The 57,150-nt window shown below is 65.0% G+C and carries 54 protein-coding genes, 2 tRNA genes and 1 pseudogene; 37 read left to right on the top strand and 20 right to left on the bottom strand.

Annotation, left to right across the window (positions count from 1 at the left end):
• Nucleotides 1-58: 58 nt before the first annotated feature.
• Nucleotides 59-448, bottom strand: a complete 390-nt coding sequence (locus BLIN9172_RS12765) for a hypothetical protein (RefSeq protein ID WP_101555411.1) — start codon at nt 446-448, stop codon at nt 59-61.
• A 64-nt stretch (nt 449-512) separates the two neighbouring features.
• Here BLIN9172_RS12765 and BLIN9172_RS12760 point away from each other — a divergent pair.
• The 6 genes from BLIN9172_RS12760 (at nt 513) to pth (ending at nt 5,781) form a co-directional block, all read left to right on the top strand.
• Nucleotides 513-584, top strand: a tRNA-Gln gene (locus BLIN9172_RS12760).
• Between the two features lie 32 nt (nt 585-616).
• The gene (gene glmU, locus BLIN9172_RS12755) at nt 617-2,074 is read left to right on the top strand and encodes a bifunctional UDP-N-acetylglucosamine diphosphorylase/glucosamine-1-phosphate N-acetyltransferase GlmU (protein WP_101555410.1); all 1,458 of its coding nucleotides are present in this window, start codon (nt 617-619) and stop codon (nt 2,072-2,074) included.
• Entirely contained in the window at nt 2,067-3,038 is a 972-nt protein-coding gene (locus tag BLIN9172_RS12750) for a ribose-phosphate diphosphokinase (RefSeq protein WP_025777652.1), read from the top strand. The genes glmU and BLIN9172_RS12750 overlap by 8 nt, the downstream gene beginning before the upstream one ends.
• A 144-nt stretch (nt 3,039-3,182) precedes the next feature.
• Nucleotides 3,183-4,199 carry an alpha/beta hydrolase gene (locus BLIN9172_RS12745; protein ID WP_101555409.1) on the top strand — a complete coding sequence of 339 codons (1,017 nt, stop codon included), beginning with the start codon at nt 3,183-3,185 and terminating at the stop codon, nt 4,197-4,199.
• Nucleotides 4,200-4,347: 148 nt separating this feature from the next.
• Nucleotides 4,348-4,992, top strand: coding sequence for a 50S ribosomal protein L25/general stress protein Ctc (locus BLIN9172_RS12740; RefSeq protein ID WP_101555408.1), 645 nt, complete (start codon nt 4,348-4,350; stop codon nt 4,990-4,992).
• Between the two features lie 189 nt (nt 4,993-5,181).
• Nucleotides 5,182-5,781, top strand: coding sequence for an aminoacyl-tRNA hydrolase (gene pth / locus BLIN9172_RS12735; protein ID WP_101555407.1), 600 nt, complete (start codon nt 5,182-5,184; stop codon nt 5,779-5,781).
• A 25-nt stretch (nt 5,782-5,806) separates the two neighbouring features.
• Here the strand turns inward: pth and BLIN9172_RS12730 are convergent, their stop codons facing one another.
• Entirely contained in the window at nt 5,807-6,523 is a 717-nt protein-coding gene (locus BLIN9172_RS12730) for a rhomboid family intramembrane serine protease (protein ID WP_101555406.1), read from the bottom strand.
• Nucleotides 6,524-6,645: 122 nt separating this feature from the next.
• Nucleotides 6,646-8,118 (bottom strand): arylsulfotransferase family protein, encoded by a 1,473-nt coding sequence (locus BLIN9172_RS12725; protein ID WP_101555405.1) that lies wholly within the window; start codon nt 8,116-8,118, stop codon nt 6,646-6,648.
• Between the two features lie 103 nt (nt 8,119-8,221).
• On the opposite strand from BLIN9172_RS12725, the gene mfd reads away from it, so the two are divergent.
• From mfd to eno, 5 genes are all read left to right on the top strand, one after another.
• Nucleotides 8,222-11,821, top strand: a complete 3,600-nt coding sequence (gene mfd / locus BLIN9172_RS12720; protein WP_101555404.1) for a transcription-repair coupling factor — start codon at nt 8,222-8,224, stop codon at nt 11,819-11,821.
• Between the two features lie 120 nt (nt 11,822-11,941).
• Entirely contained in the window at nt 11,942-12,136 is a 195-nt protein-coding gene (locus BLIN9172_RS12715; protein ID WP_101555403.1) for a CsbD family protein, read from the top strand.
• 61 nt (nt 12,137-12,197) lie between these two features.
• Nucleotides 12,198-12,683 carry a MazG nucleotide pyrophosphohydrolase domain-containing protein gene (locus BLIN9172_RS12710; RefSeq protein WP_240812113.1) on the top strand — a complete coding sequence of 162 codons (486 nt, stop codon included), beginning with the start codon at nt 12,198-12,200 and terminating at the stop codon, nt 12,681-12,683.
• Entirely contained in the window at nt 12,680-13,576 is an 897-nt protein-coding gene (locus BLIN9172_RS12705; protein WP_240812114.1) for a tyrosine-protein phosphatase, read from the top strand. The genes BLIN9172_RS12710 and BLIN9172_RS12705 overlap by 4 nt, the downstream gene beginning before the upstream one ends.
• Nucleotides 13,577-13,599: 23 nt before the next feature.
• Nucleotides 13,600-14,880 (top strand): phosphopyruvate hydratase, encoded by a 1,281-nt coding sequence (eno, locus tag BLIN9172_RS12700; protein ID WP_101555402.1) that lies wholly within the window; start codon nt 13,600-13,602, stop codon nt 14,878-14,880.
• 173 nt (nt 14,881-15,053) lie between these two features.
• Here eno and BLIN9172_RS12695 read toward each other — a convergent pair whose 3' ends face one another.
• Nucleotides 15,054-15,707: a hypothetical protein gene (locus BLIN9172_RS12695; RefSeq protein WP_101555401.1), complete on the bottom strand. Its 654-nt coding sequence runs from the start codon at nt 15,705-15,707 to the stop codon at nt 15,054-15,056.
• 421 nt (nt 15,708-16,128) lie between these two features.
• On the opposite strand from BLIN9172_RS12695, the gene BLIN9172_RS12690 reads away from it, so the two are divergent.
• From BLIN9172_RS12690 to BLIN9172_RS12670, 5 genes are all read left to right on the top strand, one after another.
• On the top strand, nt 16,129-16,623 hold the full coding sequence (locus BLIN9172_RS12690; protein ID WP_101555400.1) for a septum formation initiator family protein: 495 nt from the start codon (nt 16,129-16,131) through the stop codon (nt 16,621-16,623).
• On the top strand, nt 16,623-17,150 hold the full coding sequence (locus tag BLIN9172_RS12685) for a DUF501 domain-containing protein (protein ID WP_101555399.1): 528 nt from the start codon (nt 16,623-16,625) through the stop codon (nt 17,148-17,150). The genes BLIN9172_RS12690 and BLIN9172_RS12685 overlap by 1 nt, the downstream gene beginning before the upstream one ends.
• Before the next feature lie 8 nt (nt 17,151-17,158).
• Nucleotides 17,159-18,106: a Ppx/GppA phosphatase family protein gene (locus tag BLIN9172_RS12680; protein WP_101555398.1), complete on the top strand. Its 948-nt coding sequence runs from the start codon at nt 17,159-17,161 to the stop codon at nt 18,104-18,106.
• Complete coding sequence (locus BLIN9172_RS12675) at nt 18,103-19,347, top strand: S8 family peptidase (RefSeq protein WP_240812115.1); 1,245 nt, start codon at nt 18,103-18,105, stop codon at nt 19,345-19,347. Before BLIN9172_RS12680 ends, BLIN9172_RS12675 begins: the two co-directional genes overlap by 4 nt.
• A gap of 91 nt (nt 19,348-19,438) precedes the next feature.
• The gene (locus BLIN9172_RS12670; protein WP_101555397.1) at nt 19,439-20,812 is read left to right on the top strand and encodes an NAD(P)/FAD-dependent oxidoreductase; all 1,374 of its coding nucleotides are present in this window, start codon (nt 19,439-19,441) and stop codon (nt 20,810-20,812) included.
• A gap of 116 nt (nt 20,813-20,928) precedes the next feature.
• On the opposite strand, the gene BLIN9172_RS12665 is transcribed toward BLIN9172_RS12670, so the two are convergent.
• Nucleotides 20,929-21,534, bottom strand: coding sequence for an NAD(P)-dependent oxidoreductase (locus BLIN9172_RS12665; protein WP_101555396.1), 606 nt, complete (start codon nt 21,532-21,534; stop codon nt 20,929-20,931).
• A 112-nt stretch (nt 21,535-21,646) separates the two neighbouring features.
• Between BLIN9172_RS12665 and BLIN9172_RS12660 the strand changes: the two genes are divergently transcribed.
• The gene (locus BLIN9172_RS12660; protein WP_101555395.1) at nt 21,647-22,036 is read left to right on the top strand and encodes a winged helix-turn-helix transcriptional regulator; all 390 of its coding nucleotides are present in this window, start codon (nt 21,647-21,649) and stop codon (nt 22,034-22,036) included.
• 27 nt (nt 22,037-22,063) lie between these two features.
• Here BLIN9172_RS12660 and BLIN9172_RS12655 read toward each other — a convergent pair whose 3' ends face one another.
• Both BLIN9172_RS12655 and BLIN9172_RS12650 read right to left on the bottom strand, forming a co-directional pair.
• Nucleotides 22,064-22,504, bottom strand: coding sequence for a C45 family peptidase (locus BLIN9172_RS12655; protein ID WP_101555394.1), 441 nt, complete (start codon nt 22,502-22,504; stop codon nt 22,064-22,066).
• Nucleotides 22,505-22,728: 224 nt separating this feature from the next.
• Complete coding sequence (locus BLIN9172_RS12650; protein ID WP_101555393.1) at nt 22,729-23,169, bottom strand: hypothetical protein; 441 nt, start codon at nt 23,167-23,169, stop codon at nt 22,729-22,731.
• Nucleotides 23,170-23,241: 72 nt separating this feature from the next.
• Here BLIN9172_RS12650 and bioB point away from each other — a divergent pair.
• The 5 genes and pseudogenes from bioB (at nt 23,242) to bioD (ending at nt 27,794) form a co-directional block, all read left to right on the top strand.
• A pseudogene (gene bioB / locus BLIN9172_RS12645) lies at nt 23,242-24,461 on the top strand (biotin synthase BioB).
• 13 nt (nt 24,462-24,474) lie between these two features.
• Nucleotides 24,475-25,797: an adenosylmethionine--8-amino-7-oxononanoate transaminase gene (gene bioA / locus BLIN9172_RS12640; RefSeq protein ID WP_101555392.1), complete on the top strand. Its 1,323-nt coding sequence runs from the start codon at nt 24,475-24,477 to the stop codon at nt 25,795-25,797.
• The gene (locus BLIN9172_RS12635; RefSeq protein WP_257904172.1) at nt 25,794-26,531 is read left to right on the top strand and encodes an aminotransferase class I/II-fold pyridoxal phosphate-dependent enzyme; all 738 of its coding nucleotides are present in this window, start codon (nt 25,794-25,796) and stop codon (nt 26,529-26,531) included. The genes bioA and BLIN9172_RS12635 overlap by 4 nt, the downstream gene beginning before the upstream one ends.
• Nucleotides 26,506-26,928 (top strand): aminotransferase class I/II-fold pyridoxal phosphate-dependent enzyme, encoded by a 423-nt coding sequence (locus BLIN9172_RS18595; protein ID WP_257904171.1) that lies wholly within the window; start codon nt 26,506-26,508, stop codon nt 26,926-26,928. The genes BLIN9172_RS12635 and BLIN9172_RS18595 overlap by 26 nt, the downstream gene beginning before the upstream one ends.
• Complete coding sequence (gene bioD, locus BLIN9172_RS12630; RefSeq protein WP_101555391.1) at nt 26,925-27,794, top strand: ATP-dependent dethiobiotin synthetase BioD; 870 nt, start codon at nt 26,925-26,927, stop codon at nt 27,792-27,794. The genes BLIN9172_RS18595 and bioD overlap by 4 nt, the downstream gene beginning before the upstream one ends.
• A gap of 68 nt (nt 27,795-27,862) precedes the next feature.
• Here the strand turns inward: bioD and BLIN9172_RS12625 are convergent.
• Nucleotides 27,863-27,939, bottom strand: a tRNA-Leu gene (locus BLIN9172_RS12625).
• A gap of 90 nt (nt 27,940-28,029) precedes the next feature.
• Here BLIN9172_RS12625 and BLIN9172_RS12620 point away from each other — a divergent pair.
• Nucleotides 28,030-29,316 carry an MFS transporter gene (locus BLIN9172_RS12620; protein WP_101555390.1) on the top strand — a complete coding sequence of 429 codons (1,287 nt, stop codon included), beginning with the start codon at nt 28,030-28,032 and terminating at the stop codon, nt 29,314-29,316.
• 67 nt (nt 29,317-29,383) lie between these two features.
• Entirely contained in the window at nt 29,384-30,286 is a 903-nt protein-coding gene (ppk2, locus tag BLIN9172_RS12615) for a polyphosphate kinase 2 (protein ID WP_101555389.1), read from the top strand.
• Between the two features lie 170 nt (nt 30,287-30,456).
• Here the strand turns inward: ppk2 and BLIN9172_RS12610 are convergent, their stop codons facing one another.
• From BLIN9172_RS12610 to BLIN9172_RS12590, 5 genes are all read right to left on the bottom strand, one after another.
• Nucleotides 30,457-31,647 (bottom strand): TIGR01906 family membrane protein, encoded by a 1,191-nt coding sequence (locus BLIN9172_RS12610; RefSeq protein WP_101555436.1) that lies wholly within the window; start codon nt 31,645-31,647, stop codon nt 30,457-30,459.
• Nucleotides 31,648-31,718: 71 nt separating this feature from the next.
• Complete coding sequence (locus tag BLIN9172_RS12605; RefSeq protein WP_101555388.1) at nt 31,719-32,645, bottom strand: AEC family transporter; 927 nt, start codon at nt 32,643-32,645, stop codon at nt 31,719-31,721.
• A gap of 101 nt (nt 32,646-32,746) precedes the next feature.
• Complete coding sequence (locus BLIN9172_RS12600) at nt 32,747-33,064, bottom strand: hypothetical protein (RefSeq protein WP_231488480.1); 318 nt, start codon at nt 33,062-33,064, stop codon at nt 32,747-32,749.
• Nucleotides 33,065-33,143: 79 nt separating this feature from the next.
• On the bottom strand, nt 33,144-33,398 hold the full coding sequence (locus BLIN9172_RS12595; protein ID WP_240812116.1) for a DUF202 domain-containing protein: 255 nt from the start codon (nt 33,396-33,398) through the stop codon (nt 33,144-33,146).
• 119 nt (nt 33,399-33,517) lie between these two features.
• The gene (locus tag BLIN9172_RS12590) at nt 33,518-33,946 is read right to left on the bottom strand and encodes a YidH family protein (protein WP_101555385.1); all 429 of its coding nucleotides are present in this window, start codon (nt 33,944-33,946) and stop codon (nt 33,518-33,520) included.
• 18 nt (nt 33,947-33,964) lie between these two features.
• Between BLIN9172_RS12590 and BLIN9172_RS12585 the strand changes: the two genes are divergently transcribed.
• The 3 genes from BLIN9172_RS12585 to hrpA all read left to right on the top strand — a co-directional run bounded on the left by BLIN9172_RS12585 (nt 33,965) and on the right by hrpA (nt 40,396).
• Nucleotides 33,965-34,552, top strand: a complete 588-nt coding sequence (locus BLIN9172_RS12585; RefSeq protein WP_101555384.1) for a DinB family protein — start codon at nt 33,965-33,967, stop codon at nt 34,550-34,552.
• 204 nt (nt 34,553-34,756) lie between these two features.
• Nucleotides 34,757-36,088, top strand: a complete 1,332-nt coding sequence (locus BLIN9172_RS12580; RefSeq protein ID WP_240812117.1) for an Nramp family divalent metal transporter — start codon at nt 34,757-34,759, stop codon at nt 36,086-36,088.
• Nucleotides 36,089-36,148: 60 nt separating this feature from the next.
• Nucleotides 36,149-40,396: an ATP-dependent RNA helicase HrpA gene (gene hrpA, locus BLIN9172_RS12575; RefSeq protein WP_101555383.1), complete on the top strand. Its 4,248-nt coding sequence runs from the start codon at nt 36,149-36,151 to the stop codon at nt 40,394-40,396.
• Between the two features lie 44 nt (nt 40,397-40,440).
• Here hrpA and BLIN9172_RS12570 read toward each other — a convergent pair whose 3' ends face one another.
• A complete protein-coding gene (locus tag BLIN9172_RS12570) occupies nt 40,441-40,809 on the bottom strand; it encodes a hypothetical protein (RefSeq protein ID WP_101555434.1) in 369 nt (122 codons plus the stop codon).
• A 124-nt stretch (nt 40,810-40,933) separates the two neighbouring features.
• Here BLIN9172_RS12570 and BLIN9172_RS12565 point away from each other — a divergent pair, with 124 nt between their 5' ends.
• The 9 genes from BLIN9172_RS12565 (at nt 40,934) to BLIN9172_RS12525 (ending at nt 51,327) form a co-directional block, all read left to right on the top strand.
• Nucleotides 40,934-42,526, top strand: a complete 1,593-nt coding sequence (locus BLIN9172_RS12565; protein WP_035320088.1) for a peptide chain release factor 3 — start codon at nt 40,934-40,936, stop codon at nt 42,524-42,526.
• A 152-nt stretch (nt 42,527-42,678) separates the two neighbouring features.
• Nucleotides 42,679-43,764: an inositol-3-phosphate synthase gene (locus BLIN9172_RS12560; RefSeq protein ID WP_025777688.1), complete on the top strand. Its 1,086-nt coding sequence runs from the start codon at nt 42,679-42,681 to the stop codon at nt 43,762-43,764.
• A 289-nt stretch (nt 43,765-44,053) separates the two neighbouring features.
• A complete protein-coding gene (locus BLIN9172_RS12555; protein WP_101555382.1) occupies nt 44,054-45,637 on the top strand; it encodes an AbgT family transporter in 1,584 nt (527 codons plus the stop codon).
• A 216-nt stretch (nt 45,638-45,853) separates the two neighbouring features.
• Nucleotides 45,854-46,648, top strand: coding sequence for a Bax inhibitor-1/YccA family protein (locus tag BLIN9172_RS12550; protein ID WP_101555381.1), 795 nt, complete (start codon nt 45,854-45,856; stop codon nt 46,646-46,648).
• 261 nt (nt 46,649-46,909) lie between these two features.
• Nucleotides 46,910-47,236: a hypothetical protein gene (locus BLIN9172_RS12545; RefSeq protein WP_101555380.1), complete on the top strand. Its 327-nt coding sequence runs from the start codon at nt 46,910-46,912 to the stop codon at nt 47,234-47,236.
• A 22-nt stretch (nt 47,237-47,258) separates the two neighbouring features.
• Nucleotides 47,259-48,836, top strand: a complete 1,578-nt coding sequence (locus tag BLIN9172_RS12540; RefSeq protein ID WP_101555433.1) for a molybdopterin-dependent oxidoreductase — start codon at nt 47,259-47,261, stop codon at nt 48,834-48,836.
• A 163-nt stretch (nt 48,837-48,999) separates the two neighbouring features.
• Nucleotides 49,000-49,206, top strand: coding sequence for a hypothetical protein (locus BLIN9172_RS12535; protein WP_101555432.1), 207 nt, complete (start codon nt 49,000-49,002; stop codon nt 49,204-49,206).
• A complete protein-coding gene (locus BLIN9172_RS12530) occupies nt 49,203-50,753 on the top strand; it encodes a sodium/proline symporter (protein WP_101555379.1) in 1,551 nt (516 codons plus the stop codon). Before BLIN9172_RS12535 ends, BLIN9172_RS12530 begins: the two co-directional genes overlap by 4 nt.
• Nucleotides 50,743-51,327, top strand: a complete 585-nt coding sequence (locus tag BLIN9172_RS12525) for a hypothetical protein (protein WP_101555378.1) — start codon at nt 50,743-50,745, stop codon at nt 51,325-51,327. The genes BLIN9172_RS12530 and BLIN9172_RS12525 overlap by 11 nt, the downstream gene beginning before the upstream one ends.
• Before the next feature lie 28 nt (nt 51,328-51,355).
• On the opposite strand, the gene BLIN9172_RS12520 is transcribed toward BLIN9172_RS12525, so the two are convergent.
• A complete protein-coding gene (locus BLIN9172_RS12520) occupies nt 51,356-51,778 on the bottom strand; it encodes a VOC family protein (protein ID WP_101555377.1) in 423 nt (140 codons plus the stop codon).
• 63 nt (nt 51,779-51,841) lie between these two features.
• Here BLIN9172_RS12520 and BLIN9172_RS12515 point away from each other — a divergent pair, with 63 nt between their 5' ends.
• The gene (locus tag BLIN9172_RS12515; RefSeq protein ID WP_240812118.1) at nt 51,842-52,720 is read left to right on the top strand and encodes a helix-turn-helix domain-containing protein; all 879 of its coding nucleotides are present in this window, start codon (nt 51,842-51,844) and stop codon (nt 52,718-52,720) included.
• Nucleotides 52,721-52,781: 61 nt separating this feature from the next.
• Here the strand turns inward: BLIN9172_RS12515 and iadA are convergent, their stop codons facing one another.
• From iadA to BLIN9172_RS12490, 5 genes are all read right to left on the bottom strand, one after another.
• The gene (gene iadA, locus BLIN9172_RS12510; RefSeq protein ID WP_101555375.1) at nt 52,782-53,936 is read right to left on the bottom strand and encodes a beta-aspartyl-peptidase; all 1,155 of its coding nucleotides are present in this window, start codon (nt 53,934-53,936) and stop codon (nt 52,782-52,784) included.
• 67 nt (nt 53,937-54,003) lie between these two features.
• Entirely contained in the window at nt 54,004-54,840 is an 837-nt protein-coding gene (locus tag BLIN9172_RS12505) for an ABC transporter ATP-binding protein (RefSeq protein WP_240812119.1), read from the bottom strand.
• Nucleotides 54,837-55,628, bottom strand: a complete 792-nt coding sequence (locus BLIN9172_RS12500; protein ID WP_101555374.1) for an ABC transporter ATP-binding protein — start codon at nt 55,626-55,628, stop codon at nt 54,837-54,839. The genes BLIN9172_RS12505 and BLIN9172_RS12500 overlap by 4 nt, the downstream gene beginning before the upstream one ends.
• Nucleotides 55,625-56,557 carry an ABC transporter permease gene (locus BLIN9172_RS12495; protein WP_101555373.1) on the bottom strand — a complete coding sequence of 311 codons (933 nt, stop codon included), beginning with the start codon at nt 56,555-56,557 and terminating at the stop codon, nt 55,625-55,627. Before BLIN9172_RS12495 ends, BLIN9172_RS12500 begins: the two co-directional genes overlap by 4 nt.
• The gene (locus BLIN9172_RS12490; protein ID WP_240812120.1) at nt 56,554-57,051 is read right to left on the bottom strand and encodes an ABC transporter permease; all 498 of its coding nucleotides are present in this window, start codon (nt 57,049-57,051) and stop codon (nt 56,554-56,556) included. Before BLIN9172_RS12490 ends, BLIN9172_RS12495 begins: the two co-directional genes overlap by 4 nt.
• Nucleotides 57,052-57,150 lie beyond the last annotated feature (99 nt).

Raw genomic sequence — 57,150 nt, 5'->3', positions numbered from 1 at the left:
CGGCTCAGCAACCTCGCGCCAGGTTGCTGAGCCGCCGTCAGGTAGCAATTGGGGAGGGTCAGTGGATGAAGACGGCCACGATGACGTTGATGACGGCGAAGGCCACCACCAGGTGAGCCATGGTCGCCGACGGGTTCTTCACCGCCACGGCACCGCCTTCGGCAGGGGCAGAGGCCGTGAACGCCTTCTGCTTCCGGTTGCCGATGAAGGCGAAGACCGTGACGAGGATCGCCACGACCAGTTTGATGCCGATCTTCATATGGTTGACGTCGTCATCGCCCATCTCGGCCAGGCCCACGAGCAGCAGTCCTGTGATCAGCTGCAGATAGGCGCCGTGCAGCATACCGGGCATCACTCTGGGGGAGCGGACGACGGTGAAATAGCCGCCGACGATGATGGCCATGCCCAGCAGATGCAGGGTCAGCAGAATCTCGCGTAGAATTTCCATACAGTTAATCGTAGTGGCATGATGGTGTCTCGTGAGCGCGGGCCCCTCTACTGGTGCACGCTGTTCCGCCCTGGTGTAATGGCAGCACGCCGGCCTTTGGAGCCGTGCAGTATAGGTTCGAATCCTATGGGCGGAGCTGGCCCAACCCGACATGCGAAGGATTCAACTATGTCGCAGACTCATCCGACCGCCGTCATCGTTCTGGCAGCGGGCCAAGGCACTCGAATGAAGTCGGCTCTTCCCAAGGTGATGCATCCCATCGGCGGCCGCTCCCTGCTCCACCACTCCGTCGCCGCCGCGGCGGGAACCTCTCCCGAACACCTCATCGTCGTCGTCCGCCACGAGCGCGATCAGCTCGTCGCCCACCTCGACTCCCTTCCCGTGTCCTCCCAGCGGAGCCTGCTCATCGCCGACCAGGATGACGTCCCGGGCACCGGGCGGGCCACCGAATGCGCACTGACACAGCTGCCCGAGGACCTCAGCGGAACCGTCGTCGTCACCTACGGCGATGTGCCCCTGCTGACCACGGAGACGATCAACGGGCTCGTCGAGATCCATGAATCCGACGCCAACGCCGTGACCGTCCTGTCCGCCGAGGTGGCCGACCCGACCGGGTACGGCCGCATCGTCCGCGATGCGAACGGTGCCCTGCTGAGCATCGTCGAGCAGAAGGATGCGAGCGAGACCGAACGGGCCATCCGTGAGATCAACTCCGGAATCTACGCCTTCGACGCCTCCGCACTGCGGCAGGGCCTGGCCTCTCTGACCACCGACAACGCGCAGGGTGAGAAATACCTCACCGATGTCATCGGCTTCTCCCGTCAGGCCGGTCTGTCCGTTGCCGCCACCGCGACCGACGACCTGTGGCAGGTCGAGGGAGCGAACGACCGTGTGCAGCTGGCGAACCTCGGCAAAGAGCTCAACCGCCGGCAGTGTGAGAAGTTCATGCGTGCCGGAGTCTCCATCATCGATCCCGACACCACGTGGATCGACGTCGACGTCTCCATCGCCGCCGATGCGACGATCCTGCCGGGCACCCAGCTGCTGGGCGCCACCGACATCGGAGCCGGCGCCGTCGTCGGCCCCGACACCACGCTCAAGGACACCGAAGTGGGGGAGAACGCCAAGGTCGTGCGCGCCCACGGTGAACTCGCCGTCGTCGGCCCGGAAGCCAACGTCGGACCGTTCGCCTACCTGAGGCCGGGCACCAAACTCGGCGAGTCCGGAAAGATCGGCACCTTCGTGGAGACGAAGAACGCCGATATCGGCAAGGGTGCGAAGGTGCCCCATCTCTCCTACGTCGGCGATGCTGAGATCGGGGAGGGGTCGAACATCGGAGCGGCCTCGGTGTTCGTCAACTACGACGGCGTCAACAAGCACCGCACCGTCATCGGCAAGCATGCACGCATGGGCTCGGACAATATGTATGTCGCCCCTGTCACCGTGGGCGACGGCGCCTATTCGGGTGCAAGCACGACGGTGCGCAAGGATGTCCCTGCAGGAGCGCTGGCCATCTCGGTGGCCCCGCAGCGCAACCTGGAGGGCTGGGTCCAGACAAACCGTCCCGGCACGCCCGCAGCGCAGGCGGCCGAAAACGCATCCGAAGGGGAACGGATCAGTGAATGAGATAACGACGGCGGGCGATAAGAAGCTCGTCCTGGTCAGCGGTCGGGCGAATCCCGAACTCGCCGAACAAGTCGCGGAGAATCTGGGGACCGAACTCCTCCCCACCGACATCTACAACTTCGCGAACGGCGAGATCTACGTCCGCTACTCCGAGTCAGTGCGCGGCAGCGACGTCTTCGTCCTGCAGTCCCACTGCGCTCCCATCAACGAATGGCTGATGGAGCAGCTGATCATGGTCGACGCGCTCAAGCGTGCTTCGGCCAAGCGCATCACCGTCATCGCTCCGTTCTTCCCGTACGCCAGGCAGGACAAGAAGCACCGCGGACGCGAACCGATCTCCGCCCGTCTCGTCGCCGATCTGTACAAGACCGCCGGCGCCGACCGCATCATCACCGTCGACCTGCACACCGCGCAGATCCAGGGCTACTTCGACGGCCCCGTCGACCACCTGATCGCGATGCCGATCCTCGCCGGCTACGTCAAGGACAAGTATCCCGGCGACCTCGCCGTGGTCTCGCCCGACGCCGGCCGCATCAAGGTCGCCGAGAACTGGTCGAACTCGCTGGGCGGAGTGCCGCTGGCCTTCATCCATAAGACCCGTGACATCACCCGACCGAACGAGACCAAGGCCAACCGCGTCGTCGGTGAGGTCGAGGGGCGCACCTGCGTGCTCGTCGACGACATGATCGACACCGGCGGCACCATCGTCCAGGCCGCCGATGCCTGCATGGCCGCCGGCGCCAAGGGCGTCATCGTCGTGTCCACCCACGCCGTGTTCTCCGGCCCGGCCGTCGAGCGTCTGTCGAACTCCGTGGCCGAAGAGGTCATCGTCACGAACACTCTGCCGCTGAGTGAGGACAAGATCTTCGACAAGCTCACCGTGCTCTCCATCGCTCCGCTCATCGCCCGTGCCGTGCACGAGGTCTTCGAAGACGGATCGGTCACGAGCCTCTTCGAAGTCTGATCCCGAGGGCTGAGGCCCCGTGATCCGCGCAATCGCGCCGGATCTGATGCGAACCCCGAGTCGATGCGACTCGGGGTTCGCATCGTCTGGACTGCCGTGAGGTCCTACACTGGAGACAACGCCTAAGCGAAGGGATCAGTGACGATGTCCTCACACGATTACAACCGGTACCGCGTGGACGTCCCCGGCGGACAGCTGTCCGTGGGAGTGTGGGAGCCGGTGGCGAGCGGTCCCGGCCGTGTCCCCACCGTGTGCGTCATCCACGGCATCACCTCCAATCATCTCTTCTTCGCGGGCCTCGTCTCCTCCCTGCCCGGCATCCGCATCATCGGCCCCGACCTGCGCGGCCGAGCCGACTCCCGCACCCTGCCCGGCCCGTTCGGGATAGCCGCGCACGCGCAGGATGTCATCGCCGCCGTCGATGCCTTCGCTCCGGAGGGCCCGGTCACCCTGGTCGGGCATTCCATGGGCGGGTTCGTCGCGATGACCCTGGCCGGAACGGCGGGTGCGCAGAACCTCGAGACCGGCGCCGAGGCGGCCCGCCGCTTCCGTGGTCCCGTCCTCATCGACGGGGGCCTTCCCCTGCCGGTGGGGCAGTCCCATGGCGACGGACCGGTCGATGACCTCAACGACGAGGACCTCGACACCGATGACCTCATCGCCGCCGTCCTCGGCCCGGCCGCCGAGCGGCTGTCGATGAGCTTCGGCAGTGTGGAGGAGTACTTGGCGTTCTTCGCCGCTCATCCCGCGTTCGTCGACGGTCTCGACACCGTGGCGACCGAGAGCTTCGTCTACGATCTGGCGGCCAAAGACGATCACTCGTTCCAGCCGTCGACCTCGGTGGAGGCGATGCAGGCCGATTCGGCCGATATGTACACCGGCTCCGCCTACCGGGAAGCCCTGGATGCGGTCATGGGCAGTGATGACTCCCAGGCCGAGGTGGTCTTCCTCTTCGCCGAACGCGACCTCGTCGCCGCCGAACCGGGGCTGTACCCGCCGGAGACGATCGACGACTTCGCTCGTCGGTGGCCGCGGATGGACATCGTCGACGTGCAGGGGACGAACCACTACGACATCCTTCTCACCGAATCCGGAATCGACGCGTGTGCTGCGGCCGTGACCTCTCGGATTGGTGCCGAGACAGACGGTGCCGTAGAATAGCCGGGTTGCCTCGGCGAGGGAGACTGATGTCTCCGTGATCGACGCGGTCCTGTCCCACGAAGCGAGCCCACGGGGTTCGAGATTCGCGTGGGTGCTCAGGCTGTTTCGCCGTGGTGCTCGAAGGTAAGTTCACCACGAAGGGAAGAAAATGGCTGACTTCAAACTTCTGGCCGAAGCTCGCAACGAGTTCGGCAAGGGCGCAGCGCGCCGCATCCGCCGCGCGGGACGCATCCCCGCGGTCATCTACGGTCACGGCGGAGATCCCGTGCACGTGTCGCTCGAGGGCCACGCCACCATGCTGGCTCTCAAGCACGCCAACGCTCTGCTCGAGATCGAAAGCACCGACGGATCGAAGAACGTCCTCGCCATTGCGCGTGACGTGCAGATCGAACCCGTCCGTCGCGATATCGAACACCTCGACCTCATCATCGTCAAGCGCGGCGAGAAGATCGAGGTCGACGTGCCGATCCACGTCGTCGGAGAAGCCGCTCCCGGCACCATGGTCTCGCAGGAAGAGTCGACCATCGCCATCAAGGCCGATGCGACCAAGCTGCCCGAGATCATCGAGGTCTCCATCGAAGGCCGTCCCGCCGGCGAGCACCTCCTGGCCGGTCAGGTCGAGTTGCCTGCAGGCGTCGAGCTCGTCGCCGACGAAGAGCAGCTCATCGTCAACGTCTCCGAAGAGATCGAGATGGACACCGAGTCCGATGCCGAGGAAGAGTCTGCTGAAGAGTCGACCGAGGACGAGGCTGCTGAGGAGTCCGGTGCAGAAGAGGCCTCCGAAGAGGAGTGATCTTCTCTCCTCGCTGCACCCAAAGGTGCCGTGAGGAGCACTGACTGACTACGCGGTTCGGTGGGTCGCCCGGTGGGCGGCCCACCGAATATGTGTGTCAGGAGAGAACCCGGCAGCTGACTCGCCCGGCAGCGAGCAGCAGCATCACTTCCCGGTCATCGGGCACGGACACGACGGACAAGGACGGCAATGTCGAACGACGCATGGTTGGTCTTCGGACTGGGCAATCCCGGACCCAAGTACGAATCGACCCGGCACAACATCGGACAGATGGTCATCGCCGAACTCGCCTCCCGCATCGGAACTTCACTGACACGGACGAAGCTGCGCGCGAACGTCGGCACCGGGCGACTGCCCGGCGGCAGCGTGCCCGGACTGCCCGGTCCGCGGGTGGTGCTGGCCACCTCGACGGGATACATGAACGAATCCGGCGGACCGGTGCGCGCGCTGGCTGACTTCTACGGAATCGGCACCGATCGAATCATCGCCGTCCACGACGATGTGGACATCCCCTTCGACGCCATCAGAGCCAAGCTCGGCGGGGGAGAGGGCGGACACAACGGTCTGCGTTCGATGACCTCGGTATTGGGGACGAAGGACTATCTGCGGGTGCGAGCAGGAGTCGGACGTCCGCGGGGGCGCCAGGACACCGCCGATCATGTGCTGCGCCCGTTCTCGAAGGACGAACGCACGATGCTGCCGATCTTCGTCTCCGACCTCGCCGACGCCGTCGAAGAGCTCATCGTCAACGGACTCACCGATATGCAGCAGAAGTTCCACTCCCGCTGATCAGGGTGCGGGCGCTGCCCGGGATTCAGGCCGGCTTCTGCGTCTCCGGGCGGCGGTGCAGCCACCACGCGGCGAAGATGCCGCCGGCGAATCCGAACAGGTGGCCCTGCCACGAGATGTCGTTGGTCTGCGGCAGCATGCCGAAGATCATCGATGCCCCGTAGGTGACGAAGATGAACAGGCCGATCGCGAAGTAGATGATCTTGCGCAGAAGGTCATCGGTGAACCACGTGCGCAGGGCGAGGTAACCGAAGAATCCGAAGACGATGCCCGACGCTCCGACGATGTGCTGGCCGGGCAGAGTCGTCAGCCACGCGCCGAGCCCGGAGCTGAGCGCCGTCATGCCCGTGACCGTCCAGAAGCGCCGCCTGCCCTCGAACGCGATGACGATGCCGAGGACGAAGAACGGGAAGGTATTGGCCAGAAGATGGCCGAAGCCCGAGTGCAGCAGCGGCGAGGTGATCAAGCCGTAGAGCGAGAGCGGATTCCATGACTGCAGGCTGAAAGCGTCGAGGTCGAGAGGCAGGATCGCGTCGACGATCTCGACGACCCACATCACCGCCAGGACGATCAGCACCGGAGCGAACCGAGAGAGCAGATGCGGCCGGTCGACTGTGGTGTTCAGGTGCGCGACCGGGAGATTCGCGGAACGACCGGTGCGGGGATCGCCGGAGTCGGTGGAGTCAGAGCCGAAGAGGAGGCGGGATTCCTCGGCGGAGAAACGAGGGGAGTGGTCGGTCATGGTCCAATTGTGGGCGATGAAGATTGGAGAACCCCGAACATCCGGGCCGCCCGGTCAATCGTGATCGTACCGTTAGGCACGTTATCGCCTCGAAATATTCACGGCCCGGCAAGCCCCTGGAGCTATCTGTTCCGGGACTCCGCTCTGGTCGACCCGAGGGACTTGCCGTCGGCGTCGAGAGCTTCGACGATGATCGTCGAACCGTTCGGGGTGATGTCCGCCGCCGTCTCGAAGCCGGTGCGTTCGACCTCGGTGTTCTCGACCAGGTGCTCCTCGTCGTCTCCGCTGAGCACTCTCCACGAAGCCACCTCGGTGGCTCCGTTCCAGCTCATGTGCACGCGGGTGATGTCGGCCTGCGGCTGCGACTTCGTCGCGGTCGGGGGAACGGTCGGCTGGGCATGCCAGTCGAACCGGTAGGCCCGGTAGTTCGATCCGCCGGTGAAGGTCAGATCGGCGAGCAGCTTGCCGTCCTTGGAGAATTCGGAGACGTAGGGTTCCGAACCCCAGCCGAGGACGACGTTGCCGTTGGGCAGCTCTTGGAAGTTGCCCTGACTGCCCGACGAACGGTCGTCGGGGGCGGGATACTCCGTGACCACCTCGGCGCGTTTCTTCTTCTCGTCGACGTCGAGGCGCAGACCGCGGGTGTCGCCGAGCCGAGGCGCGGCATGGTTGTCGAACAGGGTCAGCGTTCCATCGGACCGGCGCTGGGCATCGTGCTGCCAGGCGAACTGTGCGCCGTCGCCCATCTCGAAGTCCGAGGCCTTGCCGCCCAGGACCCAGTTGAGGTCGGCGCTCGTCCGGTCGAGCTGGTAGACCGCATGAGTGTTGCGTGCCGAGACGAGCAGGGACTTGCCGTCGTCGTCCTCGGACACGGAGTTGAGGTGGATGTAGTCGAAGGGGTCGTCCTTCGTGCCCTCACCGTCCTTGAGCTCCGCCTCGGGCTGGTCGACGGGGACGGCATCGAGGGAGTGCCACTCGAACAGCGGATCACCGGTTGCGATGTCGACCTCCTGGACGATTCCCTCCCAGGCCCAACCGTCCTCGTCTCCGCCGACGGAGCGCAGATCCGTCTGCGTCTTGACATAGGAGATGAGGAACATGGTGTCATCGGCGGTGATGGTCGTCTCGTGCAGGTCGGAGGTGTCCTTGGGGAGCTCTCCGCCCATGCCGACACGGGCGATCTCCCGATACGAGGTGTCGACGATGACGACCTCACCGGCGGTGTGCGGCGTCTCGGCCAGCCCCTCCCACCAGGTGAGCACCGGCTGCCCCTGATATTCCTGGACGCGCAGATCCCACAGTGCCTCGGCCTCGTTCCGGATCCACACCGGGTCACCGGCGGAGTCGAGGATGAGGCCGCCCACCCAGGACTTGTCGTCGGTCTGCGTCTGTCCCTTCGGAGCGAGGAACGTCTCCAGCTCTCCGTTGTCGTCGGGGAAGGACCCGGAATCGATGTTGACCTTCGGCGGGGCGAGTTCGGGGCGGGAGCGGAAGTCCCAGCGTTCGGCGACGGCGATGTCGTCATCGGCATCGGCCGTGCACCCTGTGAGCAGGAGAGCCGCTGCGGCCAATCCTGAAAGGACTGTTCTCTTCATGAGCGAATGCTCATCCTCACACGTTTTCGGCTCCCGCGCCCCTCCACCGTTTCGATTCGTGTGCCGAATGGGTCGTGTCAGCTGCGTGGCCTAGACTGTTCGGGTGCTCAACGGACTTGATCTCACCCGCCGGAATCCCACCATCACCGAACTCGTCGCGGCCTTCAACGACGCGAACACCGCCGGTGGAACGATCGATGCGATCAAGGGACTGTGGCCGTCGATCCTGCGCCGCACCGTCACCCCCGACGGGGCCTCTGCGCCGCAGCTCATCGTCACGGCCACGACGCGTGAGGCCGAAGACCTCGCCCAGGCGCTGGCCGACTGGGTGCCATCGGCGTCGATCGCGATCTTCCCCAGCTGGGAGACCCTGCCGCACGAGAAGCTGTCGCCGCGTTCGGACACCGTCGGTCAGCGTCTCGAGGTGCTGCGCCGCCTGGCCCATCCCACTCCCGGTCGAGAGCTGACTTTCATCATCGCGCCCGTGCGCGCCTTCCTCCAGCCCCTGGCCAAGGGGCTCGGCGACATCGAACCGGTCGAGCTCGCCGTCGGCGACGAATGTGAGATCGATGCCCTGGCCGAACGGCTCACCGAACTCGCGTACTCCCGCGTCGACATGGTCTCCAGACGCGGCGAATTCGCGGTCCGCGGCGGAATCGTCGATATCTTCCCGGCCACCTCGGAGCGGGCGCTGCGTGTGGAGTTCTTCGGCGACGAGGTCGACGAGATCCGCGAATTCTCCGTCAGCGACCAGCGCTCCATCCCCACCGAAGACGGTGACGCACCCGTGGACCTGTCGGCACCGCCGTGCCGGGAGCTGCTCCTGACCGATTCGGTGCGGAAGAGGGCCGCAGAACTCGCCGAGGAGGTCCCCAGCGCCGCCGATATGCTCGACAAGATCGCCGGCGGAGTCGCCGTCGAAGGCATGGAGTCGCTCACCGCCGTCCTCGCCGACGGGATGGAGCCGCTCATCGCTCTGCTGCCGCCCACGTCGAAGATCATCATCACCGAACCAGAACGCGTCGACGCCCGCGCCGCGGATCTCGTGGAGACGACGAACGAATTCCTCGAAGCCGCCTGGACCGGAGCCGCCGGTGGGGGTCAGACCCCGATCGACCTGTCGGCCGCCAGCTTCCGCACCGTGGCCGAGATGGCCGACGGCGCTCGCCTCATCGGCCTGGCCTGGTGGGAGATCGGCGGATTCGCCGCCGACGAGGAGCTCGCCGGCCCCGAAGAGAACATCTTCTCCGTTCCCGCGCGCATCCCGAAGGGCTATGCCGGCGACGTCGAAGCGATCCTCGCCGACGTCAAGGGACTCATCCACGACCGGTGGCGCATCCTAGTGCTCACCGAGGGCCAGGGGCCCGGCCGACGCATGGTCGAGGTGTTCTCCGAAGCCGGAGTGCCCGCCGCCTTCGTCGATGACCCCACCGATCTGCCCGAAGCCCTGGTGACCGTGACGACGGCCGCCTCCTTCGGCGGATTCGTCTTCGACGATCTCAAGCTCGCCGTGCTCACCGAAGCCGATGTGCTCGGTCGGGCGGCGGCCACCTCGACGCGGGACATGCGCAAGCTGCCCACCCGCCGTCGGCGCAACCAGGTCGACCCGCTCAACCTGGCACCCGGCGACTACGTCGTCCACGACCAGCACGGTGTCGGGCGATTCGTCGAAATGACGCAGCGGACCGCGGGCAAGGGTGCGAACAAGCACACCCGCGAATACCTCATCATCGAATACGCACCCGCCAAACGCGGACAGCCCGGCGACCGCCTCTATGTCCCCAGCGATGCGCTCGACCAGGTCACCCGTTATGTCGGCGGGGAGAGCCCGAATCTCAACAAGATGGGCGGCGCCGACTGGCAGACGACGAAGGCGAAGGCCCGCAAGGCAGTCAAGGAGATCGCCGGAGAACTCATCCGCCTGTATTCCGCCCGTCAGGCCACCGTCGGCCACGCGTTCGGGCCGGACACCCCCTGGCAGCGCGAACTCGAGGACGCCTTCCACTATGTGGAGACCGCCGACCAGCTGACCACCATCGACGAGGTCAAGTCGGACATGGAGAAGACCGTGCCGATGGATCGTCTGATCTGCGGCGATGTGGGCTACGGGAAGACGGAGATCGCGGTTCGTGCCGCGTTCAAGGCGATCCAGGAGGGCAAACAGGTCGCCGTGCTCGTGCCGACGACGCTGCTCGTCCAACAGCACTATGAGACCTTCGCCGAACGTTACTCGGGATTCCCCGTCACCATCGGCGCTCTTTCCCGGTTCCAGACCAAACAGGAATCCGAGAAGGTCAAGGAGGATCTGGCCGACGGCAGACTCGACCTCGTCATCGGCACCCACCGGCTGCTCAGCGGCGAAGTGCGGTTCAAGGAACTCGGACTCGTCATCATCGACGAGGAGCAGCGCTTCGGCGTCGAACACAAGGAGACGCTCAAGGCGCTGCGGACGAACGTCGACGTCCTCGCCATGTCGGCGACCCCGATCCCGCGCACCCTGGAGATGGCCGTGACCGGCATCCGCGAGATGTCGACCCTGGCCACACCGCCGGAAGAACGGCACCCGGTGCTGACCTATGTGGGCAAACGCGAGGACAAGCAGATCAAGGCAGCGATCCGCCGCGAGCTCATGCGCGAGGGACAGGTCTTCTACATCCACAACAGGGTCCGCGATATCGAAGCCGTTGCCGGTCACATCGCCGAGATGGTGCCCGAGGCGCGGATCGCCATCGCCCACGGCAAGATGAACGAGACACGACTCGAACAGGTCATCGTCGACTTCTGGGAGAAGAAGTACGACGTGCTCGTGTGCACGACGATCGTCGAAACAGGAATCGACATCGCGAATGCGAACACGCTCATCATCGACAATGCCGACCGCTACGGGCTCTCCCAACTGCATCAGCTGCGCGGACGTGTGGGCCGTGGACGCGAACGTGCCTACGCCTACTTCCTCTACCCGCCGGACACGCAGCTGACCGAGACCGCACACGACCGTCTGACGACCCTGGCCGCGCACACTGAACTGGGGGCCGGGATGCAGGTGGCGATGAAGGACCTCGAGATCCGCGGAGCCGGCAACCTGCTCGGCGGTCAGCAGTCGGGCCATATCGAAGGTGTGGGCTTCGACCTCTACGTTCGCCTCGTCGGCGAGGCCGTGGCGAAGTTCCGCGGTGAGGAGACCGAGCCCGAGGCCGACATGCGCATCGAACTGCCCGTCGACGCCCACCTGCCGGCCGACTACGTCGATCACGAACGACTGCGACTCGAGGCCTATCGGAAGCTTGCTGCGGCGACCGACGAAGCACAGCTGCAGGAGGTCCTCGACGAACTCACCGACCGCTACGGCCCCTATCCGGAACCCGTCGGCGTCCTCGCCGATGTGGCCAGGCTGCGCATCCGCGCCCGAGCCTCCGGGGTCAACGACATCGTCATGCAGGGCAACTTCATCCGCTTCGGACCCGTCGAACTCTCCGACTCCCAAGTGGTCCGGCTCAAACGCCTGTATCCGAAGTCGCTGCTCAAACCGGCGTTGCGCTCGGTCCTCGTGCCCAAACCGATGGCCGGCAGCGGATTCGACTCCAAGGAGATGACCGATTCGGACGTTCTGCGGTGGGCTCACCAGTTCCTCGACGCGATCCTGCCGGTCATCGAGTCCGAAACCGCGGAGGTCAAGGAAGCCGGTGCCGCGAAGAACGGTTGAGAACTCGCCGACTGTTCATCGTCGACCGGCCCGCGTGTCAGTGCAGTGGCGTAGAGTGCCAAGCGCGGAGGCTTGCAGCAGCAAGTGCATCTCACACAGCTGTCTACTAAGGAGTATCCCATGGGTGTTGGCGACAAGTTCGAGAACAGGGCCGAAGACCTCGGTGGTCGCGCCAAGGAGGCCGTCGGCGACGTGACCGGTGACGACGAGCTCAAGGCCGACGGTGCCACCGATCAGCTCAAGGCCAAAGCCAAGGACGTCGGCGAGTCCGTCAAGGACCTCGGCGCATCGGTCAAGGACAAATTCTCGAAGTGACCGGCGAACCGGCCCTCACCGCTTGTGGTGAGGGCCTTTCGTGGCGGCAGGAGGATCTTTCGTGGGTGAACGTGACGAGCAGGGAACGGACCGGATCGGACCGAGTCAGGCCGAACCGCGGCTGCAACCGGTGATCGACGCGATGGCGACTCTGCGGCGACGCTGCCCCTGGTCGAGCCGGCAGGATCACCAGAGCCTGGAGAAGTACGCTCGGGAGGAGACCGACGAACTCATCGATGCTCTCGAGGATTTCACGACCGCACCCACGCCTGAGAACCGGGCGGCCGTCATCGAAGAGCTCGGCGATGTGTTCTACCAGGTGCTCTTCCACTCCGCCCTGCTCGATGAGAGCAGCGGGCAGGTATACGGGCACAGCCTCGGTGCCATCATCGATGGCCTCGAGGCCAAACTCATCCGTCGTCATCCCCTGGCGTTCACCGGTGATTCCGGGGACGAGATGGCATCGTTGGATGACGTCGAACGCGAATACCGTCGGATCAAAGCAGAGGAGAAGGCCGCGGTGCGGGACGAGGACAGAACCCCATGAGTCTGGAGAGACTCGAGATCGAAGGCACCTTCAATTTCCGTGACCTCGGAGGACCCGTCACCGAGGCGGGGGAGCATCGAGTGCGATCCGGGAAGGTGTTCCGGGCTGACGGTCTGGCGCAGCTGAGCGATCGGGCGCGCGCCGACATCGGCGGACTCGGCATCGGCACCGTCATCGATCTGCGCGATATCGGCGAGCGGGCGAAGCTGCCCGATGCGCTCGGTGACCTCGACGTCCGCCATATCGAGCTGCCGGTCTTCGATGACCATTTCTTCCCCAGCCGACCGCTGAGCAGGGAAGAGATGAAAGCCGCCGCCGAGGCGACCGGAATTGATCTGCGCGACCGGAGCCTCGGCCGCATCTACGAACTCATGATCGCCCACTTCGGCCACCGGCTGGCCGTCGCCGTCGATCTGATCGCCGAACACTGCACCGAAGGCATGGTCTTCCACTGCTCTGCCGGGAAGGATCGCACCGGTGTGATCGGAGCGTTCCTGCTCGAGCTCCTCGGCGTGGGACGCGAGGAGATCGTCGCCGAATACGCCATCACCTCCACCCACCTGTCCGGGGGATTCCTGGAAGCGATCACCCGGAACTTCTCCGATGCAGGCATCTCCGGCAACCTCGCCCAGACCGCCACCGCCGCACCAGCCGAACTCATGCACGAGGTCCTCGATCGGATCGCGGCCGAGCACGGGGCCGCCTCGGCGACGAACGGGGGAGCGCCTGGGGGGAGTCGAAGCCTACCTGCTCGCCCACGGGATGGACCCGGCGACGCCGGGTCGGCTGCGGCACTGCCTGCTCGAGTCCGAGCCCAACCGGGGCTCGGACAGAGGGTGAGCCTGGCCGCGCGGTGCATTAAGCTGTCCTGCAGGCACATGTTCCCCATGTGAAACCGAACGCTAAGGAGTACTCAGTGGCCGAGATCGTTGCCGCAAACGCCCGTGAAATCCTGGATTCCCGGGGAAATCCCACCGTCGAGGTGGAAGTGCTGTTGGCCGATGAGTCCGTCGGTCGCGCCGGAGTCCCCTCCGGTGCCTCCACCGGTGAGTTCGAAGCCGTGGAGCTGCGCGACGGTGATCCGGAGCGCTACCTGGGCAAGGGCGTCACCCAGGCCGTCGACGCCGTCGTCGACGAAATCCACGAAGTCGTCGTCGGGCTCGAAAGCGACGATCAGCGTCTCGTCGACCAGGCGCTCATCGAACTCGACGGCACCGACAACAAGTCCCGCATCGGCGCGAACGCGATGCTCGGAACCTCTCTGGCCGTGGCTCGCGCGGCAGCGGTCTCGGCCGATCTGCCCCTCTACCGCTACCTGGGCGGACCGAACGCACACGTCATGCCCGTGCCGATGATGAACATCCTCAACGGCGGATCCCATGCCGACTCGAACGTCGACATCCAGGAATTCATGATCGCCCCGATCGGCGCCGCCAGCTTCCATGAAGCGCTGCAGTGGAGCGTCGAGGTCTACCACGCGCTCAAGGGCGTGCTCAAGGAGCGCGGACTCTCGACCGGGCTCGGCGACGAGGGCGGATTCGCTCCGAACCTCGACTCCAACGCTGCGGCACTCGACCTCATCATCGAGGCCATCGACATCGCCGGGCACCGTCCCGGACGCGATATCGCCGTTGCCCTCGACGTGGCGTCCTCGGAGTTCTACTCCGACGGAGCCTACGAGTTCGAAGGCGGCAAGAAGACCGCCGAGGAGATGGCCGCCTACTACGAAGAGCTGCTGGCGAAGTACCCGCTCGTGTCGATCGAGGACCCCCTCGATGAGAACGACTGGGACGGCTGGGCGACCCTGACCGAGACGATCGGGTCGAAGGTCCAGCTCGTCGGCGACGACCTGTTCGTGACCAACCCCGAGCGTCTGCAGCGCGGGATCGACAACGCCACGGCGAACTCGCTGCTGGTCAAGGTCAACCAGATCGGCACCCTGACAGAGACCCTCGACGCTGTGTCGCTGGCACAGACGAACGGCTACACCACGATGATCTCGCACCGCTCCGGCGAAACCGAGGACACGACGATCGCCGACCTGGCCGTGGCGACCAACGCCGGTCAGATCAAGGCCGGTGCCCCGGCCCGGTCCGAACGCGTCGCGAAGTACAACCAGCTGCTGCGCATCGAAGAGCAGCTCGGCGATGCCGCACGCTACGCCGGCCGCAGCGCCTTCCCGCGCTTCGAAGCCTGAGGTCAGCAGGTTCCTGAACTCCCCGAGGCGGGGGCGGGGGGGCGCATCGACCCCCCGGCCCCGCCTCGTCGTCTGCCGCTCCGGCGTCCCCACCTCATGGTCTCCCATCCCTGCCGTGACGATTCCCTGCTGCCGGTAGTCGGTTTTCGTGCCACCATCTGTCACCAGTCGTCTCATGCCTGCCCATCGGCGACATTCCGCTTCGAGCTCTTGTCGGGGAACACCTGAGCCGAGATACAGCTAGCCGGTGCCGTCGATCTCGATGACGAGTCGCGCCCGGCGGCGACCGCCTCGGCGGGGGATTCGCGACGGGAATCAGCCAGGTCGATGGCCAACCGCACTGTGGAGCCGTTGCGCTTCTCCAGAGATTGGGCGAGGGTCGTGAGGATCTTCTCTCTGGTCGTCAGCTCTCGGTGCAGCGCATCATCGATCATGGGCACGGAGACGTCGAGGTTGCAGCTGCGGGCAACGTCGATGAGTGTGGGTTCGAGCGTGGTGAGCTCGGCACCCCCGATCCTGGCGCGATGAGCCTGTGGAATCTGATTGCCGCGGACATGGATGCTCTTGAAGCGACGGTTGACGCCGGGACGGACGACCTCGATCTGGTGTGTGACGGGGGAGGGGACAGGCAGGCCGTGGATGAGAGCCGCCGAGATGTGCGAGTCGATCTCCTCCGGCGGGTCGGGTTTCGAACCGTCCGTTCTCTGATCGGCCCGTTGGCTGAAGTGCCCAGACAAAGAAGCGTTGAGTTCGTTGACCTCGTCGCGGATGTCCGCGTGGTTGAATCCGAGTCGGACGATTTCCTCGGTGCTCAGAAGTTTGTACATGTCACTGAAGTGCACCTAATGACATCAAAAGACAATAGATCGCCCTCGCGCTGTGGGTAGCCTTGTGGATAGTTGAGGTTTGCGCGGAGCGATCGGCAGGCATCGGAGGTCTGAGGGAAAGAGATTGCGGGCATGCATCACCGTTGGCCGCATAACCCACTGCAGGAACGAGGGGGTTTGCCGTGAACGGTGAGGGGTGCGTTGCCAGGTGCAGGAGAAGCGGCCGCCGGGAGGGAGTGGCGGTGAAGGTGAGGGGAGGCTCCGGATGCTGAGGGTCAGCGAGCACGCTGCAACGTGATGGAAGATACGTGAGAACCGAACACGCCACGGGCCCGAAATCCTCGCGCAGAGAATGCGGACACGGCACACTTGGAGATGTTGCGACACTCTTCCCCGATCCCCAGTCGCAGAGGAAAGAAGCATGGTCCCGAGCAAGCCCAGACGAAGTGCCCCGAAATCGGCTCCTGGCAAAGCCGCCCCTCGTCGACGCCCGAAACCGGTCATCGAAGCCGATGCCGGCATGGACGCCGAGGCGCGGAGCCGCCGCATATCGCTGCGCACGGGCATCTTCCTCCTCGTCATCGCCGCCGTCCTCCTCGCCTTCCTCTCGCCCCTGAACGCCGCCCTCAAGCAGGCCCAGCAGATCGCCGCCCTCAACGAGGAGATCGAGACGACGAAGGCCGAGGTCAAGAGCCTCGAGGAGAAGAACGAGAACCTCAGGGACCCCGATTACATCAAGCGCAAGGCCCGTGAAGACCAGTACTACGTGGAGAAGGGCAAGAACGCGGTCATCGTCACGAACCAAGAAGCTGTGGACGACGAAACCGAGTCCGCACGGCCGGTTCGCAAGCAGGCCTGGTACCTTGAGTTGCTGGAGTCCATTCAGGAGACCGGAAACACCGTGGAGAAGAGCTGATGATCACAGAGTGCACCGAGGCGGATTTCGCAGTCCTCGAAGACCAACTCGGACGCATTCCCCGAGGCGTCGTCGGCATCGCCGCTCGAAGCACCGCCGGTGAACCCCTCGTCGTCGCCACGGCCCCCCGCCTCGAAGACGGCACTCCGTTCCCGACGACCTTCTACCTCACCCATCCCGCCTATGTGTCCGAATGCTCACGGCTGGAAGCATCGGGAATCATGGCCGAGTGGACCGCCGAGATCGGCGATGACGAGGACCTTGCCGCCGCCTATGCCGCCGCGCACCGTGCCTACCTCGACGTGCGCTCAGAGATCGGGTCCGCAGCGGGCCTGGCGGAAGTCGAGGAGATCAAGGACTACTCCGCCGGCGGAATGCCGAACCGGGTGAAATGCCTCCACGCCCTCGTCGGGCATTCGCTGTCCGCCGGGCTCGGTGTCAACCCGATCGGTGATCGCGCGCTGTCGTTCATGAGCGATGTGCCGCCGCTGGCCGAGGCCGCTGCCACCCCGGAACCGACCGACTAGGACCTGCCATGCGTGTTGCCGCCTTCGACTGCGGGACGAACTCCCTGCGTCTGCTCATCGCCGATGTCGCCGCCGACGGCACCCTCACGGACCTGCGCCGTGAAACCCGGATAGTCCGCCTCGGCCAAGGCGTCGACGCCACCGGCGAGTTCGCTGCCGAGGCGCTCGAGCGCACCTTCTCCGTGGCGAAGGAATTCGCCGAGGTGGCCGCCGACTACCAGCCGGAGAAGCTGAGATTCGTCGCGACCTCGGCCAGCCGCGACGTGAAGAACCGGGATGAGTTCTTCGCCGGGATCTTCTCGATCCTCGGCGTCGTCCCCGACGTCATCGCCGGTGAGGAAGAGGCCCGACTGTCCTTCCTCGGCGCCACTGCCGGGCTCACGGATGCTGATGGACCGTATGTCGTCATGGACCTCGGCGGCGGATCGACCGAACTCGTCCTCGGCCACGATGATGTCCGAGCGGCAGTGAGCATGGACATCGGGTCGGTGCGTCTGACCGAGCGCCATATGCCCGTCGAGACACCCGACGACGCTCAGATCCAGGCGGCACTTGCCGATATCGACGGCCAGCTCGACCAGGCGGCCCGTATCGTCGACTTCTCCGCACCGCGGACCTTCATCGGTGTCGCCGGCACCGTCACCACCATCACCGCAGGTATTCTCGGGCTCGAGAGCTACCAGCGAGAGCGTATCCACGGAGCGCATATCAGCGTCGCGGACGTGGCAGACGAATCCCGCAGTCTCCTGTCCATGGACCGCCAGGCTCGCACGGATCTGCCGTACATGCACCCCGGACGCGTCGATGTCATCGGCGCCGGATCGCTGATCTTCGCCCGGACCGTCGACCGCTTCGACCAGGCAGTGACGGCCGCCGGGGGATCGCTGGACATTCGGGTCTCCGAAACCGACATCCTCGACGGGACCGCGCTCGATCTTGCGCTGACGAGCTCGTGAGAGGCGCCGCCCGACTCCTCGCCGTCATGACCGTCGTCCTCGGACTCGTCGTCGGCACCACCCAGCCGGTCATGGCCGCGCCGAAGGCCGGGCCCGGCCAGTGGTTCATCAAGGACTACGGGATCGACACGGTATGGAAGAAGTCCACGGGCAAGGGCGTCAAGGTCGCAGTCATCGACTCCGGCGTCAACACCGACCACGAAGACCTCAAAGACGTGGTGACGAAGTCGAAGGACTTCAGCGGCTTGGGCAAGGACGGAAAGACCCCGATCGGCGGGAAGACCACGATCCACCACGGCACCGCCGTGGCCGGAGTCATCGCCGGCCGAGGAGTCGGTGCCGGACCGACCGGCGTCGCCCCGGACGCAGAGATCCTGTCGGCGTCGATGTGGCTGGGCCCCGACCGCCCGAAGGAGTCCGGATCGACTCGAGAGCAGGCCGATCAGGCCATCCGGTGGGCCGTCGACTCCGGTGCGAAGGTCATCAACATGTCCTTGGGCTGGGACGATCCGGGTTGGCCGGAGAGCTGGGACGAATCCTTCGCCTACGCCTATGAGAAGGACGTGCTCGTCGTCGCCTGCGTCGGCAATGCCTCACAGGGAGCGACCCAGGCGTGGTCGCCGTCGACGGTCCCCGGCGTCATCGGGGTGGGCGGACTCGACCAGAACGGAAAGGTCCTTCACGACTCCACCGCCCCCGGCACGGCCGTCGACCTCATGGGCCCGGCCGAGGACATTCCCATCCCGTACTACAGCGGCGGCTACGCCGAAGGTCAGGGGTGCTCATTCGCCGCTCCTATCGTCTCCGGTGTGGCAGCGCTCATCCGCTCCGAGAACCCGGACCTCAGCGCCGATGAGGTCCGCGCCAAACTGCAGTCGAGCGCCGAACCGGTCGACGGTCACAAGGGCGTGAGCAAGAAGGGCAAGCCCGACCCGATCGTCGGCTGGGGCCGCGTCGACCCGCAGGGGGCGGTCAAAGCGAAAGTGCCCAAAAACGTTTCCTCCGCCGAGGATGAGCTGGCGGATTGGGTGAAGATGCATCGTCGCGGGGATGCGAAGGCCGAAGAGACCGAAACCGCCGCTCCGGATGAGTCCGAGAGTCCGAAAGCTCTCGCACCGACCGACATCGTCGCCAGGAAATCGACACCGACTCTCGGCTTCGCCGTTCTCGGTGCCGGTGCCCTGATCGCCCTGGTCCTCATGATCACCTCGGTCGTCTCCTTCGCCCGCCGTCGACGCTGAAACCGGGAGACGAAACTGCTCTGATCTGGGGCGTTCGAGTCCGTGAGACAAACAATTAGTGAAAGTTTTCACAAGGGTCTAGCATGGGATTATGGCACTCATCAGAAACTCAAAACTGCGTCCACGAATCCTCGTTGTCGGCGGCGGCTCTGTCGGCCTGCTCGCCGCTCAGAATCTGCTGAAGAACCTCGGTCGGGGCGAAGCCACCGTCACTGTGGTCGATCCCAACCCGTACATGACCTACCTGCCGTTCCTCCCCGAGGTGGCAGCAGGGTCGATCGAGCCCCGTCACGCTGTGGTGCCGCTGCGCCGCAACCTGCCGGGTGCCGAGGTCATCACCGCGAAGGTCACCTCGATCAACCACGCGGAGAAGTTCGCCACCATCGAACCCGAGAACGATGAAGCGTTCGAACTCGACTACGACCACATCATCCTCGCCTCCGGTTCGGTTGCCCGTGCGCTGCCGATCCCGGGCCTGAAGGAGAACGCGATCGCGCTCAAGCGCATCGAGGAAGCCGTCGCCCTGCGCGACCACCTGCTGTCCCGCCTGGCCGACGCCGCTCTGATGGAAGATGACGAAGAGCGTCGCAAGGCTCTGACCTTCGTCTTCGTCGGTGGCGGATTCGCCGGCATCGAGCTGCTGACCGAACTCGAGGACATGGTCCGTTCGGCCATCGCCCAGTACGAGACGCTGACCGAAGCCGATGTCCGCTTCGTCCTCGTCGAGGCCCTCGGCCGCGTCATGCCCGAGGTCGGCGAAGCTCAGGCCCGTTGGGTCGTCGAGCACATGCGCGAACGCGGAATCGACGTCTACCTCGAGACCTTCCTTCAGGACTGCACCGACAAGCACGTCAAGCTCTCGAACGGCGAAGAGTTCGACGCTGACACGATCGTCTGGTCCGCCGGTGTCAAGGCCAACCCGATGCTCATCGACTCCGACCTGCCGATCAACGAACGCGGCAACGTCACCGTGCGCGCCGACCTGCGGGTCGAGGGCGATGACGGCGTCGTCGAGGGCGCTTGGGCCGCCGGCGACAACGCTGCTGTTCCCGACCTGTCCGGCGGCGGAGTGGCAGGCTTCTGCGTGCCCAACGCTCAGCACGCCGTGCGTCAGGCCCCCGTGCTGGCTGCCAATGTGCTCGCCGCACTGCGCGGAGAGACCGAGTTCAAGCAGTACTTCCACAAGACCATCGGTACGGTCGCCGGTCTGGGCGTGTACAAGGGTGTGTCGCAGATGGGCGATTTCGAAGCCCGCGGAATTCTCGCCTGGCTCATGCATCGGGCGTACCACGGCTACGCCATCCCGACCATGGATCGCAAGGTCAAGGTTTTCGGCAACTGGTTCCTCAACGCCGTCCTCGGCCGCGACGTCATGCCGCTGGCAGACCTCGATGTTCCGCGCAAGAACTTCGTCGAGGCCGCCAACTCGCAGCCGGCTCCGAAGAAAGAGCCTGCCAAGGCCTGATTCGAGGCAGCCGGTGCCATCCGGCGATACGCCCTGATGAGACGACTGACGCCGGGGATGCAATCGCATCCCCGGCGTCAGTCATATCTGCAGACGCTGCAGTGAGTGAGCCCTGCTCAGTTCGCCACGGTGAAGCGGGCGTCGATGTGCGCAGGCTCGGCGATCTCATCGACCATGGCCACAGCGAAGTCCTCGGCCGAGATCGAGTCGCCCGCTGGCACCTCGAGCTCGACGTTGTAGGAACCGGTGCGCTCACCCGGAGCGATCTCCGGGGCGGGGGAGATGAGCGTCCACGGCGAGGGGTTCGCCGCACGCAGCAGTTCGAGTGCCTTGGTGCCGGTCTCTGCCTCAGCCTTGTACGCGGGAGGGAAACCCTCGGTGTCCTTGAGCATCGTGTCCCCGGCGAACAGGGAACCGGCACCGCCGACGACGAACAGTCGGGTCTCACCGCTGGCCTTCGCCACGGTCGACAGAGCGTCGAGCCATTCCTGGTGGTTCCCGCCCGTGCGGCTGGGTCCGGTGGTGGAGACGAGGACATCGTGGTCGGCGGCCATGCGTGCTCCGAGCTCCGCATCCGCCATATCACCGGCGATCGAGCGCGTCGCGCCGTTCACCTCGGTGCCGGAGCGAGTGATGGCGGTGACCTCGATCCCGCGGGAGGCCGCCTCGGCGACGACGCGCGAGCCGATCATTCCCGATGCTCCAAAGAGTGCGATCTTCATAAGAGTCCCTTCGTTCGACGTGCAGCGCAGGCGCGATGCACGGTGGAAGTCAAAGTCTGACCTTCCTAAGGTATCTTTGGGATATCGAGTACCTCAAGGATACTATTGAACCATGAGTGTGAGAGTTCGATGGGAAGGCGATGCCTTCGACCCCGAATGCCCGACCCGAGTGGTGCTCGATCGGGTCGGGGACAAGTGGACGGTGCTCATCGTCGACATCCTCGACACCGGTCCGAAGCGCTTCAACGAGATCCGTCTGGCCATCGGCGGAATCACTCCGAAGGTGCTGACCTCGACCCTGCGGTCGCTTGTCGCCGACGGCCTCATCCAGCGCGAGGTATTCGCCGAGGTGCCGCCGCGGGTGGAGTATTCGCTCACCGACCTCGGTCGGTCACTGCAGGAACCCGTGGCCGCACTCCGGACGTGGGCAGAAGCCAATGTCGCGGAGATCGTCGAGAACCGGGACCGTCACGACGAAGCACACGTGTCCGCGGGCATGTGAACGTTCCCCAAGCCAGAGCTCGAGCGATCAGCTGGAGAGGGTGAAGTCATGTGACTTCTCCGCGATCACCCGCAGGGTGCCTTTGCCGAGGTCGTAGACGCTCTGCCATTGAGTGTAAGCCTGGCGCACATCGTCGAGCAGGCCGACCGCCTCGTTGACGGAAACCTTCCCAGCGGCGGCCGAGAGTGTGTCCGCGCAGGTGCAGTAGCGCCACTGTCCGCTGCGCTGGGCCTCGGACGTCGTGGACATGTGGACGTTCTCCAAGCGCATCCACGGCTGCCCCTGCGGGGGTCGGATGACCTGCATCGTGCCGGCGTCGTATTCGACGACGGCTTTCGCCCCCGTGCCGTCGGCGACCAGATAGTGCAGTCCTGGACCGCCGGTGAAATCGACATTGTGGTCGTCGAAGAGGTCGAGGGCGTCCTCGAGTCTCTCCGCGTGGTCGAGCACCATGCGCTGGATGTCCAAGGCGCCGAACCACCGATGAGCACCGATCGTCGACTCAGGGGAGTGGGAGGCGGATTCAGGGGAGTTGGGCTCGATCTCTGATGTGCCATGTGCTGTCCGTCCTTGGACGCAGGGGGCCGAGAGGGCATCGGTCCGATGCAGGTCATCGGTGTGGGGTGAATACTGTCAAAGTCGTTTCGCTCGGCCCGGGCAGGCGATGAGGGCGGCACACCGAGTGCTGCACATCAGGCGCGAGCGAGCTGTCCGAACACGGTGACGAAATCACGCAGGGCTCCTGCGACCCGATAGATCCGCGGCTGGCCGGAGTAGACCCAGTTGTTCGTGATGATCGAGGCGCTGCCGCCGTTCGTCGCCTGTTTGAACTCGGCGACGTCGAGCGTCGCGAGATGGTCCGCGACGAGGCGGCTGCGCAGGTCCGGGCCCATCTGCTTCCAATGGTCGGCGGCTTCGAAGCCGACCTCCGTCCATTCGCCACCGATCTCGCGGTAGGCGAGGGGACGGCAGGGAGCACTGATGCATTCGCCGAGCGGCGGTGCTCCAGAGTCGGCAACATCGCTGTCGACGTCGAGGAGTGCGGCCGGTCCGTCCGCCTCGGCGAGGCGCGGGTCGTCCGTTCCGTCGACGCACTGTGAGTGGTCGCTGACGGTGAGAAGCGCGTAAGTCATCACACCATTCTGCCTGCTCGGGCAACAACGTGGGATTTTGTACCTTCCTGAACAGTGTTCAATAATGGCAATATGGATAGCTATCAAGTACTCGCCGAGCGCGTGCTCGCCGGCGATCCGGCCACCGCCTCCGATGCCCGCACGATCCTGTCGTCGTCCGACGAGGACCTCCTCGACCTTGTCGCCGCTGCCTCCCGGCTGCGCCGCGAGCATTTCGGCAATCGCGTCAAGGTCAACTACCTCGTCAACCTCAAATCGGGACTCTGTCCGGAGGACTGCGGCTATTGTTCGCAGCGCTTGGGTTCCGAAGCCGACATCCTCAAATACTCTGGCTGCCCAGGGAAGAGGCGAAGCGGCAGGCGGAATTCGGTCTGGCAGGGGGAGCCTCGCGGGTCTGCCTCGTCGCGTCCGGACGCGGTCCTTCGAACCGGGACGTCGAGCGTGTCTCGGGGATGGTCGAGGAGATCAAGACATCCAGTCCCGACGTCGAGGTCTGCGCCTGCCTCGGGTTCCTCAAGGACGGTCAGGCACAGCGACTCAAGGACGCCGGTGTCGACGCGTACAACCACAACCTCAACACTGCCGAATCTCTCTACCCCGATATCTGCACGACTCATACGTTCGCCGACCGTGTCGACACCGTGGACAAGGCGCGTGGTGCAGGGCTCTCCCCGTGCTCGGGGCTGATCGTCGGAATGGGGGAGACGGACGAGCAGATCATCGAGGCGATCGAATCGCTCAAGGCCGTTGACTCCGATTCGATCCCGGTCAACTTCCTCATTCCCTTCGACGGCACACCGCTCGAAGGAACCTGGACTCTGACCCCGCAGCATTGCCTGCGGATTCTCTGCGCCGTGCGATTCCTGTGCCCGGACCGCGAGCTGCGCATCGCCGGAGGTCGGGAGATGCACCTGCGTACGCTGCAGCCGCTGTCGCTTCATGTGGCCAATTCGCTCTTCCTCGGCGACTATCTGACCTCGGAGGGGCAGGCCGCCGAGGAAGACCTCGACATGATCGTCGACGGAGGCTTCGAGATCGTCGGAGCAGAGAGTGCCGAACGACTGCGTGATGAGCTCAAGGCTCACCGGGCATCCCATCAGGCCGCCTTCGCCGAGGTGGCGCCCGGTGACATGAAGAGCGACGGAACGTCCGCTGAGGCAGCAAAGTCCGCGAGCACCCTGCCGTGCGGCAAACCTCTGCCGACGGCTGGTCAAGAAGCCGACGACTCCGGAGTGATGATTCCGACGATCCGGCGCCGCGGCGCGGGCACAGAGCTCACGCCCAATGTCTGAGGCGGGACTACGGATGCCGACGAGCACGCTCGAGCGCGATTCCGGCCTGCTGTGGCACCCCTACGGTCCGCTCGACGCCGGCGCGCACTTCTCGGTCACAGGCGCAGATGGGCCCTATGTGGAGTTGCGCGATGCTTCGGGATCGGCGCATCGACTGCTCGACGGGATGAGCTCGTGGTGGTCGGTCGTCCACGGATACCAGCATCCGGTCATGGATGCGGCACTGACCACCCAGATCGGATCGTTCTCGCACGTCATGTTCGGCGGTCTCACCCATGAACCGGCCGTCGAACTAGCCGAGCGGCTCGTCGCAGTCACACCGGACGGACTCGACCATGTCTTCCTCGCAGACTCGGGTTCGGTCTCGGTCGAAGGCGCGCTCAAGCTCGCCATCCAATACCAGCTGGCCCGCGGCCGCGACCGCAGGCGCTTCCTTGCCCTCGAAGGTGCCTACCATGGTGACACCACCGGGGCGATGAGCGTGTGCGACCCTGTTGGGGGAATGCACAACGATTTCGCCGGGCTGCTCGCAACCCAGCTGTTCCTGCCTCGTCCGCCGTTGCCGGAGGCATCCGCTGCCGAGGTCCACGAATGGTCGGTCAAGGCTGAAAACCTCGTCGATGCTCACGGGGCAGAGATCGCCGGCATCATCGTCGAACCCCTCTTCCAAGGTGCCGGAGGTATGCGCCCGTATCACCCCGCCGCCCTGCAGTCACTGCGGCGGTTGGCCACCGAGATCGATGCCGTACTCATCGCCGACGAGATCGCCACCGGCTTCGGACGCACGGGCTCTGACTTCGCCTGTCGGGCCGCGGGGATCACCCCGGACGTCATGTGCCTGGGCAAGGCTCTGACCGGCGGCTATCTCACATTGGCGCTGCTGTGCAGTGGAACGGTTGCCGACGTCATCACCACTTCGTCTCACCGGGCGCTCATGCACGGGCCCACGTTCATGGCGAATCCCCTGGCGTGTGCTGCGGCAAATGCGTCGGTCGGCCTCCTCATCGATGACGAGACGAGCGGCTGGGAGCCGGCCATTGGACGGATCTCGCAGGCCCTCGAAACGGGCCTCGCCCCTGCCAGGCGGCTGGATCATGTCATCGAGGCGCGGGTGACCGGTGGTATCGGTGTCGTCGAACTCGACCGCCCGGTCGACGTGGGGCTGACCACGCGCATAGCCGCCGAACATGGGGTGTGGGTGCGGCCGTTTCGGCAGCACATCTATACGATGCCTCCCTATATCTCGTCTCCGGAGGTGGTGGACACCATCACGGCGGCGATGGTCGCGGCAGCCGCGGCACACGGGGATGGGTGCGAGTTCGAGGTTGCATCGTGAACGCCCTCTTCTCCCGCCTTTTCGCCGCGGCCGAGCGCCGAAGTGCTGCCGGTCTGGACCGCAGTGACCTCGTGCTCGACGGACTCGACCTCGCCTCGAACGACTACCTCGGACTCTCGGCGCATCCGCTGGTGCGTGCCGCAGCGATCGAGGAGATCGAACGCAGCAGCACCTCGGCCAGCGCATCGCGACTCGTCACCGGAACCACACACGTCCATCACCGATTGGAAGCTGCTCTGGCCGAACGGCTGCGGCTCCCTGCGTGTGTGACCTTCTCCAGCGGTTATCTGGCTAACATCGCCGCCGTCACTGCTCTGGCCGGTCCTGATACTCTCATCATCTCCGACGCCCACAACCATGCGTCACTCATCGATGCCTGCCGGCTGGCAAAAGCTCCGACGAGCATCGTCGCCCACAACGACTTGGACGCCGTTGAAGCCGCTTTGGCTGGTCGTCAGCAGTCAGAGGCGCTTGTCGTCGTCGAATCGGTGTACTCCGTCTTCGGTGACACCGCGGACCTGCCCTGTCTTCTTGACCTCTGCGTTCGTTACGACGCTCTGCTGCTCGTCGACGAAGCCCACGGGATCGGTGTGACCGGCGCCGAGGCAGCCGCCGGAATGGGGGGCGGCCGCCGCGGTGAGCGAATTCCGCGACCGCCTCGTGGTCACCGCAACGCTGTCGAAAGCGCTCGGCTCCCAGGGAGGGGCTGTGCTGGGAGCCGGTCTCGTCCGTGATGCTGTGGTCAACACGGCTCGTACCTTCATCTTCGACACCGGTCTTTCCCCTGCCATTGCGGCCGCAGCGCGTGCCGCTCTCGACCTCGTTACCGCTGAGCGGGTGGCGTCGATGAAGGCGGCCCGCGCACAACTGGCAGCCGTACTTGATGTGCCGGTCCCGGCCGGTGCCGTGCTGTCCGTTCCCATGCCGAGTCCGGAATCAGGCGTCCGGGCGCGCGAACTGCTGTGCGAGGAGGGCATCCTCGTCGACTGTTTCCGCCCACCTTCGGTGCCCGACGGCATCACGCGTCTGCGGCTGACAGCTCGTGCCGGACTCAGCCCTGGGGAGCTGGCCTATGCCTGTGAGCCCATTCGGGCGATCACCGAAATCTGCGCTGCAGAGTCGGCGGCATGATCCCGCGCTTTCTGCTCGTCACGGGAACGGACACCGGCGTCGGCAAGACCATCGCCACCGCGGCGCTGGCCGCGGCACTGAATGCGGCTGGACGTCGAGTGATCATGTGCAAGCCGATCCAGACGGGGCGTATCAGGGCCGACGATCCTGAACGTGAGCAGCTCGAGTCCGATTACAGCGACGTCGTCACAGAATCCGACGCGGAGGCAGTGGCTCGGCTGACCGGCATCCATGCGTTCACGAACACCACCCTCCGCCTGCCGATGGCTCCGGTTCCCGCCGCCAAAGCCGAATGGGACGGGTTCAAGTCGGTCGACGACAAATCAGCTGATGCCAAATCAGCCGACCCATGGCCAGCAGACCCTGAGTCAGTCGATGATGAGTCAGCTGGCGCTGTACGACCCGTTCCGGACTTTTCAGGAGCCGACAGAGTCTCGAATCTGCCGAGCGCGGCCGAGCATGTGGACTTCATACGTAGGGCACTGGCACGAACCGATGCCGACCATGTCCTCGTCGAAGGGTCCGGGGGAGTCCTCGTCGACTTCGGAGGGCTGACCCTCGCCGACATCGCAGCCGGACTGTCGGAAGGAGAAAACTCGGTCGGTGCCGCCATCGTCGTCCGCTCACGCCTAGGGACTCTCAACCACACTGCTCTCACCGCTGAAGCCCTTGAGAGACGGCGGGTTTCGACCACCGGCATCATCATCGGTTCGTGGCCCGAAAAGGCGTCTCCGGTTGACCGTGACAATTGGGCTGCACTGTCGGCGATGGCGCCTGTCCTCGGAGCGATTCCCGCCGGGGTCGGAGACAGGCTCGATCGGAACGAGTTCACTGCCCGGGCACCTGGGTGGCTGCGGCTGTCCTGATCGCAGAGGCGGTGAAGGAATCAGCCTGGTCCTCGCTGCGAAACGTCGCAGGTCAGCTCAAATATCTCTGGTCCCCCCAGTGGGACTCGAACCCACACTGAATCGATTTTAAGTCGACTGCCTCTGCCGATTGGGCTATAGGGGGAATGCTCAGAACACACTTTATCGGCAAAGCCCGGCCACCGCGATCTGAGACATTCCGCGGACAATCCGGGCACACGGCTAACCTGGAACGATGACGACGAGCGGACCCACCCGGCAGGCCTGGGTGATCCTCGTCGTCGGTGTCCTCACACAGATGGCGGCGACCATCGCGATCGCCGGACCCGCCTTCCTCATCCCGTACATGCACTCCGACCTCGGGTTCACCCTCACCCAGGCCGGCACCGTCGCCGCCGCTCCGAGCTTCGGTCTCATCCTCACCCTCATCGCCTGGGGCGCATTCGCCGACCGCTTCGGCGAACGACTGGCGATGACTTTGGGGATCGGGCTGACGGCTGTGTTCTCGGCCGCCGCTGTCCTCGTCGTCGACTCGCCGATCTGGATGGTCATCGTCATCGCTGCCTCCGGTGCTGCCGCCGCCTCCGTGAATTCGGCGTCCGGTCGCGTCGTCATGGGGTGGTTCCCCCGCCACCGCCGCGGATTGGCCATGGGCATCCGCCAGATGTCCCAGCCCCTGGGCACGAGCGTGGCCGCCGTGACCATCCCGGGGATCGCCACGGCCGGCGGATTCCCCGCCTACCTGTGGTTCGTCGCCGCGGTGACCGGGGCGCTCGCCCTCATCTGCTTCGCCCTCATCCGCAACCCACCGGACCCGACCCCCACCCGCACCGAGGTGGTCGAACTCGACCAGGACACCTATCCCCAGACGACGCGCACCGATGGCACCGAACCGGGCACCACCTCGGTGGGAGCGGGGAAGCCCAGCACCGCCTCGGCGATCAATCCCTACCGCAGCGATTCCTTCCTGTGGCGCATCCACGCTGTCTCCGCGCTCCTCGTCGTCCCGCAGTTCGCGTTCTCCACCTACGGACTCGTCTGGCTCATCGTCGTCCAAGGGATCGGGGCGGGCACCGCCGGAGCGATCGTTGCGATCGCGCAGCTCGTCGGCGCTGTCGGTCGAATGGTTGTCGGCGCGCTCTCCGACCGCACGGGATCCCGAGTGGGCCTCATGCGCATCGTCGCCGTAGCGTCCGTGATCGTCGTGGTCGCCATCGCCGTCCTGTCGCTGACACAGCTGCCCGCCGCCGCCGCCGTCGTCTTCGTCCTCGCCTCTGCTGTGTCGGTGGCCGACAACGGTCTGGCCTTCGCCTCGGTGGCCGAAGCCGCCGGACCGCGGTGGTCAGGCAAGGCGCTGGGAGCCCAGAACACGGGACAGTTCGTCATGTCGGCTCTGCTCGGTCCCGGATTCGGTGCCCTGGTGACGGCCTTCGGCTATCCGCTGTCCTTCGGACTCATCACGCTGGCCCCACTTCTGAGCGTCGGAATCATCCCGCGACGCGACGTGGATCGCATAACCTGATATTCATCTCGGCACAGTATCGTGTACGAGGCACACTCAGGTGTCGACAGTGAAAGGGAAGGATCTCGTGAACAGTCTGTTCCAAGACAATCTGCGGGAGTACATCGACAAACTCCGCCTCGAAGGCTACGCCGTCGCGGACAGCCAGACGACGGATCCGCACCTGATCGACCCCATGGGCCGGGCCGTCGAAACGTGGCGGGAAGGGTACCCGTACGACGAACAGTTGGACCGCGAAGAATACGAACTCGAGAAGTACAGACTGCAGGTCGAACTGCTGAAATTCCAATACTGGGGTCAGGACACGGGCGCCAAACACGTCATCGTCTTCGAAGGTCGTGACGCCGCCGGCAAGGGCGGAACGATCAAACGCTTCACCGAACACCTCAATCCGCGTGCCGCCCGCGTCGTCGCACTCAACAAACCCTCTGACCGCGAAGCCGGCCAATGGTACTTCCAGCGCTATATCTCCCACTTGCCCACGAGCGGGGAGATCGTCATGTTCGACCGTTCCTGGTACAACCGGGGCAATGTCGAGCGGGTCATGGGATTCTGCACCGACGACGAGTACGAGACCTTCATGGAACAGGCCCCCGTATTCGAGAAGATGCTCATCGACTCCGGAGTCCACGTCACGAAGTTCTGGTTCTCCGTGACCCAGCGAGAGCAGCGGACCCGGTTCGCGATCCGTCAGATCGATCCGGTGCGGCGGTGGAAGCTCTCTCCGATGGACCTCGAGTCCCTCGATCGCTGGGACGACTACACGAAGGCGAAGGAAGAGACGTTCCGCCGCACGGATACCGATCACGCTCCGTGGATCACGATCAAGAGCAACGACAAGAAGCGCGCCCGCCTCAATGCGATGCGCTACTTCCTCAATCAGTTCGACTACGCGGACAAAGACCGATCGGTCGTCTATGAAGCCGACCCGCTGCTCGTCCGTCGCGGCCGCGACGCCGTCGACGACTGATTCCGGACAGAAATTCGGCCGGGTGGAAGGGGAAAGACCACCCGGCCGGAACCGTGGAGCGGGACTCGAACCCACTGTGCAGTGACGCGCTGCTCTGCCGCCCGAACCGAAGCGTCGCCCGAACCGGAGCGCCGCCAGGAGCCGGACCGCCGGCGCGGAGTGAAGAAGAATCAGACTTCTGCTGCGGCATCCTTCCGTGCCCTGCGCAGCGCACGGCGCTTCTTGTGACCGGTGAAGCTGAGCAGGAAGAGAACGATCGCCATGAGCACGAACAGCCCGCCGGCGGCGATGCCCGCATCGACCCAGAACTGGGGCGGGAAGAGGCGGATGAGCGAATCATCGGCGTAGAACTCCCACGTCCCATCGGCGAAGAACACCCTGTGGAACCCGCGGAAGAAGCTGTCCCATCCGAGCACGGCGACGACGGCGACGGCGGCCATGAAGATGATGCTGAAGATCGACCCCAGACGCACGCCCGCGTGGATGCCCGATCCGTTCTTGCGGCACATGTAGATGCCGAAGAGCACGGACCCGATGATCCCGACGAGCGCCACAAGGTAGAGCAGTGAGATCAGACCCTTGACGTCAGCCATGTGGCTGAGCTCGTCGGAGATGAAGATCGGCTCCCCGTTGGGCATGATGATATCGGCGAGGTAGCGCCGGGAATCGAAGTTGTGCAGGTAGTCGATGACATAGGTCCCGTAGTGCTCACGGTCGGCGGCACTGAAACCGAACTGATCGGCCGGGAACCCGGGCCGGAAGTACTCGAATTTGAGGAAGATCCCCGAGGCGACGAAGCGCACCCCCAGGGCCAGCAGGACGAAAGGGGTGGCGATCATGATCCAGATCGTGCCGATGACATCGAGCACCGACCGACGGCGCTCGGGCACGTCGGGGTCGCGGACATCGGTCGACGTCGCCGCCCTCGACACCGCTGCCCAATCGGCTTCGCTCATCACCGCGGTGCGCGCATTCTGAGGCACCTCGCGGGTGGCCCCGGCATCGGTCGAGGCTGATGCCCCGGCAGTCGATGCAGCGGCGGCCGAATCCGTGCCGGCGGACTTCTGCGCAGCGTTCTGCTCGGCGGCACGCGTGCTCGCGGTCGCGGGCTGGGAGTGCGGATTCGTCGAACGGGCGGGAGTCACCCTCACCGGACCCGTCGAGGGCTTCGCGTCCGCGGAACGCTCAGGGGCATCCTCTGCGATGGGATCCGTGATCGGATCGAACGCTTCGGTGTCGGTCGAGGGATCATTGGCCGCCTCCAGAGGGGTCTGCGACTGCTTATCGGCAGCACTGGCAGACCCTGAACTCATCCGCCTGCTCAGGAGGTCTTCGGTCTCGTTCTTCTCGTCTCTGGACACATCCCCATTGTCAGCGACCACCGGGTCCAAGCGGGGGAGGACACGCCACGGCGTCCGATTTCACCGGGTCGCTAGCCGAGCAGGGCGGCGACGATGACGAGAGCCGGAACGGACAGGACCGTGGTGATGAACACGGCATCGCGCATGAGTGCCTCGGATTGTCGGTATTGCATCGAGTAGATGTAGACGTTCTGTGCGGTCGGCAGGGCCGAGGTCACGACGATGGCGAACAGGTCGATCCCGGAGTAGCCGAGCAGGGGACCGCCGATGGCCCAGGCGATGACCGGCTGGGCGATGAGTTTCGTGCCGGTGATGTAGCTCAGCTGTGCGCGGCTGCCCTTGACGGGGATTCCCCATCCGTCCTTGAGTGAGATTCCGAAGGTCAGCAGGGCGCCCGGCACGGCCGTGGCGCCGATCATGTCGATGGGTTCGAAGACGAACCGCGGCAGTTCGAAACCCGTCGCCGAGGCGGCCACTCCGGCTGCGGCACCGAGGACGATGGGATTCTTGAGCACTTGGAGGATCGCGGAATACCAGTGCGAATCATGCTGCTTCTTCCCGGCCCCGTCGAGCACGGCCATGCCGATGGGGGCGAGGACGAGCAGCTGGAAGAGCAGGACCGGGGCGACGTAGCCGATGTCATGGAGGACATAGGCGGCGATCGGAATGCCGAGATTGCCGATGTTGACGTAGCTGGTCGCCCACGCGGAGAACATCGCTTCCCCGGTGTTGCGTCTCCGGATCCACTTGGTGAGGACGAAGAGGGCGGCCCCGACGATGAGCGCCGACCCGCCGGTGGCGAAGAGGGCGGTGTTGAAGATCAGCCCGAGGTCGGTATCGGCGACGGTGACATAGAGCAGAGCCGGGGTGCCGGCGTAGAAGACGAGCTTCGCGATGACCTGCTGGCCGTGGGGTCCGAGAACACCGGAGCGGCCGAGGATGAACCCGACCAGAATGACTCCGGCGATGACGGCGAAACCTTCGGATACGGCCAGCATGGGCTGTTCGGGCCCTCGCTTCCTGCGTCAGGGTCGGTCGGTGTCAGTTCGGGACGGTGTGCCGGTCCGGGAAAGTCGGGGTCAGCGTCGGACGGTCGGGGTCAGTCCGCCTCGGCGATATCGGAGACGACATAGGACGCTGCGGCGCTGACCGCACTGACGGCGAACACGGCCGGCCACGCACCGATCTTCTTCGCCAGGGGATGGGAGGCGCCGAACCCGCCGAGGTAGGCCACGCTCAGTCCGGTGGCGGCCGGCCAGCCCTTCTTCACATACCAGGAGCGGGCTGCGTAGGCGCCTGCGGCGGCGAGGACGACTCCGCCGAGGGGGCGGATCCCGGTCTCGCGGGCGGTGAGGAAACCGCCGATGAGGCCGACGGCGACGAGCGGGGCGGTGGAGACTTCGCGTGCATCCTTCATACGGACCAGTTTAGGCGTGCAGGTCATCGGCTCGGACGGCGGTCTCATAACGAGGAACGCCGATGCGGCGTCTTGATGATCACAGCAGTGAGATCTTGATGACCGAGGCGATGCTGATGACCGCGATGAGGCACACCGAGGCGGTGAGGAAGGCCACGGCCCAGGGAGTCGGGCGGCTGCGTTCGGCCTGGATCGAGACAGAACCGAGCCGGTAGCGCCTGACCTGCATGGACAGTGCCGCGATGGCCAGTCCGATGCACACGACGAAGACGGCGACCGACCAGCCTCCGAAGACATGGATGAAGCGCATGAAGATGAGACTGACGACGGTCATGGTCAGACTCGTGCGCAGCCATGACTGCGTGGTGCGTTCGGGCTGCAGGCCCGGATCGGGGTGCGGCAGCGGCCGGGGCCGACGAGGTCCCGGCGGGCGCGGTCGCGGAATGCGAGGACTCATCGCAGCAGGCCGGCGAACACCAGGACGAGCAGACCCGCACCCAACGCCGAGGCGAGGCTGACGATGGGAATGATGAGCGGCAGCGGCAGGGAGGTCTTGCGCCGCATCGCCGATTCGATGCGGTGCCAGCGGAACGCGGCACCGGCGGCGAGGATGAACCCGATGACCATGAGCACGATCGACAGGGTCGCCCGCAGACCGGTCGAGAAGATCTCCGAGGTGAAGGCCTCGACGGCGATGCCGCCGCCGATGAAGGCCAGGGCGGTGCGGATCCAGGACAGGAAGGTCCGTTCGTTGGCCAGGGTGAATCGCGGATCGGGGTCGACGCCGTCGGGGAAGACCCGACGGGCGATGCGGCTGCGGGAGTCCTGCGAAGAATTGTTCTCACTCACCCTTCGAGGATAGCGGTAGACGGTGTGCGGCATGTGTGGAACCCTGAGCTCATGGGCGACGACGAGTCGATGAAGTCCTTCCTGCAGCAGTCCCTTCACCGAGGCCGGACGAACCTGCGGTGGAAGCTGTCCGGACTCGACGAAAGGTCACTGAGGTGGCCGCGCACCCCGACCGGCTTCAACCTCCTCGGCGCACTCAAACACATGGCGCAGGTCGAGATCGTCTACTTCGGCGACACCTTTGGCCGCGCCTGGCCGAATCCCGACGAGCTCGTCACCGACGCCGACATCGACCTCGACCCACAGGCCGACTGGTGTGCGACCGAATCCGAGACGACCGAATATCTGCTCGACCTCTCCTCCCGAGTCGCCGATTTCGCTGATGAGACCATCGAGTCACTCAGGCTCGATTCGCCGGGGCGGGTGCCGCATTGGCCGAATGGCCGCGACGAGACCACCCTGGGACAGATCATGGTCCACGTCCTCGTCGATCTCACCCGGCACGTGGGCCAGATCGACATCATCCGGGAAGGCTTCGACGGTGCCGCCGGACTCTCCGAGGCGGCTCCGAACCTGCCGCAGGACTTCGATCAGGATGCGTATCTCGAACGCCTGGCCAGCATCGCCGACCGGTTCTGAGCAGGAACGCTGCGCGTCATTCCGAGGCGGACCGTCGTGAGAGGCGACTGGTGAGACGCCGCTGAGACGAAAGCGCGGTTGTCACCTATCATGACTGAGGAAATACGGAGACCGCTGCGTCGCCGGTGTGTGGGAGAGCCTGATGAGCGACCCCCGACCACATCGTGAGACTGTGCGCGGCCGAAGACGAAAGCGAAAGACACCATGAGTGAGCAGTCGAACGGTTCCGGCCCCGGCGACGCGGGTGATGCGGGTGATGCGGAGACCGTTTCGGGAATCGAAGAGGCCTCGGGCCCGGCCAAATGGAAGGTCATCGGTCCCGGCCTCGTCGTCGCGGCCACGGGTGTCGGAGCCGCCGATATGGTGGCGACCCTGGTGGCCGGCAGCCAGTTCGGCTACGGACTGCTGTGGGCGGTGATCGTCGGCGTCATCCTCAAGATCGTTCTCGTCGAAGGCGCCGGCAGGTTCAGCCTCGCGACCGGTAAGACGATCTTCGAAGGCTGGCGATCGCTCGGCCGCTGGACCACATGGTATTTCGGTCCTTACATCATCATCTGGGGCTTCGTCTACGGGGCCACCGCGATGAGCTCGGCGGCACTGCCGCTGGCCGCGCTCTTCCCCGGGATCAACCTGACAGTATCGTCGGTGCTCATGGGCCTGGCCGGCTTCGCCATGGTGTGGTTCGGCCGTTACGCCGTGTTCGAGAAGATCACCGCCGTCCTCGTCGGAATCATGTTCATCACCGTCGTGGGGCTGGCGATCATCGCCGCCCCGAACATTCCCGACATGCTCACCGGTCTGATCCCGATCATCCCCGAGGGCGGCGTGATCTACACCCTTGCGCTCGCCGGAGGAGTCGGCGGCACCATCACGCTGGCCGCCTACGGCTACTGGCTGCGCGAGAAGGGCTGGCACACCCCGAAGTGGATGAAGGTGATGCGCATCGACAACTCGATGGCGTACGTGATGACCGGCATCTTCGTCATCGCCATGCTCGTCGTCGGTGCCGAGGTCGTCCGTGCCGCGGGAGTCTCGATCTCCGCCGAGGACAAGGGGCTGCTCGACCTCGCCGACGTCCTCAAGGCCCGCTACGGCGAGGTCGTGGGCATAGGATTCCTCGTCGGCTTCTGGGCCGCGTCCTTCTCCTCGATCATCGGCGTCTGGAACGGTGTGTCCCTGATGTTCGCCGATTTCTGGGGGCATATGCGCAAGAAGCCGGGCGGGCACCCCGACACCCTGACCGGCGGCAAGTACTTCAAGTTCTATGTGCTGTGGCTGACGTTCCCGCCGATGCTGCTGTTCATCCTCGGCAAGCCGATCGGGCTGATCCTCGCCTACGGCGTCCTCGGTTCGCTGTTCATGCCGTTCCTGGCCATCACCCTCCTCGGGCTGCTCAACGGCAAGAAGATCCCGAAGGAATGGGCGAACAAGCTGCACACGAACGTCGCCCTGGCGATCACCGCACTGCTGTTCATCATCCTCGGCATCCAGCAGCTCTACTCGGCGCTGGCACCGCTGTGGGGCGGCGGAAGCTGACCTGGACTCTGCCCGGCCGTCGGCCTCTGCTGCGGGGTTGCCGCTAAGCTGGGAGACGCAATGGCAGAACAGAACCCGACCCCGTCGACCACTCCAGCGAACACGAATCCGGGACGGCCGCCTCGGCGCGGGAAGAACGGACGTGGGCGCGCGTCTCAGCGACGCAGAACCACGGCAGCGCACCATCAGCAGCGCCGGGCCCGGCTCAAGGACGCCCGCGCGGCTCATCCGGTCACCGTCTCCTACCCCGAGGATCTGCCGGTCACCGCGGCGAAGGATGAGATCGCCGAGGCGATCCGGGACAACCAGGTCGTCATCATCGCCGGTGAGACGGGATCGGGAAAGACCACACAGCTGCCGAAGATCTGCCTCGACCTCGGCCTCGGGATCGACGGACTCATCGGCCACACCCAGCCTCGGCGCATCGCCGCCCGGACCGTGGCCGAGCGCATCGCCGACGAGCTCGACGAAGAACTCGGCAGCACCATCGGCTATCAGGTGCGGTTCACTGCGCATGTCGCCGACTCCACCCGGGTGAAGGTGATGACCGACGGCATCCTGCTCTCCGAGCTCTCGCGGGACAAACTGCTGCGCGACTATGAAGTCATCATCATCGACGAAGCCCACGAACGCAGCCTCAACATCGACTTCCTCCTCGGCTACCTCAAGGAAGTCCTCGACAAACGTCCCGATCTCAAAGTCATCATCACCTCGGCGACGATCGACCCCGAATCGTTCTCCGCTCACTTCGACGACGCTCCGATCATCTCCGTCGAAGGCCGCACCTTCCCCGTCGAGGTCCGGTACCGGCCGCTCGGGGACGATCCTGCCGATGACGATGTCGACGGTCCCGGCGAATCCGGGAACTACGAGACCGGAGTCGAGGAGCAGACGGATGGAATCATCGCCGCCGTCGACGAACTCGCCGCCGAGGACCCCGGTGACATCCTCGTCTTCCTCTCCGGTGAACGCGAGATCCGTGACACCGCCGATGCCCTGACCGACCACCTGCGCAGACGCCCGCGGATGAGCAGCTGGGAGGTCGTGCCGCTGTTCGCCCGACTCTCGGCCGGCGAGCAGCAGAAGGTCTTCCAACCGCATTCGCGACCTCGGATCGTCCTGGCCACGAACGTCGCCGAGACCTCGCTGACGGTGCCCGGAATCAAATACGTCATCGATGTCGGCACCGCCCGCATCTCCCGCTATTCCAATCGCACCCGAGTGCAGCGACTGCCGATCGAACGGATCTCCCAAGCCAGTGCGAACCAGCGCAAGGGCCGCTCGGGGCGCACCAGCGACGGTATCTGCATCCGGCTGTACTCGCAGGACGACTTCGAGTCGCGGCCCGAATTCACCGATCCCGAGATCCTGCGCACGAACCTCGCCAGCGTCATCCTGCAGATGGCCTCACTGGGATTCGCCTCGAGTGATCAGGAGATCCTCGACTTCCCGTTCCTCACCCCGCCGGAGGCCAGAGCCGTCCGCGACGGACGCACGATGCTCACCGAACTCGGGGCGCTGACCAGCGACTCTGCCGGGAAGATCCACGTCACCGAGATCGGTCGGAAACTCACCGTGCTGCCGATCGACCCCCGCTTGGCCCGGATGGTCATCGCCGGCGCGGAGGCCGGCTGCGGGGGAGAGGTCACCGTCATCGTCGCCGCACTGTCCATCCAGGACCCCCGGGAACGACCGGCCGAATTCCGCGCCGCAGCTGATGACAAGCACGCCCGGTTCACCCACCGGGGCAGTGATTTCCTGTCCTACCTCAACCTGTGGAACTACCTGCAGAGCCTGCAGGCGGACATGGGATCCTCGAAGTTCCGTCGGCGCTGCAAGGACGAGTTCCTCAACTTCGTACGCATCCGCGAATGGCAGGATCTCGTCGGACAGCTGCGCTCCCTGCTCGGCTCCGCAGGGATCAGGATCGACAAATCCGTCTGGCGGCCGGGCGACGACGCGACGTCCGACGAGACGGACCTCGACGGTGACGGCGGCAAGGCGAATCCTGCTGAGTCCGGTGACGGTTCCGACCGTATTCGCGGCGGTCGGGGCGGAGGACGTGCTCAAGGCCGACGCGGCGCGAACGGCACAATCGGATTCGCCGAACTCAGCGCCGCCAAACGCAGCGCGAAGAAGCGAGGAGCGACCGGGCCGGCCGGGGACACCGGGAAGCAGGTCGCGGCCGCGAAACTCGACCCGCATGCCGCCGCCATCCACCGGTCCCTGCTCACCGGTCTGCTGACGATGATCGGTTCACGGTCGGAGCGGCACAAGGACTATCAGGGTGCGCGCGGCACACGCTTCGCGATCTTCCCCGGATCCGGACTCTTCAAGGTCAATCCGGACTTCGTCATGGCCGCCGAACTCGTCGAGACCTCCCGCCTGTGGGCACGCACCGTGGCCGCGATCGACCCGGACTGGGTCGTCGAAGCCGCCGGTGATCTGGTCACCCGCCGACATTCCGACCCGCACTGGTCGACGAAGGCCGGCGCGTCGATGGTGTACGAGAAGATCTCCCTCTACGGGGTCACACTCGTCAGCGACCGCCGTGTCGGCTACGGCACCATCGACGCCGAGGCCGCCCGGGACGAGTTCATCCGCAAGGGTCTCATCGAAGGCGACTGGCACGAACGCTTCGGCTTCCTCGACCACAACGCGGCCGTCATCGACGAGGCCGAAGATCTGGCATCGCGGACACGGAACCGTCGGGTGCTCGACCAAGACGATGCCCTGTACGAATTCTTCGCTGAACGGATTCCGGCGGGGATCACCTCGGCGGCGGATTTCCGGGGATGGTGGAAGAAGCAGAAACGACGGGACGCGCACCTGCTCGACCTCACCACCTCGGTGCTGCTCAGCGACGACAGCGAGGAACTGACCGCCTCGGTGGCCTCGGACTTCCCGATGGAATGGGAACTGACCGATGGCTCGCGGGCGAAGCTGCGCTACTCGTTCGACCCCGGCAGCACCGAGGACGGGGTGACCGTGGAAATCCCCGCCGAGGCGGTGCCCGCGGTCGACGCGGACGAATTCAGTTGGCAGGTCCCGGGCCTGCGCGAAGAACTCGTCGCCGCCTATATCCGGTCGCTGCCGAAGAACAAGCGTCGCTACTTCGTTCCCGCTCCCGACGTCGCCCGCGAGATTCTGCCGGCGCTCACCCCGTACCACGGAAGCCTGCCGGAGGTGCTCGCCGCGTATCTGAGCGAACGCGCCGGCGGGGGAGGGCTGAACGACCTCGTGCCGATCACGGTCACCGCCGACGATTTCGACCGATCGCGGATTCCCGCTCATCTGCGGCTGACCTTCCGAGTCGTCGATGGAAAGAAGACCGTCGGACTCGGCGAGGACCTGAGCGCACTGACGACGAAGGCCACACCGCAGGTGCGCAAGGCCCGCCAGAAGCAGAGCGCGTTCACCCCGAAGACGGGGCTGACGGACTGGTCGTTCGGTGAACTGGCCGACCCCGATCAGGCCGCAGCCGGCGTGATTCCGGGGCTTGCCGACCGTACGAATTCGGTGGACTTGGTTGCCTTCGACACCGCTGCGCAGGCACGCCTGGCCACGCGAGAGTCGATCATCACCCTGCTGGGCCGGCACACTGCTGATGCTCTGAAGTACCTGCAGGACGGGCTGACCACTCAGGAGAAGCTCATCCTCGCCGGTCATCAGAAGACCGCCGACGAGCTGCTGGTCGGACTGATTCGAGTGGGGATCCGCGGACTCGTCGCCGACCGGTTGGGGCCGGCCGAAACGTCATGGGTGGCCACCGCCGATGAGTTCGCGCAGCTGCGCATGGACGTCGACGCCGAGCTGCCGCTGACCTGTTCGACGCTGCTGCCGTCCCTGATGAAGGCGCTGAAGGCGGCGACCGAGCTCGACAAGCTCGTCTCGAAAGCCTCCTCGTTGGCAATCCTGTCGAACCTCGCCGATGTGCAGGCGTGGAGGGCCTCCCGGACGACGGCAGGCGCCATTGCGGCGATGACTCCGCAGATGCTGCGCGAGCTGCCCCGCTGGGTGCAGGCCGAAGTGGTGCGCATCGGCGGAATGCAGGACTCGCCGATCCGTGACAAGCAGCTCATGGATCGAGTCACCGGCTGCAGCAGCGATGTGGTCAAGAAGATCGGCAACCGCTTCCCGGCACTGGCGAGGGCCGAGTGGTCGCAGCTGATCGTGTCTCTGCCCACCGAGTGGGTCGAGGTCGTCGTGATGGCCGAAGAGCTGCGCGTCTCACTGTTCGCGAACTCGCTGGGCACGGCACATCCGGTGTCGGAGAAGCGCATCGCGAAGGCTCTCGCCCAGCTCTGAGCAGACCATTTCTCACCGGCAGCTGCCGCCGGGGCCCGCGAACGTCAGACGTCGGCGAAGAAGCCGCTGAAGAGCCACCACAGCGGCAGAGCTCCGGCGGCAAGAAGGGTCGCGACACTCCACCAGAGGCGCCACTTCCACGTGCGACGGCGGGTGCCGATGAAGAGGAACGCGAGATAGAAGATGAGGCAGAAGGCTCCCGAGAGGCTCAGCAGCACCATTCCGGCCGCCTCGCCGCCGGAGGTGCCGAGATCGAAGAGGTACTTCGTCGTCTGCGCTATCTGCCAGGAGAACCAGATCGCCGCGCACAGCAGCGGGACGCCCAGGACTCCCGCGACGATGAGCGGCAGGGCCTTGAGCCACCGTTCCTTCGGCTCCGAACGGCCAGCATATTCGACGAATTCCTCAGACATCGCCCCCAGCATATGGGCCGATTCCGACAGGACGCTGGACGCAACGCTGACCGGCGGACCCGGCCTCGGCCACTGTGACTGAACGGACACGCCGGAGCGGGGCGAAGAACGATAGGATATTGCGGTGACTTCTGGCCAGTATTCCGACAAGGACATCCGACACGAGGCGTCCCGCCGCCGCACGTTCGCTGTCATCTCGCACCCCGACGCGGGCAAATCGACGACCACCGAGGCGCTCGCCCTCCACGCCCGTGCCATCGGCCAGGCAGGAGCCACCCATGGCAAGGCCGGTCGCCGTGCCACCGTCTCCGACTGGATGCAGATGGAGCAGGACCGCGGAATCTCGATCTCCTCGGCTGCTCTGCAGTTCGAGTACCGCGACGCCGTGTTCAACCTCGTCGACACCCCCGGCCACGCCGACTTCTCCGAGGACACCTACCGTGTGCTCTCCGCCGTCGACTGCGCCGTCATGCTCATCGATGCCGCCAAGGGCCTCGAGGCGCAGACGATGAAGCTCTTCGAAGTCTGTGCCCACCGCAATATCCCGATCATCACGGTCGTCAACAAATGGGACCGTCCCGGCCTCGACGCGCTCGAACTCATGGACGAGGTCCAGCAGCGCACCGGCCTCCTGCCCACCCCGATCACCTGGCCCGTCGGCCAGTCCGGCGACTTCCGCGGAGTCCTCGACCGCGCCAGCGGCGAGTACACGAAGTACACCCGCACTGACGGAGGCGCCACGATCGCCGGTGAGGACACGTACACCCACGAGGCGGCTGCCGACCTCGAAGGCGATGCCTGGACGACCGCTGTCGATGAGTCCGATCTGCTGGAGATGGAGGACCAGAACCATGACCAGGAGACCTTCCTGGCGGGCAAGTCGACCCCGGTGATGTTCGCCTCGGCCGTGCTCAACTTCGGCATCCACAAACTCCTCGACCTCCTCGTCGACCTCGCCCCAGCGGCAGAGGCACGCCTGGACAAGAACGACGAACCGCGTCCCGTCGACGAACCGTTCTCCGGTTTCGTCTTCAAGGTCCAAGCCGGAATGGACTCGAACCACCGCGACCGGCTCGCCTACATTCGCGTCTGCTCGGGAGTCTTCGAACGCGGAACCGTGCTCACCCACGCCAGCACCGGCAAACCCTTCGCCACGAAGTACGCTCAGCAGGTCTTCGGCCGCGACCGCGACGTCGTCGACGAAGCGTTCCCCGGCGATGTCGTCGGATTGGTCAACGCCTCCGCGCTGCGCGTCGGTGATTCCCTCTACCTTGATAAGAAGGTCGAGTTCCCCGGAATCCCGACGTTCTCTCCCGAGCACTTCATGGTCATTCGCGCCAAGGATTCTTCGAAGTACAAGCAGTTCCGCCGCGGCATCGAACAGCTCGACCACGAAGGTGTCATCCAGGTGCTGCGTTCCGATCTTCGCGGTGACCAGGCGCCCGTGCTCGGGGCGGTCGGCCCCATGCAGTTCGAAGTGGCCGAAGACCGGATGACCAACGAATTCAACGCTCCCTGCACCCTGGAGCGTCTGAACTTCTCCCTCGCCCGACGCACCACAGCCGAATGCGTGCCGACCCTGGCCCGGGAGCGCTCGGTCGAGGTCCTCCACCGTTCCGACGGAGAGCTGCTGGCGCTGTTCTCCGACCGGTGGCGGCTGCAGGGCGTGCAGAAGAACCACCCCGACCTGGTCCTCGAACCTCTGGTCGTCAGCTGAGACGAGCGCCGCTGCGAACGGATGCCGGTATCCGGCATTTTGACGCGGACATTATTATGGATAGTTGGGGCCGAAGCGAAGCCCCGCAGGGCCAACCGCCCGTGTGGGACCCTCCCGCCGCTCGGTGAAACCCGTACAGACAAAGGAGAATTGTGGGAACGAAATCGATTCGAGTCGCGATTGCCGGACTGGGCAACTGCGCCTCGTCCCTGATCCAAGGCGTGGAGTACTACCGGAACGCGTCGCCCGGGACGAAGGTTCCCGGCCTCATGCACGTGGAATTCGGGGATTATCACGTCGGTGACATCGATTTCGTTGCCGCCTTCGACGTCGACGGCAAGAAGGTCGGCGTCGACATCGCCGAGGCCATCACCGCCAGCGAGAACAACACCATCAAACTCGCCGACGTGGAGCCGACCGGCATCGAGGTCCTGCGCGGACCCACCCTCGACGGTCTCGGTGAGTACTACCGCGACACGATCGTCGAATCCGACCGTGAGGCCGTCGACGTGGTCAAGGCACTCAAGGACGCCGAGGCGGATGTCCTCGTGTGCTACCTGCCCGTCGGTTCCCAGGAAGCCGTCGAGTTCTACGCTCAGGCCGCCATCGACGCGAAGGTCGCCTTCGTCAACGCCCTGCCCGTGTTCATCGCCGGCACCAAGGAATGGGACGAGAAGTTCCGTGCCGCCGGTGTCCCGATCGTCGGTGACGACATCAAGTCCCAGATCGGTGCGACCATCACTCACCGTGTGATGGCGAAGCTGTTCGAAGACCGCGGCGTCGTCCTCGACCGGACCTACCAGCTCAACGTCGGCGGCAACATGGACTTCAAGAACATGCTCGAGCGTCAGCGCCTCGAGTCGAAGAAGATCTCGAAGACCCAGGCCGTGACCTCGAACACGTCGGCTCAGCTGTCCGACCGCGACGTCCACATCGGACCCAGCGACTACGTCGAATGGCTCGACGACCGCAAGTGGGCGTTCGTCCGCCTCGAGGGCCGCAACTTCGGCGACGCTCCCGTCTCCCTGGAATACAAGCTCGAGGTGTGGGATTCGCCGAACTCTGCCGGCGTCATCATCGACGCCGTGCGTGCGGCGAAGATCGGCCTCGACCGCGGAATCGGCGGAGCCCTCATCTCCGCCTCCTCGTACTTCATGAAGTCGCCGCCGGAGCAGAAGGACGACGACGCCGCCCACGAGGCCGTCGAAGCCTTCATCCGCGGCGACCTCGAACGCTGATCTCGCCGAGGCGGCCCACCCTCAGCCCGAGTGCTGCGCCGCCATCCGGCTGGCAGGGCGCCGACCGCAGACATCTGCGGTCGGCGCCCTGCCGCATTCACCAAGGTCGGTGAGTACGAGACCACACTGCCGCCTCGGCGGGGGACGGGTGCATCTGGCAGCCTCCGAACATCCGGAATATGAGATTCCCGCGACACAATGCTGATTGTCCATGAGTCTTGCCCCTTGAGGTGATCGCAGACACCTGGCTCAACGCATTCGCCAGCGCCACACCGACCGAGGAGAACTGATGTCGAGCACCACACCTGCGACCGCAGAGAAGAGGACCGACGGTTCCGAGCTGAGCTGGCTCATGCGCGTCCTCGTCATCATCGAGAAGGCCGGCAACAAACTGCCGCACCCGTTCTGGCTGTTCCTGTCGCTGGCGGTCATCGTCATGGTCCTCTCGGCGATCTTCTCGTCCACCGGTCTCAACGCCGTCAACCCGGCCACGGACGAGAAGGTGACGGTGACGAACCTCTTCGCCACCGAATCGCTGCGAGAGATCGTCGCGGGAGCGACGAACAACTTCGTCACCTTCCCACCGCTGGGACTCGTGCTCATCGTGCTCATCGGCGTGGCCGTGGCCGAACAGTCCGGACTCATTCCGGCGATGCTGCGCGGCACCATCGCCGGAGCCTCGCCGCGGTGGATCACGTTCATCGTCGCCCTGGCCGGAACCGCCGCGTCGATCGCCTCCGATGCGTCCTACATGATCATGATTCCCCTCGGCGGGCTCGCATTCAAAGCTGTCGGCCGCAATCCGCTGCTCGGCTGCCTCGTCGCCTATGCCGCGACCTCGGGAGGCTATTCGGCAGCGCCGATGGTCAATTCGCTCGACACGATCCTCGGCGGTCTCTCGACCTCGGCCGCGCAGATCATCGACGCGGACTACACCGTCAGCCCGGTCGCGAACTTCTACTTCAACTTCGTCTCCATGTTCGTCGTCGCCATCGCCGTGACCCTGGTGACCGAGCTGGTCCTGTCCAAGCGCGCCGACCAGATCGAACTCGACGAGGAGGCCGATGACGATCCGGACAGCTTCGACGTCAAGATGGCGCTCGACGCCACGGAGAAGCGCGGAATCGTCATCGCCGTCATCTCCATCGTCGTCTGTGCCGCAGTGCTGTTCGCCCTCGCCTGGCCCGCCGGATCGTTCCTCCGTGATGAATCCGGAGGCTTCGGCCCCGAATCGGGTCTGATGGCCGGAATCGCCGCGATCATCGGCTTCGGCTTCTTCATCGTCGGCATCGTCTACGGCTACGCCACCGGGTCGATCAAGCGCACCGCCGACATCCCCGAGATGATGGGAAAGGGTCTGCTGCCCTTCGTTCCGGTCATCGTCCTGTTCTTCGCGGCCAGCCAGTTCCTGGCCCTGTTCAAGATGTCCAACCTCGGTGAGATCCTCGCGATCAAAGGGGCGGAGGTCTTCGGGGCGCTCAACACCGGATCGTTCGTCATCCTGCTCGGCGGTTGGCTGCTCGTGGCGCTGGGTGCCCTGTTCCTCACCTCCGGATCGGGACTGTGGACGCTCATGGCCCCGGTGCTCGTGCCGATGTTCATGCTCTTGTCCATCGCCCCGGAGACCACTCAGGCGCTCTACCGCATCGGCGATTCGACGACGAACATCATCTCCCCGATGAGCCCGTACTTCGTCGTCGTCCTCGGCTTCGTCCAGCGGTACAAGAAGGATGCGGGCATCGGCACGGTGCTCTCCTTCACGATCCCGCTGTCCTTTTCCATGTTCGTCCTCTGGGGGCTGCTGTTCTTCATCTGGTGGTCCACCGGCATCCCCTGGGGCCCGGGCTCGGCCACCCACTACCAGATGGGCTGAACCGGTCACTCGATGAGCCGGTCCGGGAATTCTCGCGCATGATCGGGTGTTGCCCACCACAGCATCACGATCATGCAACGTCGGGCTCCGCAGGCTGGAATCCTCAGTTCCCGTCCAGACCGTCCGGTTAGACTGTGATCGTGAACGACTGATGCGCAGCTTCTCGGCTGTGCACATTCTGCTCAGATCGAAAGGATCTCGACCGTGAGTAACCCCATGATGAACCGGGCGATCAACCAAGGCGCCCAGGCCGGCCGCAACCAGCCGGTCATGTCCGATCAGGAACTCAACAACCTGTTCAACCAGCCGGCCGCCGAGAACCGCAACGCCGGACCCCAGGTCGCCGACCGCGCGATGACCTACGACGATGTGATGATGAAGACCGGAGTGCTCTTCGCCATCCTCCTCGCCGGAGCCGCCGTCGGCTGGTTCGTGCCGATGCTCGCCTTCCCGGCGATGCTCATCGCACTCGTGCTCGGCCTCGTCAACGCCTTCAAGAAGGAACCGAGCAAGGCCCTCATCATCGGCTATGCCGCGTTCGAAGGCGTCTTCCTCGGCGGCATCTCGTCCATGTTCGAGGCGGCGTTTCCCGGAATCGTCGTCCAGGCCGTGCTCGCCACGCTCTGCGTCTTCGGCGTCATGCTCGCCCTGTTCAAGTTCAAGGGTGTGCGCTACGGCTCGAAGATGATGAAGTTCATGATGATCGCTGTCGGCGGTTACGCGATCTTCTCGCTCATCAACTTCGGCATCGCCATGTTCACCGGCACCGGCGGCGCCCGCAGCGTCGAGGTCAACATCATGGGAATGACGTTCCCGCTCGGTGTCATCATCGGCATCGTCGCCACCGTGCTCGCCGCGATGACCCTGATCATGGACTTCCAGATGATCGAAGAGGGCGTCAAGCACAAGATCCCGGAGAAGTACTCCTGGATGTGCGCCTTCTCGCTCATGGTCACTCTCGTGTGGCTCTACATCGAGATCCTGCGCCTCATCTCCTACTTCAGAGACTGAGCGCAGCGCTGACCGCAGCTGCCAGGCCGGCTGCCGTCGATCGTTGAACGAAGGGCGGACCCCCGAGCGGGGGATCCGCCCTTCGTCATCTGCGCCGAGGCGGCCCTTCCCCGGCGCATGGCCGCGCGACAGTCCGGATTCCGGGGCCGAGACAACGGCCCGGAAGCCCTATCAGGAGACCATGACCGCCTGGGTGGGAGACACCTGAGCATCGGCTGATGTTCTGCCGCTGCACCGCTCGATGAGCACTATCATGAGTCCATGACCACAGCAGCGGCGGAACTCGAGACGGAGGTGCGTCGTCTGCGCATCCGGATCATCTCACTGACCACTGCCCAACTCGACGAGGCGGCCCCACCGGCAGCGAGCAGGCGTGCCGCCATTCGTGAGGCCCTGACCGAATTCTCGCAGGTCGGCTCCGAGGCCCGACCGGTGCCGGAGCTCGCCGATCAGAACCTGGCCGACCAGGTCGTCGTGCTCCTCGAACACGGTCTGCGTTCGGCTCGGACACTGCCCGAACCCGACCGTGAGAACCGCATCGACACCCTCACCGAGGCGGCCGTGCGGCTGCGTCGCACCCTGGCCTGAGAATGCGGACGGGGAAGGCATGATGGCGGGCTCCCGGCGCACGTGGCTGTCCGTGGTCACCGGGGTCGTCGCGACCCTCATCTACTTCGGCACCGCCGAACTCATCGCCCGCAGCCTGGACGTCGCATCAGCCCCGGCACTGCTCATCGGCCAAGCTCTCATCCCGCTGATGCCCACCGTGCTCATCAAGTCCGCGATCGCGGTCTTCGGCACTCACGACAAGCTCGCCCTCGTCATCACCATCGTCGCAGGAGGTGCCGGGTGCGGTGCGATCATCGGGTGGATCGGGGCCCGGCGTCGAAGTCTCGCGCTCGTGGTGCTCATCGGCTTCGGACTGCTGCCCGCCGTCGTCGGCGTCAGCTCCGGTGCCGGTCTTGCGGCCACCGGCCCGAGTCTCGGCGGAGCCGCCGCCGGGGCCGCAGCCTTCCTTGTCCTTCTCCACCTCGCGGGCACGGCGGATCACTCCTCGGCCGATACAGCGGCGGCGGGAGACGACCAGCAGAATCGAACTCCTGCCCGACCCGGGCGACGGGCCTTCTTCGGGCTGGCCGCGGGACTGAGCGCGGTCGGCATCGCCGCCGTCGCGGCCGGGCAGTCCGCGGCCACATTGGTACGCAGTGCGGCAGGCACGGTGACGAAACTCGTCCTGCCGCGGCCGGCCACCTCGGCGCCGGAGATCCCCGCGGGCGCGGAACTCGACGTGTCCGGACTGACTCCGCTGGTCACGGAGACCTCGGACTTCTACCGCATCGACACAGCGCTGTTCCCACCGTCGATCGACGCGGGAACGTGGATGCTGCGCGTCCACGGCATGGTCGAGAACGAGTTCACCATCACCATGGCCGAACTCCTCGACCTCCCTCTTCAGGAGCACTATGTGACCCTGACCTGCGTCTCGAATGAAGTCGGCGGCGACCTGGTGGGCAATGCGAAATGGTTGGGCTATCCGATCCGGGACCTTCTGGCCCGGGCGAAACCGCACACCGGCGCAGACATGGTGCTCTCAGGCTCCGATGACGGATTCACCGCCTCCACCCCGCTCGAAGTGCTCACCGACGATCGCGCGGCCCTGCTGGCCGTGGCAATGAACGGCCATGCCCTGCCCCGCGATCACGGATACCCGGCCCGGCTGGTCGTCCCGGGGCTCTGCGGGTACGTCTCGGCCACGAAATGGGTGACCGACCTCGAGGTCACCCGGTTCGCGGACAGGGAAGCGTATTGGACGACTCGCGGCTGGTCCACGCACGGACCCGTCTTGGTGGCCTCGCGTATCGATGTGCCTCGCCCCGGCGCCACCGTGGCACCCAAGAGCGGCGACCGGATCGTCACCGCAGGAATGGCCTGGGCGCAGCACACGGGCATCGCGAAGGTGCAGGTGCGCATCGACAACGGGGACTGGGCGGAAGCGGAACTCAGCGAGGAGCTCACCGCAGATACGTGGCGACAATGGCGATGCGAGCACACGGGACTGAGCTCCGGCACGCACACGGTCGCCGTGCGCGCGATCGACCAGGCAGGCAACGTGCAGACCTCGGAGCGCCGACCGCCTATTCCGGGTGCGGCGACGGGGCTTCACGAGCGCCAGTTCACCGTCGAGTGAGGCGGCACTGCGGAACGGACAGGCAGTACGGACCGACAGCCCGGTCATGCGGTTCGGGCGGTTCCCACCATGCGAACCCGGCGCGGCAGTCTCAGGCTTCTCGCGATAAGTTGTAAGCTCACTCACAGCATCAGTATCCCCGCATCACAACGAGGTGGTCTACGTGTTCGGTCTCCCGACGGCGACGGTCGTCATCATTGCCGGCATTCCTGCGATCTGGGTGATCTACACCCTCGTATTCGTCTTCTTCTCCCGCGGCTGGAGGGCCGAAGACGTGGCCGAGGACCAGAGCCTGGCGTCAAGCGCGAGCGGCACGGATGGACGAGACGGTGGGGCCGCCTCGGCGAAGGGGAACGGGGGAGCGGCATGAATATCGAAACCTGGTTCCTGCTCATCTACTTCGCCGCCATGGCCGGGATCGGTGTGTGGACGCTCAAGGTCGGCTCGAAGGGCAGCGAGGGCTATCTGCTCGGCGGACGCAGCCTGGGTGCTGCGGTCACTGCTCTGCGTCTGCAGTCATCGTCGATGTCCGGGTACATGTTCCTCGGTGCGGGTTCGTTGGCCTATACGAAGGGCTACTTCTCACTCTGGTACGCGATGGGCGACATCGGCGGCGGTGTCCTCAATCTCTCGATCCTCGGCCGGCGGATGCGCAAGCTCTCTCAGATCCTCGGGTCGCTGACGTCGATCGAATACCTCGAACATCGGTATCCGTCGAAGTGGATCCGCGTGATCGCCGCACCGGTCGCCGTGTTCTGCATCTTCTTCTATGTGATGAGTCAGTTCATCGCCGGCGGACGCGGGCTCGAGATGGTCACCGGCATCCCGTACGCGTGGGCGCTGCTCATCGCTGTCGGCGTCATCGTCTTCTACACCTTCCTCGGCGGCTACCTCGCCGTGGCCTACACCGACTTCGTGCAGGCGATCATCATGCTCATCGGCATGTTGTGGATCCTCATCGCCTGCCTGCAGGCGGTGGGCGGATGGACGGCCGGCAACGAGGCGGTCGGGCAGATCAACCCGAACCTGCTGACCATGTGGGGCCCGGACGGCATCGAATCCGTCCAATGGGGAGTCATCGTCGGTGCCGTCCTCGTCTTCTCCATCGGCTATATGGGTTGGCCGCACGTCAACGTCAGCCATATGGCGATGAAGCGGCCGTCGGTGGCCAGGCGCGCCAGCCTCTACGCCACCGGCTTCAATCTGCTGTTCATCCCTGCTCCCTACATCGTCGGCATCATGGCGCTCATCCTGCTGCCGACCTTGGACAACCCGGAGCTCGCAGTCTTCGCAGTCGCCGACACAGTGCTGCCGGACTTCGCCGTGGGCATCGTCATGGCCGGAATCATGGCTGCGATCATGTCCACCGCCGATGCTCTGCTGCTGCAGTCGGGCACGATCGCCAGCCAGGATCTGTTCCAACGCTTCGTCAAGAAGGACATGTCCGACCAGCAGTCCGTGTGGGTGTCGCGGTTCACTGTCCTCGTGCTCGCAGTCATCGGCTACCTCGTCGCCGTGAACGATCCTCCTGCCGTCGCCGAGGTGGTCATCTTCTCCACCACAGTGCTCGGTGCCGCGTTCGTTCCCGTCTACATCGCCGCCGCCTGGTGGAAGAAGGCGAACGTGCCCGGTGCGATCGCCTCGATGATCTTGGGTACCGTGTCGTCGGTCGTATGGCAGCTGACCGGACTCGTCGACGTCACCGGAGTCGACCCGATGGGAATCGGGATCGTCTGCTCGACGTTGGCTCTCATCCTCGTCTCTCTTGCCACCCAGCGTTCGCATCCGGTGCCTGCCCATGTCCTCAAAGCGATGAAGGAGACCGACAAGATCGGCGCGATCCCACCTTCCATGCTCACCGGCCAGAACGACTCCCTGGCCGGTCAGGTTCCGAAGGATGCCCGAGATGAGCGCTGAGACCGGAACCGGTCGCCCGGTCGGCCCGGATCTGCAGGTCGTGGAGCCGGTGCGGATGGATCCGCACGTCACCGCTGCCGAGGCGCTCGCTGTCTTCCAACGCAAACTCCCAGGCGCGCTCGCCGCGGTCCAAGCGGTCCATCATCCGTTCTGGTGGGCTGCCCTCGATGTGCGCACTCGCGGACTCTTCCGTCGGAGCGCATCCGGGCCGGGGCAGCGGATGGACGTGCTCGTCAACGCAGTGTCGGGGAGGGGCATGATCGCCGACTTCACCCCTCGCGGCGCCACGGCGGGATCATCGGAGTGGTCGAGTCTGATCGGCGGGCAGTCGGGACCGCTGCCGACTCGGGACGAGGCGGAGCGGACTGCGCGATCATTGGCGCGTGCGAAAGTCGTCAAGACGGTGAAGCTCGGAATGGGCATCGAGATCACTCCGGCGGGCGGTCTGCGCGGAGTGCTCAAGCCTAACTGGATCGTCTCCGGAGGAAATGCGAAGCATGAGGCGACGATCCTCGTCGATGGTCTCGATGGGTCTCACTACATCGTGCGGGTGGACAAGGTCGGACAGAGCTGAGAGCTCGGCTGTCGGGCTTGCGGGACTGCTATCCCCAGTTCTTCGCGTCCGAGATGCAGAACGGGTGACCGGCGGGATCGAGGAGAACGACCCAGGTCTCGCCCGGCTGCGGTTCGGCTCGGGTGGCGCCGAGTTCGACGCAGCGATCGGCCGCCGCCTGGATGTCGTCGGCGGCGAGGTCGAGGTGGAACTGCTTGTGTCCGTCGTCGGGCCAGCTCGGTCGCTGATAGTCCGGGATCGTGCCGATGCCCAGAGCATGGCTCGGGCCGGTGAGCATCGCATAGTTCTCGTCCGTATAGGCGATGGGCCAGCCGAGGACGGAAGAGTAGAACTCTCCGAGAACGGCAGCGTTCGGGGCGTCGAGGGTGACCATCGCCAAGGTGGCGACGGGGGCAGCGGTGGTGTCGTCGGCGGTGGTCGCGGCGGTGTCGGTCTTCTGTGTGTCAGTCATGTCTGACATTCTTGTGCCATGGACGATGAGGTCACTAGGAAAAATGCGTCACCGGGCAAAGACATGCCGCAACATTTCCTCGGCCGTGTGCTCAAGCCGGGGGAGATGCTCGAGCACGCGCGCTATTCGTCCGTGCGCGTTGTCTCCGAGCGTCTGCGTCCGTTCGTCAAACGCTATTGGGCTGTCGAGTGGGACCTGCCGGACGGTGAGAGCTACCAGACGGCGACTCTGTCCGAGCCGACCATCCATCTGACCTTCGAGTTCGGCAACAGCCGTCGGGCCCACGTCGACGGGCCGGGTGCGTGGGTGACCGGTCCGGTCACGAAGCGGCGCTTCGATGTGGGAATCTTCGGCCGTGGCGGAGTCTTCGGCGTGAACTTTCAGCCGGGCGCGACTCTGGCCTTCTCCGACGGGAAGCCGGCGAGCATCCGTGATTCGACGGTCCCGGCCGAGCAGTGGTTTCCGAGGTTGGAGTCCGACCTCGGACTGGCCGAGATGTTTGCTCAGTCGCAGCAGCCGTCACAGAACGCCGGGATGCCGGAGCTGGGCGAATTGGCTGCGTCGGTGGAGAGTTGGCTGCTGTCCTGGAGACCGCAGATGACCTCGTCGTTCGAGCGATTGAAGCGGGTTCTCGACATCCTTGACGACCCCGAGGTCGTGAGTCTGAAGATCCTCGCGGAGAGAACCGATATCAGTGAGCGCACTCTGCAGCGCATGTTCGCCAACTTCTGCGGGGTCGGAGTGAAGAAGGTTCTGGCTCGAGCACGTGTCATCGATGCGGTCGGTGCGATCGATCGCGGTTGGGACGGGACTCTGGCCGACCTCGGTGCGCAATTCGGATGGTTCGATCAATCGCACTTCAGCACGGACTTCGTGCGCGTCACCGGCTTCAGCCCCGCCGAGTACGCACAGCGGAAATCCGCGCGGGTCACTCGAAACTGAAGTCGGACGTGAGCATAGTACGGCCCACGTGCAGTCAGCGCTGGCAGCGGTGAGATTCGGTTCAGCGCGGTGACTGGTCGAAGGTGCTTCTGATCAGCTGTTCGCCGTTGCTGATGGTCTGACGGCCCAGCGCAAACCCGTGCTGGATAGCGTGTCCCTCGTCGACGAACAGCAGATCGGCATCGCAGCCTGCACGGATGCGTCCCTTGCGCGGAAGCTTCAGGGCATCGGCGGTGTTGGCGGTGACGAACGAGAGGACCTGTGACAGAGACAGGCCGCTGTCATCAGCACATGCCCACACCTGCTCGAACAGAGTCGACTGGTCGGCCACCTGCAGTTCCGTCAGGCGTCCCTGTACATCGAATTTCGGCAGGCTTCCGTTGGCGTCCGATGACAGGGTAAGCCGATCGAGACTGCCGCCGAATTCGACGTACTTCTGCATTGCCTGGGCAGTGGATGCTCCGGCCGTCATGTCGACATAGGCTCCTTTGGCTGCGAGGCCGACCGCCTCGGCGATGAGTTCGACATCTCGGGTGATGTGGGTGGCATACACGGCGGGCGGAGCGATCGGATAGTCGTCGAGGAGGCGGTGAAGCGGCGCGAGGCGGGTCGAATGCGATCCGACATGGAAGTGAGTGACGCCGGCTTTTCCGCTGAGCAGTCCGCCGACATGGCATTGGCTGACGATGTCGGCGAGTTGCTCGATCGTCGGTTGGAACGACCGCCGTTCGGAGATGGCGATCTCTCCGGCTCCGATCACTTTGTCGAAGAGGACGATGTCGTCGGCGACGGAACCGGTGATGGTTCGTGCGGGAAGCTGGTAGCTGCCGGTGTAGACGAACGTCGTGATCCCCTCTTCTTCGAGGCCGCGAGCCTTGGCGATGAGGCCGCTGTGCGATCGGGTGATGGAATCGGTGCCGAGGCATCCGACGACGGTGGTCACGCCTGCGCTGATGATGTCGGCGACGTCGATCTCGGGTGTGCGAGTCGCATACCCGCCTTCGCCGCCGCCTCCGGTGATGTGCACATGGGGGTCGATGAAGCCGGGCACGGCGGTCAGCCCGGTGGCGTCAATGACTGCCGAACCCGGCAGCTGCGCGACGGTCCGGCTGTCCACCTCGCCGAGATGGGCGATGAGCGAGCCCTCCACGAGGATGTCGCAGACCCCGAGCGGTTCGGGTGCGAAGATCTCCGCCCCGCGGATCAGAATGACCATGGCTTATCCGTCCTTTCGACGCCGTTTCGCGTCCGGTCTCGGCCCAGTCTCGGATCGGCCAGGTCGGTCAGTTGCCGCCGGGGATGATTCCCTTACCATCGACCTTGGGGATGGCGGCCAGCAGCTTCTTCGTGTACGGGTGCTGCGGTTCATTCCAGATCTGGTCGGTCGGAGCGACTTCGACGATGCGGCCGGCTTCCATCACTGCGACCCTGTCAGCGATGTCGCGGACAACCGAGAGATCGTGGCTGATGAAGATCATCGAGGCACCGGAGTTGATGGCGAGGTCTCGCATCATTCGAGCGATCCGTGCCTGGAGGAACGCATCGAGTGACGCAATGGGTTCATCCCCGACGAGCACTTTCGGACCTGCGGCCAGAGCACGAGCGATTGCGATGCGCTGCCTCTGTCCGCCGGAGAACGAATGCGAGTAGCGCTGTGCTGAGTCGGACGGCAAGTCGACGGCTTCCAGCAGCGATTCGACGCTCCACGTGCCGTGAGGATTGAGCGCCAGCGCATCGTCGAGCTGGTCACGGATACGCCTGCGAGGATTGAGAGACGCGTAAGGATTCTGGAAGACCATCTGAATGCCGAGCAGTTCCTTCGCTCTCTTCTTCAGACCTAGTGCTCTGACCGGTGTGCCGTCGAAGGTGATGGAGCCGCTCGCAGGTTTTTCCAATCCGCAGATGAGTTTGGCCAGTGTCGACTTTCCGCAGCCGGATTCGCCGACGAGTCCGAGCACTTCCGATCGACCCAGTTCCAAAGACACTCCGTTGACTGCCCGGAAGCGACCTCCGCCGTCGAGTTTGTATTCGCACGCAACGGAATCGAGTGACAACAGAGGCGCATCTGCTGCGGAGGAGCGACCGGCGGTGGCGGTTGGAGCTTGGTCGATCGATGTCACGGGGAGACCTCCGCACCTGGCAGGGATTCGATGAGAGAGCGCGTGTACTCGTGTCTGGGCGCGGTGATGATGGCCTCCCGTTCGCCGGTTTCGACGACGACGCCGTTCTTCATTACGACGATGGTGTCCGCGACCGAGGACAGCACCCCGAAATCGTGGGTGACCAGGAGCACAGCGAGGTCGAGGTCGTCGCAGAGTTCACGCAGTAGTCGGAGGATGCCTGCCTGAACGGTGACATCGAGTGCTGTAGTCGGTTCGTCGGCGATGAGGACCTTCGGGTCGCAGATGATCGCTGAGGCGAAAGCAATACGCTGCAGCTGTCCGCCGGAGAACTGGTGGGGGTATTTCTTCACCGCTTCTTCCGGGTGCGGAACTCTGGTTCGGCCGAGGATCGCGATGGCTTTGGCCAGGGCAGCTCTCTTCGATACCTTCTGGTGATGTCGAAGGTGATCGGTGATCTGGTCGCCGACGGTGAGCATGGGATGGAATGCTGAGGCCGGATCCTGGAAGACCATCGACAGCTGCACTCCGCGCAGGCGATTGTGCTGTTTGGCAGGCATTCCCACCAGTTCGACTCCATCGAAGTCGATGCTTCCGCTCAGCTCCGCGCCCGTGGGTGAGAGCCCCATGATCGCCAAGCCGGTCTGGGTCTTGCCGGACCCAGATGCACCCGCGACTCCGGTGATGCGACCTGCTTCGAGGTCGAAAGAGACATTATTGAGGATATGAGTGGTTTTCTTCCCCGTGGTGACCAACAGATTGAGGTCCCTGATGCTGATCATGCTCATGAGGTCGTCTCACCGACTTCCTGGGAGGTATGCGGGTCGAGAGTATCGCGCAGACTGTCGCCGATGAAGTTGAATGCCATGACAATGGTGAGGATGCAGAGTCCGGGGAAGAACGCGATCCACCAGGCCGCGAACTGAGAGACTCCTTCGCTGATCATTGCGCCCCAATCCGGCGTCGGCGGAACGGCGCCGAGAGACAGGAACGACAGACCCGCCATTGTGAGAATGGCCGAACCGACGTCGAGAGTGGCGAGCACGACAACGGGGGATAGGACGTTCGGGGCGATTTCACGGGCCAGTGATCGGCCCGCGCTGAATCCGAGCAGCCGTCCGGCGATGACGTATTCGCTGCTGCGTGCGGTCATCACCAGAGACCTGGTGACACGGGCGTAGGACGGCCATGAGACGAGCAGAATCGCGATGATCGCGTTCTTCAGTCCTGGTCCGAGGGCGGCTGCGATGACCATGGCGAGGATGATTGTGGGGAAGGCGAACACCAGATCGGCGATGCGCATGATGATCTCGTCGACGGCTCGACCGAAGTACCCGGCGATGGCGCCCAGCACCGAGCCGAGCAATGCCGAACAGATGACGACGAACACCGCGGCAGGCAGTGTGGTCCGGGCGGCTACGAGGAGTCGGGAGAGTACGTCCCGGCCCAGTGCGTCGGTGCCGAGCAGATTCTCACCGTTGGGAGCAGACAGCCTTGAGAAGTTCTGCGCCAAAGGGTCGAATGGGGCCAGGAGTGGTGCGAAGATCGCCACGATCAGCCAGATTACGAGGATCCCTGCGCCCACGAAACCCAGTGGAGTGCGCAGGGCCTTAGGGAAGCGGATCTGCCACCTCTTCAGCCCGGGTTCGACGGGATCACGACGGGCCGCCTCGGTGACGGGGGCATTGGCGGGCTGCTTCGGGGTGCCGATGCTCATCTCACCCTCACTCTCGGATCCACGAAGCCGTAGATCAGGTCGACGATGAAATTCACGAGGATGTAGACGATACCGATGACCAGGCCCACACCCATGATGACGGGCAGGTCCAGTGTGGTTGCCCCACGGTAGGCATACTGGCCGAGTCCGTTCCAGGCGAAGACGGTCTCAGTCAGCACCGCACCGGAGAGCAGGGAGCCGAACGCCAGGCCGACGACGGTGATGATCGGGACCAGAGCTCCGCGGAAGATGTACTTGAAGACCACTGTGCGTGCCGGCAGACCTTTAGCCTTGGCCGCGTTGACATAGTCGAGTCTGATGATGTCGAGGACGCTCGAGCGGCTGAATCGAGTGAGCAGACCGACGGTGAAGAGAGCGAGAACGCATGATGGCAGAACGAGGTGGCCGAGGGCGTTGGAGAATGTCGCCATCTGACCGGCCAGCAGAGAATCGACAGTGTAGAGGCCGCGCCCTGTCAAGCTGTTTGGAGTCACTCACGCTGCTAGCGTGTCTATCTCTCGATGGTTGATCCCGACGACCTCGGCTGGTGCCGGGGTCGTCGGTGGTTTCGCGAACCGTTCCGGATGCTGCGC

The sequence above is a fragment of the Brevibacterium linens ATCC 9172 genome (assembly GCF_900169165.1).
Classification (GTDB): Bacteria; Actinomycetota; Actinomycetes; order Actinomycetales; family Brevibacteriaceae; genus Brevibacterium; species Brevibacterium linens.
Note: the sequence above shows the minus strand (reverse complement) of the source record. Positions and strands in the feature narration are given on the sequence as shown.

Bases quoted from the DNA above. Each gene is read 5' to 3' on its own strand.
- BLIN9172_RS12585 (WP_101555384.1), top strand. From the start codon at position 33,965: ATGGGCGACGACGAGTCGATGAAGTCCTTCCTGCAGCAGTCCCTTCAC.
- BLIN9172_RS12590 (WP_101555385.1), bottom strand. From the start codon at position 33,946: ATGCCGCACACCGTCTACCGCTATCCTCGAAGGGTGAGTGAGAACAAT.
- BLIN9172_RS12580 (WP_240812117.1), top strand. From the start codon at position 34,757: ATGAGTGAGCAGTCGAACGGTTCCGGCCCCGGCGACGCGGGTGATGCG.
- BLIN9172_RS12725 (WP_101555405.1), bottom strand. From the start codon at position 8,118: ATGAAGAGAACAGTCCTTTCAGGATTGGCCGCAGCGGCTCTCCTGCTC.
- BLIN9172_RS12670 (WP_101555397.1), top strand. From the start codon at position 19,439: ATGGCACTCATCAGAAACTCAAAACTGCGTCCACGAATCCTCGTTGTC.
- BLIN9172_RS12525 (WP_101555378.1), top strand. From the start codon at position 50,743: ATGAGCGCTGAGACCGGAACCGGTCGCCCGGTCGGCCCGGATCTGCAG.
- BLIN9172_RS12730 (WP_101555406.1), bottom strand. From the start codon at position 6,523: ATGACCGACCACTCCCCTCGTTTCTCCGCCGAGGAATCCCGCCTCCTC.
- BLIN9172_RS12660 (WP_101555395.1), top strand. From the start codon at position 21,647: ATGAGTGTGAGAGTTCGATGGGAAGGCGATGCCTTCGACCCCGAATGC.
- BLIN9172_RS12690 (WP_101555400.1), top strand. From the start codon at position 16,129: ATGGTCCCGAGCAAGCCCAGACGAAGTGCCCCGAAATCGGCTCCTGGC.
- iadA (WP_101555375.1), bottom strand. From the start codon at position 53,936: ATGGTCATTCTGATCCGCGGGGCGGAGATCTTCGCACCCGAACCGCTC.
- BLIN9172_RS12540 (WP_101555433.1), top strand. From the start codon at position 47,259: ATGGCGGGCTCCCGGCGCACGTGGCTGTCCGTGGTCACCGGGGTCGTC.
- BLIN9172_RS12545 (WP_101555380.1), top strand. From the start codon at position 46,910: ATGACCACAGCAGCGGCGGAACTCGAGACGGAGGTGCGTCGTCTGCGC.
- bioA (WP_101555392.1), top strand. From the start codon at position 24,475: ATGCCGACGAGCACGCTCGAGCGCGATTCCGGCCTGCTGTGGCACCCC.
- BLIN9172_RS12530 (WP_101555379.1), top strand. From the start codon at position 49,203: ATGAATATCGAAACCTGGTTCCTGCTCATCTACTTCGCCGCCATGGCC.
- glmU (WP_101555410.1), top strand. From the start codon at position 617: ATGTCGCAGACTCATCCGACCGCCGTCATCGTTCTGGCAGCGGGCCAA.
- BLIN9172_RS12555 (WP_101555382.1), top strand. From the start codon at position 44,054: ATGTCGAGCACCACACCTGCGACCGCAGAGAAGAGGACCGACGGTTCC.
- BLIN9172_RS12495 (WP_101555373.1), bottom strand. From the start codon at position 56,557: ATGAGCATCGGCACCCCGAAGCAGCCCGCCAATGCCCCCGTCACCGAG.
- BLIN9172_RS12765 (WP_101555411.1), bottom strand. From the start codon at position 448: ATGGAAATTCTACGCGAGATTCTGCTGACCCTGCATCTGCTGGGCATG.
- BLIN9172_RS12515 (WP_240812118.1), top strand. From the start codon at position 51,842: ATGCCGCAACATTTCCTCGGCCGTGTGCTCAAGCCGGGGGAGATGCTC.
- BLIN9172_RS12685 (WP_101555399.1), top strand. From the start codon at position 16,623: ATGATCACAGAGTGCACCGAGGCGGATTTCGCAGTCCTCGAAGACCAA.
- BLIN9172_RS12745 (WP_101555409.1), top strand. From the start codon at position 3,183: ATGTCCTCACACGATTACAACCGGTACCGCGTGGACGTCCCCGGCGGA.
- BLIN9172_RS12550 (WP_101555381.1), top strand. From the start codon at position 45,854: ATGATGAACCGGGCGATCAACCAAGGCGCCCAGGCCGGCCGCAACCAG.
- BLIN9172_RS12695 (WP_101555401.1), bottom strand. From the start codon at position 15,707: ATGTACAAACTTCTGAGCACCGAGGAAATCGTCCGACTCGGATTCAAC.
- BLIN9172_RS12665 (WP_101555396.1), bottom strand. From the start codon at position 21,534: ATGAAGATCGCACTCTTTGGAGCATCGGGAATGATCGGCTCGCGCGTC.
- BLIN9172_RS12600 (WP_231488480.1), bottom strand. From the start codon at position 33,064: ATGAAGGATGCACGCGAAGTCTCCACCGCCCCGCTCGTCGCCGTCGGC.
- BLIN9172_RS12620 (WP_101555390.1), top strand. From the start codon at position 28,030: ATGACGACGAGCGGACCCACCCGGCAGGCCTGGGTGATCCTCGTCGTC.
- bioD (WP_101555391.1), top strand. From the start codon at position 26,925: ATGATCCCGCGCTTTCTGCTCGTCACGGGAACGGACACCGGCGTCGGC.
- BLIN9172_RS12605 (WP_101555388.1), bottom strand. From the start codon at position 32,645: ATGCTGGCCGTATCCGAAGGTTTCGCCGTCATCGCCGGAGTCATTCTG.
- BLIN9172_RS12595 (WP_240812116.1), bottom strand. From the start codon at position 33,398: ATGACCGTCGTCAGTCTCATCTTCATGCGCTTCATCCATGTCTTCGGA.
- BLIN9172_RS12715 (WP_101555403.1), top strand. From the start codon at position 11,942: ATGGGTGTTGGCGACAAGTTCGAGAACAGGGCCGAAGACCTCGGTGGT.
- hrpA (WP_101555383.1), top strand. From the start codon at position 36,149: ATGGCAGAACAGAACCCGACCCCGTCGACCACTCCAGCGAACACGAAT.
- pth (WP_101555407.1), top strand. From the start codon at position 5,182: ATGTCGAACGACGCATGGTTGGTCTTCGGACTGGGCAATCCCGGACCC.
- BLIN9172_RS12570 (WP_101555434.1), bottom strand. From the start codon at position 40,809: ATGTCTGAGGAATTCGTCGAATATGCTGGCCGTTCGGAGCCGAAGGAA.
- BLIN9172_RS12650 (WP_101555393.1), bottom strand. From the start codon at position 23,169: ATGACTTACGCGCTTCTCACCGTCAGCGACCACTCACAGTGCGTCGAC.
- BLIN9172_RS12740 (WP_101555408.1), top strand. From the start codon at position 4,348: ATGGCTGACTTCAAACTTCTGGCCGAAGCTCGCAACGAGTTCGGCAAG.
- BLIN9172_RS12500 (WP_101555374.1), bottom strand. From the start codon at position 55,628: ATGAGCATGATCAGCATCAGGGACCTCAATCTGTTGGTCACCACGGGG.
- BLIN9172_RS12705 (WP_240812114.1), top strand. From the start codon at position 12,680: ATGAGTCTGGAGAGACTCGAGATCGAAGGCACCTTCAATTTCCGTGAC.
- BLIN9172_RS12680 (WP_101555398.1), top strand. From the start codon at position 17,159: ATGCGTGTTGCCGCCTTCGACTGCGGGACGAACTCCCTGCGTCTGCTC.
- BLIN9172_RS12520 (WP_101555377.1), bottom strand. From the start codon at position 51,778: ATGACTGACACACAGAAGACCGACACCGCCGCGACCACCGCCGACGAC.